Origin of the sequence: Pseudomonas sp. 2995-1, from assembly GCF_002742505.1 — a bacterium.
In the GTDB taxonomy this organism is placed as follows: Bacteria; Pseudomonadota; Gammaproteobacteria; order Pseudomonadales; family Pseudomonadaceae; genus Aquipseudomonas; species Aquipseudomonas sivasensis.
In genome coordinates, this window is sequence record NZ_LJSA01000249.1 from 341171 (window position 1) to 398323 (window position 57153).

Genomic DNA, 57153 nt, shown 5'->3' on the forward strand with positions numbered 1-57153 from the left:
GAGCGGTGCGCTGCGCCAGGTCGGGGTCCCAGGCCGAGGCTTCCGCCAACGGCACGGGAAATACGGTTCGAAAGCCGTGAATCACATCGAATGCAAACAGCAGCGGTATGTGCAGGCGCGAGTGGGTGACGACGTGTTTCTGCAGCGCGAGAGTCTGCTCGAAACCGTACGCGCCAAGGATCGAGCCGACCATGCTCTCGGGCAGATGCGACTGTGTGCCTTGGTCGATGACAGGGCCGGTCGGTGTGTCCTGAATGCCGAGCTGGCTGAGTTGGCCGATTTTTTCTTCGAGCGTCATCTGTTGCAGCAAGCCTTCCACCCATTCCTGCTCATTGGCCGGCAGGGCTGCGGTGCTGACACTGAGCGTCAGGTAGAGCAGCGTCAATTGACGAAAGCGCTTCATTGCCGGTTGCCGGTGTCAGCCGTTGAAGCGACACCGATTGCCGTCGAATCCGAGTTGAAGGGGTGGTACTGATACAGCCAGGTCTCTGACAGCGGCTGACCGTCCAGGCGCAGGAAAAGGCGCAGCTCCACCGGTTCCTTGCCGTCGACGGCTAAATCGAACTGTGCTCGCCAATGACCGACGACGCCGTCCGGCACGGCTTCGGTGAAGACAAGTCCAAGCTCGCCTCGGGAGCAACTGATCACGGCTTCGGGCTTGACGCCCGGTGCAAGTTTTTCCAACGGAGCGCCTTGAAATTCGACGACAAATTTACGCACTCCCGCGGGACGTGTCTGCCCGGGTTGGCCGCCTTTGCCCAGACGCGTGGCCAAGCACACCGCCAATGGCGAAGCGTAAGGCTCCTGGGCCAGCCAGTGCAGGCGATAACGTAGCGTATAGCGATTGCCCGCTTCGGCGGGGGCCGAGGGCACCCACATGGCGACGATGTTGTCGTGGATCTCATCGTCAGTGCCATTTTCCATCAGTTGTACGCTGCCTTCGCCCCAGTCGCCCAACGGCTCGACCCATAGGCTGGGGCGGCGCTGATAATTCACGCCATCGAGGTAGTGGTCAAAATTGCGGTCACGTTGTAACAGGCCGAAGCCCTTCGGTTGATGGTCGCTGAACGCCGAAACCACAGTGCGCGGCGGGTTGTTCAGAGGGCGCCAGATGCGCTCGCCGTTGCCGGTCCAGAGCGCCAGTCCGTCGCTGTCATGGACTTCGGGGCGCCAATCGGCGGCGGTTCGCTTGGCGGTTTCACTGAACCAGAACATCGAAGTCAGCGGTGCAATGCCCAGCCGGCGGACGCTCTTGCGCAGGAAGAACGTGCAGTCGACGTCCATGATCACGCCCTGCATGCGGTCGATCACGAAACGGTAGGCGCCGCAGATACTGGGCCCGTCGAGCCGCGCATAGAGGGTCATGGACGTGGCGTGCAGGTCCTTCGGCGGTTCGAACCAGATGTGGGTGAAGGCGGGAAATTCTTCGGCCTTGCCGGCCTCAGCCACGTCCAGGGCAATCGCCCGTGCCGACAGACCGTACTGGTACAACTCGCCGATAGCCCGGAAGTACGATGCGCCAAGAAAGGCCACCCAGTCGTTCTGTTGCCACGGGAGTTTGGTCTGGTTGCCCAGACGGCTTTCCTGGATGCGAAAACCGGCGAATCCACTGTTACGGGGCAAGGCGTGGGCCGGGCTGTCGAAGTTCGCCGGGTCGTAAACGATCTCGCGGGCGACGCCGTTGTCCAGCGCATACACCCTCACCGGTGTGCGAAAAAATGATCCCAGATGGAAGAAGGTCACGGGAAACTGCCCCGGCCCCTTGGCAAACAGAGCCAACTCGGGTTTGAAGCGGATCTGGCCGTGGGCGGCGTAGTCGAGTTTCGTCAACAGCGCGTCCGAGTCCGTGTTGGGATAACGGTAGGGTTTCAAGGCATCGGTTTGTGCCTGTTCGATCAAGCCGTCGAAGGAAAAGGGGTCGGCCTGCTCGGCACTGTCGGCAGCCAGGGCGCCCTTGCCCAGATGCGTGAGCAGGGCGGTCAGCGAAGCGTACGCCAGGAATTCGCGACGTGTGGACATGGTGACCATTCCTTGGACGAAGAGGAGCCTTCTTCACGATCAACACGCCGCCGGCCTGCAACCGTGTTGCTTGCCAGGAGTTTCGAGGGGGGGAAGGTGCCTGTCTACTGTCAGAAATAACAGGTCCCAGAGGCAGCTGATGAGCAGGGCAGGCGCGCGGCGCTTGTCATCGGCGCTTATTCAATAGGTCCTCGTTTGGGGCGAGTCCGGAAAAAACGAGACGTGAGGCTGATTACGATGGCGTGTCCCGCGCCACCGTCTGCCGAATCGGCAACACCACGCGAAACTTCGTGCCCTTACCCAGCTCGCTGCTGACGGAAATATCACCACGGTGTTTCTTGACGATGCCGTAGGAGAGCGACAATCCCAAGCCCGTCCCTTCGCCCACCGGCTTGGTGGTGAAGAACGGATCGAAGATTTTTTGCAGCGCATGCGGGGGAATTCCACAGCCGTTGTCTGCCACTTCCAGCCAGATGTTTTCGCCCTCCACGCCGTTGCTGATGGTTATGGTGCCGCGCTCCGGCCCCATGGCTTGTGCGGCGTTGATCACCAGGTTCATCACCACCTGATTGAGCTGCGAAGCCAGGCATTCGATGTCCGGCAGCGGCGCGTAATGCTTCACCACATCGGCCTTGTACTTGAGTTCACTGGCGACGATGTTCAGCGTCGAGTCGATGCCTTGTTGCAGATTGGCAAATTGCCAAGTCTGATCGTTGTCCACCCGCGAGAAGTTCTTCAGGTCTTTGACGATCTGGGCCACACGACCTATGCCCTCCTTGGATTCGCGGATCAGGAGTGGAATGTCTTCCTTGAGAAAATCCAGCTCCAGCTCGTTGCGCAAGGCCTTCAGTTGATCGCGTTGTTCACCCGGTGCGAGGCTTTCCTCGGCCTGGCGGTAAGCGTCCAGCATCTGTTGCAGCTGGTTGAAGTAGGTGTCGAGGCTGCTGAGGTTGGACGAGATAAACCCCACCGGGTTGTTGATCTCATGGGCCACACCCGCCGCCAGTTGCCCCAGGGACGCGAGTTTTTCCGACTGCACCAGCTGGCTTTCCAGCTGCTTGCGCTCGTCGATTTCCAGTTGCAGCGCCTGGGTGCGTTGCTCCACCAATTGCTCCAAGTGGATGGTTTTCACCGAGGCGCGCCGGGCCATGTCCCATTTGTTAGCCAGGGTGTTGGCCATCTGCTGGACTTCGATATTGTCGAAAGGCTTTTTCAGGATCAGCAAACGATCGTGGCCATGCAGGCGATACAGCAGGTCATCCCAGGAATAATCCGAATACGCGGTGCACACCACCACCTGCAGGCCGGGGTCGATTTTCCACAACTCCTCGATGGTTTTGGCCCCGTCCCACCCCTGAGGCATGCGCATGTCCACAAACGCCAGCGCGTAGGGTCGTTGCTCTGTCATCGCGGTGATGAGCAGTTGCAGGCCTTCTTCGCCGCCGTAGGCCGAGTGCAGCTCGAAGGTTTGCACCGTGGGTTTGCTGGTGTCGCCAAACAGCGCCGACTCCATCTCATCCAGCGCCTCGTTTGACTCGACAGCGGGCATCAGGATCTTGCGAAAGTCGTCGTGAATCGAGGGGGTATCGTCGATCAGCAAAATACGCCGGTTAGGGGGCTGGTTCATGGCGGGCTTCCGGCAAGGGTGAGAGGGATTTTCAAGGTGAACACCGCGCCCAGGCCCGGCCCGTCGCTGTGGGCGCTGAGCTGGCCGTTCATTTCCACTGCGGCCAGGGCGCAGCTGTGCAGACCGAAGCCGTGGCCTTCCTTGCGGGTGGTGAAACCGTGGGTGAAGATCCGGGTCATGTTTTCGGCGGGGATGCCTTCGCCCTCGTCCTTCACGCTTATCTGCAAGGTGCTGTCCTCCAGTTGTTGCACCGCCAGGGTCATCTGTCGTGGCCGGTCGGTGAGGTTGGACATGGCGTGCTTGGCGTTGCTGATCAGGTTGACCATGATCAACAGCAACCGGTGTTTGTCCGCCATGATCTCCGGTACCCGCCCATATTCCTTGACCACCGTGACGTTGTGGCGGCTAAGCGAACCGGCGTTCATGCGCAAGGCGTCCTCCATCAAATCGCTGATGTGCACCGGCTCCATCAGCGTGGACACGCCGGCATAGGATTGCTGGGTGGAGACGATGTCCTTGATGTGATCGACGCTTTTGCTCAGTTGCGCCAGCTCATCGGTCATGGCCTGTTGTTCGACGGCAATGGCGTCCACCAGTTGGTTCAGGTAGCCCGGCAGCAGCTTGCCTTTTTCATCCAAGGTCAGGAAGGCGCCGAGGTCTGCCTGGTGCTCGTTGATCAGTTGCATGGCCTTGCCCAGGCCCAACGCCTTGCTGCTGCGCAGTTTGCGGGTGACCAGCTCGGCGGAGATATTCACGCTGTTGAGCACGTTGCCAACGTTATGCAGCACGTTGGTGGCGATCTCCGCCATGCCAGCCTGGCGCGCGCTGTCCAGCAGTTCGCTCTGCGCATCCTTGAGCTGCTGGGTGCGGCGTTCCACCCGTTGTTCCAGGGTTTCGTTGGCGGCCTGCAACGCTCGGTTGACTCGATTGATCTCGGCAAAACTACGCAGCAGGCGCACGGCCAGGTAGAGCAGCAGCACCACCAGTAACGTCGAGAAAACCAACAGGTAGCGGTGATATTGATGGTCGATCAGGTCAGATGCTTGCTGGTCCTGATCGAGGTGGGTGGTCAAGTCGTCCAGACGCTCGGCCACGGGTATGGAGGCAATGTGTTCGAGCAGGCTGTTGACCACCGGCTGCTCACGCAGAATCAGCGAAATGTGGTTGCTGAGGATGTCTATCGGGCCCTGGAACTCAGCGGGCAGGCTCTCCTTGTTGATTGCCAGCTTGCCCAACCCCACCAGAATATCTGCGGCGCGATCGTCGCTGGTGACCTGGGCGAATTCGAGGCTACTGAGCAACAGGTCGTAAATGTCCGTGGCGACATCCTGCAGTTGCAGGCGGCCTTCATTGTCAATGCGATTGAACTGGGCCTGGATGTCGTCCTCGGCTGTTGGCAAAAACGCCAGGGAATTGCGCAGCACCGCGTTGTGGGACTTGAACTGGTCGACCAGCCTGGCTTTTTCCTGGATCGCCGCCTGATAAGCCTCCTGGCTGGTTTGCCAGCGACTCAGGTCTTGCGGGTCGTGGTAGGTATCGCGGGTATTGAGTTCGGCCCAGAGCCGGGTCATTTCCGTGAGTGGGGTGACCAGCGGATCGTAGTTGTGAGTGATCGCGATCCGCGCCTTAAGCACTTCGCTGTCCCATTGGGCGTTGAGCTGCTGCAACTGGCGGATCAGATCCCGCGATTGGGTGTAGCCGGCGGTCTGGTCGCGTGAGGATTTGAGGTACAAAAACACCAGCGTAGAGGCCAGCAACAGGGTGATCAGGCCAAGCAACACTTGGCTGGTGCGACGGCGGGAGGGGGTCATGACGGTATGCTCATAGGGGCTTGCCTGCCCATTCGCCGGTCAGGGTCTTGAGAAACTGGATAATCAGGTCTTTGTCTTCCTGGGAAGGGTTGCGCCCCAACTGGTACTTGAACATCACATCCACCGCCGCTTCCAGGGTCTTGGCCGAGGCATCGTGGAAGTACGGCGCGGTGACGGCCACGTTGCGCAGGCTGGGCACCTTGAACACGTGGCGATCTTCTTCGTCCAGGGTCAGCAGGTAGCGCCCCAGGTCGGACTCCACCGGGTTGCCGCGCGCCTTGAAGTAATCACCCATCACGCCGAACTTCTGGAACATATTGCCGCCGATATTCACGCCCTGGTGACAAGCGATGCAGCCGTAATCCTTGAAACGCTGGTAGCCGTATTTTTCCTCGATCGTGAGAATCTCCGTGTTGCCCAGCAGGTACTGATCGAACCGCGAGTTAGGGGTGAGCAGCGTGCGTTCATAGGTGGCCAGGGCGTTTTGCACATTGTCGACGGTGACGCCGTCGGGGTACGCCTGCTTGAAGGCGCTCTGGTAGGCGGGCACGTCTGACAGTTTCTGCACCACGGTTTTCCAGTCGCTGCCCATCTCCACGGGGCTGATAACCACTTGTTCTACCTGCGCTTGCAACGTGTCTACGCGGCCATTCCAGAACTGCTTGAAGTTCAGGCTGGCGTTCAATACCGAGGGGGTATTGATTTGCACCGGTTTGCCGTCGAAACCTATTGAGAACGGCTTGTCGTCAGCGCCGCCGGAGGCCAGCCGGTGACAGCTGGCACAAGACAGGGTGTTATTCACCGACAGGCGCGGCTCATTGAACAGTTGCCGACCCAGCTCGACTTTGGCTGAGTCCAGTACTGGAACCGTCGGCAAAGGTTTGAGTGCCTCATCCAGCGGCGCGGCCATCAGTGACACACTGAGTCCCATCATAAGGACCAGGCCGAAACCGTGAGTTGCGACGTCGCTCAAGCGAGCACTCCTTGCATCGTGTGGACTATTGATAGGTTATCGGCATGGCGCAGCCCAACTGCAGCCGTTGGGCAAAATCCTTTGTCGACGCGGCCTTGCTGAATAGAAAACCCTGGCTCTCTTCGCTCTCCCGGGTTTTGAGGAGGGCCGGTTGCCCGGCAACGTGCTGTTGGGCAACTTGGCGCGGCGGGGCACTGACCTGATGGCACAGCTTAGTCGAGCTCCCTTGAATTCGGCGGCCAGTTGGCGTCAAATCAAGCCCGCGCCTTGGGCGAGGGAACACGGCTTAGTACCAGGGTTCAATTCAGCTCCATTCAGTTCAATGTGAAGGCGCAGTAGGCATGGATGAACAACTTGCGACGAAACCCACTATTTTGCTGGTCGACGATGAAGAGTCGATCCTCAACAGCTTGCGCCGCCTGTTGCGCGGCCAACCCTTCGATGTAGTGCTCGCGGGCAGCGGCGCACAGGCCCTGGAGATCATGGCCGCCCAACCCATCGACCTGGTGATGAGCGATGCGCGCATGCCGGGCATGGACGGCGCGCAATTGCTGGCCGAGGTTCATCGCCTTTATCCCGCTACCAGTCGCATTCTGCTCAGTGGCTACGCCGACCTGCCGACCATCATCAAGGCGATCAACGAAGGGCAGATCCACCGCTATATCGGCAAACCCTGGAACGACGACGAACTAAAGCTGATCTTGCAGCAGGCTCTGGAGCATCAGCGCCTGGAGCGCTTGACCCAGGAGCAGAACGAGCAGCTCAAGGCGCTCAACAACACGCTGGAAAAACGGGTGGCAGCGCGCACGTCCGAGTTGCAGCAAACCGCCGATATGCTCGATCTGGCCTATGACGAGCTCAAGCGCAGCTACGTGACCGGCACCGAAGTGTTTTCGCTGTTGGCCAACCTGCGTCTGCCCAAGGACAAACAGACCAACCGCGCGCTGATCGAACTGGTGCGCGTGTACTGCACCGCCCAGTCCATAGACGACGCCAGCGCCCGTGACTTGGCCATGGCAGCTGCGTTGTACAACATCGGCAAGCTGAGCTGGAGCGACAGCATGTTGATCGAACCGGCCGACAAGCTGCACAGCACCGATCGCGAACGGTACCGCGGTTATCCGACCCAGAGCGAATCGCTGTTGATGACCCTGGAGCCGATGAAGGATGCGGCGCGGATGATTCGTCACCATCAGGAGCGCTGGGACGGCAGTGGTTTTCCCGACCACCTCAAGGGCGATGCGATTCCGTTCGGTTCGCGCCTGCTGAAGCTGGCGGTGGACTTTATCGAACTGCAGAAGGGTCTGATCCTTGAGCGGCATCTGAACAGCGATGAAGCGTTGTTATATATCCGCAAATACGCCGGGCGCCTCTACGATCCAGAGCTGATCGAGGACTTCGTCCAGGCCTGCGCGGCATTTCTCAGTGATGTGACCCTGGGCGACCCGACCGTCAAAGTGTTGAGCACCCGGGAACTGGCCGATGGCATGGTCCTGGCGCGCAACCTCAATGCCGACAACGGGATGTTGCTGCTCAACGCCGGCAAGGTGCTGAACCTGCCGTTGGTGGACAAGCTGATTGCGTTCGAAGCGATGGAAGGCGCCAAGTACAGCGTGTTTATCAAGAAGCCGGACGACACCGAAGCAGTGCTCCAATAATGTTTATTTTTTGAATTCAAGGTGTTCAATTCATGCCTACCACTATCCGTATCGCCGCCGCCCTGCTGATCGGCGCTGACGGCCGAACCCTGCTGGTGCGCAAGCGCGGCACCCAGGCCTTTATGCAACCCGGTGGCAAGATCGACGCCGGTGAGCAACCTGCCGAGGCCCTGGCCCGTGAGTTGTACGAAGAGCTGAACCTGCGCATCAAACCCAGCGACGCGGTCTACCTGGGTAACTTCTCGGCCCCTGCGGTCAATGAGCCCGGATTTACCGTGCAAGCTCAATTGTTCCAAGTGCAGATCGATGCGCAGGTCAGTCCGGCTGCTGAAATCGAAGAGGTTCGCTGGATCGACCCTGCCGGTGATGGCGGCCTGGTGCTGGCGCCCTTGACCCGTGACCAGATCCTGCCGTTCTATCGCTCATCGCTGGCCATTACTGCCTGACGCTCAGGCGCAAAGGACTCAAACGTGATCATCCGTACGCTGGGCGGCAACGACGCCGAGGCTTATCGAGCGTTGATGCTGGAGGCGTATGGCGCTTATCCCCAGGCATTCACCTCCAGTGTGGCCGAGCGCGCAGCCATGCCGTTGAGCTGGTGGGAAAAGCGTCTGGACGGGCGCCAGGATCGTTTGCTCGGCGCGTATTCAGGGGATGAACTGGCTGGCATCGTCGGCCTGGCGTTCGAGCTTCGGGAGAAGGCGCGGCACAAAGTGACCTTGTTTGGGATGTACGTGACCGAGGCTTATCAGCAGAAGGGCTTGGGCCGACGGTTGGTGGAAGCGGCGCTGGATGAAGCGCGCCAACATCCGCGCCTCAAAGTCATCCAACTGACCGTCACCGCCGGCAATGATGCAGCGTTTGCGCTGTACCGACGTTGCGGGTTTATCCAGTACGGCCTGGAGCCGCTGGCGGTGCGGGTGGGCGTGGATTACTTCGATAAAATTCACATGTGGCGCGAACTCAAGGCTGACTGAGAGCCGATGAGGGAGGGGGCTAGCCCCCCGATAGCAGAGTGTCAGCAAACAGAAATGTTGAATGTGCAATCGCCATCGGGGGCAAGCCCCCTCCCACAGTTGGAACTGTGTGGTTTCAACGCACCGCGCTGACTCCGTCCAAAGTGGAAAACGACGTGTCCTTGGCTGTCAGCAAAAAGTCGCGCATATACGGCGCATCCAGCATGTCCGCACGAATCCCCGCATACAGCGTCGCAAACAAACCTTTCTCACCCAAGCGCTTGGCCTTTACGTAGCCACGCGAGCTGTATTCATGCAACGCCCAGTGGGGCATGCCGCACACGCCACGGCCGCTGGCGACCAGTTGCATCATCATCACCGTCAGTTCCGAGGTTCGCACCTGGGCCGGCTCGATGTCGGCGGGCTCCAGGAAGCGGGTGAAGATGTCTAGACGATCGCGCTCCACCGGGTAGGTGATCAAGGTTTCGGGAAGCAAGTCTTCGGGCACGATGAACGACTTGCTCGCCAGCGCGTGCTGATTGGCCACCGCGAGCATGGCTTCGTAAGTGAACAGCGGCACATAGGTGATGCCCGGCAGTTCCAGCGGGTCGGAGGTCACCACCAGGTCGAGGTCGCCACGGGCGAGGGCCGGCAGCGGCGCGAAGGCGAAGCCTGAAGCCAGGTCCAGTTCGACTTCGGGCCAGGCATCGCGGAACTGGTCGATGGTTGGCATCAGCCACTGGAAGCAACTGTGACACTCGATCGCCATGTGCAGACGCCCGGCGGTGCCGCCGGCCAAACGTGCGATGTCGCGCTCGGCGCCGCGCAGCAAGGGCAGGGTGGCGTCGGCCAGTTGCAGCAGGCGCAGACCGGCGCTGGTGAAGCGCAGCGGTTTGGTCTTGCGCACGAACAGTTGCATGCCCAGGCGTTCCTCCAGCTCCTTGAACTGGTGGGACAGCGCCGATTGCGTCAGGTGCAGGCGCTCAGCGGCTTCCACCAGGCTGTCGGCTTCGCGCAGGGCGTGCAGGGTCTTGAGGTGACGGATTTCGAGCACGTGCTCTCCATGAAGACAATTTGTGACGAAGTTGAATAGCGTGAGTTTGTCTCATGTTGCAAGGCATGTCGACCACGACCACTGGGCACTCTTCATCAAACTGTCATGGAAGTGTGGCAGCGCGCTTGAACAAACTTCATCAGACTCGCGCTCTACTGGGGTTCTGCGTTTCGGTGTTTTTCATGCGCGTGTTGCTTTTACTGGCCGCCTTATTGTTCGGCCTGCCGTCTTTTGCGGCGTCTCGATGTGATGTCAATGTCCCGACCCAAACGGTCGACCTGGAAAAGGTGAGCATCGCCTACCAGAGTATCGGCCGTGCGTCCGACCCGGCCTTGCTGCTGGTGATGGGCCTGGGCGGGCAGTTGATCCACTGGCCGGACGAAGTGGTGGTTGCCCTCTGCCAACAAGGCTTTCGGGTGATCCGCTATGACAACCGTGATGTCGGCCTGTCCACTTGGCGCGAGGCGCCGGCCAACGCCAATCTCACGTTTGAAGTGCTGCGCTACAAGCTCGGCTTGCCGGTGGCGGCGCCTTACACCCTGACCGATATGGCCGATGATGCGCTCGGGCTGATGAGCGCGTTGCAGATTCAGCAGTTCCACGTCCTCGGCGCGAGCATGGGCGGCATGATCGCCCAGCACTTGGCGGCCATGGCGCCGCAGCGTGTGGAGAGCCTGACCTTGATCATGACCAGCTCTGGCGCTGAAGGCTTGCCGGCACCGAGTGCGGCGCTGGTGCAACTGTTGTCACGGCGCGGCGCGCCCAATCGTGAAGTCGCGTTGGAGCAACAGGCTGACTTGCTGGCCGCGCTGGGCAGTCCGACTATCAAGGATGATCGCCAAGCGTTGCTGCACCAGGCGGCGCTGTCCTACGACCGCGCCTTCAACCCGGAGGGCGTGAAACGCCAGATCATGGCGATTCTCGCTGAGCCGAGTCGCGTGCCGTTGCTCAACCAGTTGCGTGTGCCGACCCTGGTGGTCCACGGCACCGCCGATCCGTTGTTGCCGGTGATGCACGGCGTGCACCTGGCGGCGCATATCCAGGGCAGCCAATTGAAGCTGATTCCCGGCATGGCCCATCGTTTTCAGGAAGCCTTCAAGGCGCCGCTGCTGACGGCCGTGTTGCCGTACCTGCAAGCTCATCGTGAAGACGCTGCCCATTGGGCGCAGATTGATCAGGCGGCGCCTGCGAAGCTGCTGTGAGGTGGTGTATCGTGCAACCTTTGCAGCGTATGACTGCCAACGAGGTTGCCTACCATGAGTACTCCCCTGAAAATCGATTTCGTCAGCGACGTGTCCTGCCCCTGGTGCATCATCGGCCTGCGCGGCCTGACTGAGGCCCTCGACCAACTGGGCACCGAGGTGCAGGCCGAGATTCATTTCCAACCGTTCGAACTGAACCCGAACATGCCCGCCATGGGTCAGAACATCGTCGAGCACATCACTGAAAAATATGGCTCGACCGCCGAAGAGTCCCAGGCCAACCGTGCGCGTATCCGCGACATGGGCGCCGAGTTGGGCTTTGCCTTCCGCACAGATGGCCAGAGCCGTATCTACAACACCTTCGATGCCCACCGCCTGTTGCATTGGGCTGGCCTTGAAGGTTTGCAGTACAACCTCAAGGAAGCGTTGTTCAAGGCCTATTTCACCGATGGCCAAGACCCGTCCGACCACGCCACCCTGGCGATTATTGCTGAGAGCGTCGGCCTGGATATCAAGCGCGCCGCCGAGATTCTCGCCTCCGACGATTACGCCGCCGAAGTCCGTGAACAAGAGCAGTTGTGGACCTCCCGTGGCGTGACGTCGGTGCCGACCATCGTATTCAACGACCAGTACGCCGTCAGCGGTGGCCAGCCGGCGGAAGCCTTTGTGGGCGCGATTCGCCAGATCATCAACGAAGCCCGAGCCTGACCGTGTTCCCATGTGGGAGGAGGCTTGCTCCCGATAGCTGAGTGTCAGTCAACACCTGTATTGACTGAACCACTGCTATCGGGAGCAAGCCCCCTCCCACATGAGATTCTGTGTGAATCTGAATATCTCGCTGGCCCGCCCCTTGCATTGACCCCCTAAAGCCATAGGGGAAACATTACCTTGAACATTCTTGACCTCGACCACAGCCTCACCGGTCAGGCACCGATTGCCCGGCGTTTGGCCAGTGGCCGTGCCACGCGCATCGACCTGCTCGACCTGGGCCCGAAGTTGCGCCTGTGGTCCACCGAAAAAACCTGGAAGCGCTTTGCCGAACGCCTGGCCCAGCGGCCACGGCCCACGGATGCGCGACCGGAAATCCTGTTTGTCGGCTCCGGCGATTATCACCACCTCACGCCAGCATTCCTTGCCGATCTCAAAGAACCCATCAGCCTGATCCACTTCGACAACCATCCCGATTGGGTGCGCTTTGCGCCCAAGCGGCACTGCGGTTCGTGGGTCAACCGCGCGCTGAAGATACCGGCGATCAAACGCATCGTCACCCTCGGCCCGTGCAGCGATGACCTGCACAACCCGCAGCTGCGCGGCGGCAACCTTGGTGCGCTCAAGCGCGGGCATTTGCAGCTGTTCCCGTGGCAACACCCGCCGTCGAAAGTGTGGGGCAGGGTCGGCGATGGCGCCGGTCACCAACAGCAGGAAAACCACCTGCACTGGCGCAACCTTGCTGAGCTGGATTGGGCTGCATTCCTGGAGCAGATGATCAGCAGCCTGCCCACTGACGCGATCTGGATTACCGTCGACAAAGACGTGCTCGCCAGCGAAGACGCGGCGACTAACTGGGACCAGGGCGGCATGCGCCTGACCCACTTGCTGCAAGCCTTGCGCGCGCTGGCGGCACGCAAGCGCATCATCGGTATCGACGTGTGCGGCGAGTTCGCTACACCGGCCTTCAGCAATGCTTTCAAGCGCTGGGAAGCCAAGTCTGACCAGCCTCCAGCGGAGCGTTGGAGCCCCGAGGATTTGCAGCGCAATGCCGCCACCAATGAGGCCCTGATCGACCTGTTTGAGGAGCTGTTCCCGTGACGTTGACCGTGGTGTTGCTGGTGGCGTTTTCCATCGTGCTCGATGTGATCGGCCAGTTGTTTTTCAAGCTCGGCCTGGACCGTTTGCCGGAGCTGGAAGGTGGCTTTCGCCTGAACGCGTTCTGGGGCCAGGTGTTTAATGCGCCGTTGTTGTGGGCGGGGATCGGGGCCTACGTCATTGAGTTTTTTATCTGGCTGGAAGCCTTGTCCCGCGCGCCGTTGAGCCTGTTGTTTCCAGCCGCTGCGCTGGCGTATTGCGGGGTGGTGCTGGCGGGCAAAGTGGTGCTGGGCGAAACCGTCAGCCGCCGCCGTTGGCTGGGCACGCTGGTGATTACCTTGGGGGTGATGCTGGTGGCGATTGCAGGGAGTCAGGCATGAATTCGCACGCGTGGTTGCATGGGCGTTTTGGCACCGTGGTGCTATGGGCCTTACTGATCTGCACCGAGAGCGCCGGGCAGTTATTTACCAAAGTTGCCGGTGACCAGTTGGGGCAAATGGATTTCAACTGGCAGTGGCTGGCCGACGTGGCGCGGAACCCTGGGATCCTCGCAGCGATTGCCTGCTACATCGGCGCGTTTTTCGTGTGGATGCTGATCCTGCGGCGCAGCAGTTTGTCCTTGGCGTTTCCGCTCAGTTCACTGGTGTTTGTGGTGGTGCTGCTGGGGTCGTGGCTGGGGCTGGGGGAACATATCAGCCCGCTGCACTGGGTAGGCGTGGCGGTGATTATCGGTGGGATAGCGCTGCTGGCCGAAGGCGAAGAAAACTGAAATGCGGACCCATGTGGGAGGGGCAAGTCGCTCTCACATGGGGCCGAAGTGATCAATCGAACGTGTAGCTGATCGCCGTCTGTACCTGGCCCTGGTTCACGTCGCCGGTCTGCTTGACGATACTGCTGTTGGCCGCCGAGCCCACCAGGTGCACCCAACTTGCGCTGGTCAGCAGTGACCAATTGGGCGCCAGGGGGAATTGGAAACTCTGGCTCAGGGTTACGTTCTGGAAGCCGCCACTGGCGTTGTAAGCCTTGAAGCCTGTGGCCGCCGCTTCGTTATCATCCACCCCGAAAAACGTCTGGGTCTGGCGTGCATCGGCGAAATGCGCCACCAGGCCGCTGCTGCCGATGATTCCACCGCCTAGCGGGTAACCGAACTCACCGCCGACCTTGCCCAGCGCGCCGCTCTGGGAATGCCCGCCACCGACGGCCTGGCCCAACTGGGCGTAAACCCGCCAGAAGTCAGCCGGCGCGTACTGGATAAAACCCCCGACCTCGGCCATGTCCGACACATTGCGCATCCCCTGCAGCGAACCGTTGGAGGTGCGCCCCTGCAAGTAATTGATATACGGACCGGCACTTAAACCCTGTGTGTTCAGCGCGCTCCATCTCAGCCCGTCGTCGGTGCTCAGGCTCATGTTGCCCCAGTCGAGGTCGAGATAGGGCACGGGCCGGGTTTCGTAGCGGCTGCCGGTCGGATCGTGGGGTTGGTAGCTGACGCCTGCGCCGACGTCACCGCTGATGCCTTCGGCCTGAGCGGCGAGGCTCAGTAAACCGGCGAACGCCGCGCATGTGATCCTCAACATGGTCACAGTTCCTAAGTGAATACACGCGCATGAACGCGCAAACCATCGCCCCGATGCAAGCACTCATCTTGTTTGTAGCAAGCTACAAAAATTGTAGCTATGACGACACAAATTCCCCGCTAACACCCGTTAAACCCCCAGCCCTGCGGGGCTTTAACCAATTGGCACACTCCCTGCTCTAGCCCTGATGAAAGCGCAGACAGCGCACTCCATCAAGGTAACCACAATGATTGATTGGCATATCGTGTGCGACTTCGACGGGACCATCACCCCCACCGATGTCATCGACAACGTCCTCCAACGCTTCGCCGGCCCCGAATGGGAAACCATCGAGCAGCAATGGCTGGATGGGCATATCGGTTCACGCGAATGCCTGAGCCGCCAACTGGCGTTGATCAAGGCCACCCCCAGCGAGTTGCTGGCGTACTTCGACAGCGTTGAGATCGACCCGGACTTTCCGGATTTCGTCGATCACGTGATCGGCCTGGGCGCGTCCATTGAGGTGGTCAGCGACGGCATCGAGCAAGGCATTGCGCGGATCCTGTCGCGCAACTACGTGACCTTGCTGCCGATCCTCGCTAACCGCCTGCGCCAGGTCGACCAGAACAGTTGGCGCATCGATTTCCCCTATTCCAGCGATGCCTGCCGCGCCGCGTCCGGCAACTGCAAGTGCAAATCCACGCCGCGCAACAAGCGCGTGCTGGTGATCGGCGACGGCAAGTCCGACATGTGCGTGGCGTCCACCGCCGACTTCGTGTTCGCCAAAGGCAGCCTCGCCCAGTACTGCGAGGCCAACAACATCCCTCACGCGCGCTTCGACACCTTCGCCGAAGTGCCTGCGTTGCTGGCCCGACTGCCTCAGGGCATCGCCGCCAACGCTACCTCCTTCACTGCCGACACTCAGGAAATTTTCCACCATGTCTGATATCCGCATCGCTACCGCCGAAGACCAAGTCCTCCTGGATAAAGAAGCCAAGTACTGCTCCTACGGCGACACCGTTCACTACATCGAACCGCCGCGTATTTTCAGCCGCTGCGAAGGCTCCTATGTGTGGGACACCGAAGACCAGGCCTACCTCGACCTGCAAATGTGGTACTCCGCGGTCAACTTCGGTTACGCCAACCCGCGCTTGAACAATGCGCTGAAACAGCAGATCGACACCCTGCCGCAAATCGCCAGCCAGTACCTGCACAAGGGCAAGATCGAGCTGTCGGAAATGATCGCGGTGGACGCCAAGAAGAAATTCGGCCTCGACGGTCGCGTGCACTTCAACGTCGGCGGCTCGCAGTCGATCGAAGACTCCCTGAAAGTGGTGCGTAACGCCACCAACGGCAAAAGCTTGATGTTCGCCTTCGAAGGCGGCTACCACGGGCGTACCCTCGGCGCCTCGTCGATCACCTCCAGCTACCGCTACCGCCGCCGCTACGGCCACTTCGGTGAACGCGCGCAGTTCATCCCGTTCCCGTACCACTTCCGGGGCCCCAAAGGGATGACCAAGGAAGAGTACGGCAGCCACTGCGTGCAGCAATTTGCCCGCCTGTTCGAGACCGAATACAACGGCGTGTGGGACCCGAAAGTCGGCCAGAGTGAATACGCCGCGTTCTACGTCGAGCCGATCCAGGGCACCGGCGGCTACGTGATCCCGCCGATGAACTTCTACCGCGAACTCAAACACGTGCTGGACCAGCACGGCATCTTGATGGTGTCCGATGAAATCCAGATGGGCTTCTACCGCACCGGCAAGTTGTGGTCGATCGAACACTTCGACGTGCAGCCGGATGTGATCGTGTTCGGCAAGGCGCTGACCAACGGCCTCAACCCACTGGGCGGTATCTGGGCCCGTGAAGAGTTGATCAACCCGAAGATCTTCCCGCCGGGTTCCACCCACTCCACTTTCGCCTCCAACCCGTTGGGCACGGCGGTGGGCCTGGAGATGTTCAAGATGACCAACGAAGTCGACTACGGCGCGATGGTCATGGCCAAGGGCAAGTTCTTCCTCGAAGGCCTGCAGGACCTGCAGAAACGTTTCCCGATCATCGGCGACGTCGACGGTCTGGGCCTGGCGCTGCGCTGCGAAATCTGCGGACCGGATGGCTTCACCCCGGACAAGGCGACCCTGGATTACATGGTTGAAGAAGGTATGAAGGGCGACATGGTGGTGGATGGCCAGAAACTCGGCCTGATCCTCGATGTGGGCGGTTACTACAAGAACGTGATCACCCTGGCACCGTCCCTGGAAATCAGCTATCCGGAAATCGAACTGGGCCTGAAGCTGCTTGAGCAGTTGCTGGTGCGAGCGACCAATCGGTGAACAGTGCAGAGATCGACCTCGGTGAAGGTGATGCCGGATTCGTTCTCGGTGATGGTCCGGTCGGGATCCTGTTGATCCACGGCCTGACCGGCACTCCGACTGAATTGCGCCAGGTCGCTAAAGGCCTGGCCAAGGCCGGCAATTGCACGGTGTACGTGCCGACGCTGGCGGGGCACTGCGGCGATAACAGCGACCTGCAGGCCACCGGCTGGCGCGACTGGTATGAAGGCGTGCGCAAGACCTTCGTACAGATCAAGCGGCGCCACGCACAGGTGTTTGTTGGCGGTTTGTCCATGGGCGCGGTGATGTCGATGTACGTGGCCTCGGAACACCCGGGGCAGGTCGCCGGGCTGCTGATGTATTCGACCACCTTGAAGTACGACGGTTGGAGCATCAACAAAATGGCGTTCATCACGCCGTTGCTGATCCGGATTCCCTTTGGTGTGCGTCTGTTTCGCTTCACTGAGAAACCGCCCTACGGCATCAAGAATGAGCGCCTGCGGGCGATTGTCGAACGCCAGATGAAAGAGGGCGAGAGCAGCGAAGCGGGGTTGTTGACCATGGAAGGCGTCACCGTGCGCGAGTTGCACTGGATGAACGCAGTGGTCAAAAAACGCATGCCCCGGATCAACGTGCCGGCGCTGGTGCTGCACTCCATCGAGGACGACATCACCAGCCGCTGGAACGCCGACTATGTAGAGCGCCACCTCGGCGGCCCAGTGACCAAGATTCTGCTGGATAACTGCTACCACATGATCACCGTCGACCTGCAATACCGGCGGGTGATTGAGTTGAGTGCTGCGTTCATCGAGCGGCATACATCTGCAGCGGGCTCCGGTTCAGTGTTTGCTGAGCAGGGGTTTTGTGGTGGGCAGGGCTGTAGTGGTGAGCAGAGAGGTTTTGGTGTGCAGGGCTGTGGTGGTGAGCAGAGGGGTTTTGGTGTGCAGGGCTGTAGTGATGAGCAGGGATGTTTTGGTGTGCAGGGCTGTAGTGGTGAGCAGAGGGGTTGTGATGTGCAGGGTTCCAGTGGTGAGCAGGCTTGCCCTGCGCTGGGTGGCGAAGCCGCCCCAAAACCTGCTATTGCGGTCTAGCTGGAGAAACTCGTTGCCTGGAGTGGGGCTGCTTCGCAGCCCAGCGCGGGGCAAGCCCGCTCACCACAAAAAGTACCGTTCACCACAAAAGGTGCCATTCACCACAAAAAGTACCGCTCACCACAAAAGGTGCCATTCACTACAAAAAGTACCGCCCACTACAAAAGGTGCCATTCACCACAAAAAGTACCATTCACTACAAAAAAACCGTTCATCACAGATAGGCCCATTCACCTCAAAAAATCGCCGGCCCCAGGCCCTGAATATGGAAACGATGTGATCACCACCCAAGCCTTCCCCACCCTCCGGACCCTCCAGAGTGTTGTGGTGTGCAGGGCTCTAGTGGTGAGCAGGCTTGCCCTGCGCTGGGTGGCGAAGCCGCCCCAAAACCGGCCATTGCGGTCTAGCTGGAGAAACTCGTTGCCTGGAGTGGGGCTGCTTCGCCGCCCAGCGCGGGGCAAGCCCGCTCACCACAAAAAGTACTACTCACCACAAAAGGTGCCATTCACCACAAAAAGTACCATTCACCACAAAAGGTGCCGCTCACCACAAAAAGTACCATTCACTACAAAAAACCTTTCATCACAGATAGCCCCATTCACCTCAAAAAATCGCCGGCCCCAGGCCCTGAATATGGAAACGATGTGATCACCACCCAAGCCTTCCCCACCATCCGGGCCCTCCAGCGCAGTGCGTGGAACGATTGCTTCCCCGGTGCCCTGGAAGACTGGGACTATTACGTCGCCGTGGAAAACGCGGCCCTTGATGATTTCCGGTGGCGCTACCTTGCGGTCTACGAAGACGGAACCCTGGTGGCAGTCGCACCCGCGTTCATCACCCATTACCGCCTCGACACCACGGTTTCAGGCGTCGGCAAGCGTTTCACCGAACGCCTTGAGCGACGGTGGCCGGGGGTTTTGACATTGGGCCTCTATGCCATCGGCTCGCCGGTTGCCGAGCGCTGTGATGCCGGATTTTCCCGCCATGTCCCCGAGTCGCGTCGCCCGTTGTTGCTCAAGCATGTGCTGGACGCCGCACGCCACGACGCCGATGACTTCGGTATCGGCCTGGTGGCGGTCAAGGACGCGCCGAGCAACGATCCGCACTGGGCCGACAGTTGTCGCGCCGCCGGTTTCCAGACCATGCCGAGCCTGCCCACCGGTGTGTTGCCGTTGCCCTACGGTTCAGTGGACGCCTACCTGGGCTCTCTGGGCAAATCCACGCGCAAGGATCTGCGTCGCAAACTGCGCGCACCGGGGCCACGGGTGGAGTGGCGGCGCAACATCGACGATGTACTGCCTGAGGTCATGCGCCTTTACGAAGCCACACTCACCCGAGCCGAGCTGCAGTTCGAACGCCTGCCTGCGGGCTACTTCACCGGTGTGCTTGAACGCCTTGAGTCACGCGCGGTGTGTGCGCTTTACTGGGTGGACGAGCAGTTGGTGGCGTTCAACCTGATGCTGGTGGATGAGCATCGGCTGGTGGACAAGTTCTTCGGGCATGACGTGAACTTCACCCGCGACTACAACCTGTATTTCCGTAGCTGGCTGACCAACGTCGACTATTGTATTGAGCACAATATTGCGATGTACGAGTGCGGGCAGGCCGGGTATGCCAGTAAGCTGCGCCTGGGCTGCGAGTTCCAGGGCAACAGTGTGTTTTTCCGCCACCGCAACCGGCTGGTCAATGGCCTGCTCAAGCTTGTAAAACTGTTTATTCGACCGGACCGTTCCGACCCTGCCATGGCTGCTGCGATAAGCGAAACCCGATGATCACCAAGACCCGCCAGAAAGCCCGTCCCTTTGCCATTTCGCGCTGGAGTGTCCAGCGCAAGCTGGTGCTGGCGTTCTGGTTGGTCAGCGTGATTCCGACCATGATCGCGGCGGAGTTGGCCGCCACCACGCTGTCGCAGATTTTCGACAGCAACGTGCGGATCTGGCTGCAGGAGTCGACCAAGATCGTCAAGGACGAGATCGGCGACATCCTTCATGACAACGCGCGCATGGCCAAATTGTTCCTGCGCTACACCAGCCCGCCGGAGAACCGGCAAGCTGCCCGGCACGACCGGCTGACGGCCGACATCGCCGATGCAACGGACATTGACGTGGTCGCGTTGATTCGCGTCAGTGACCACAAAACGGTGTTCAGCACCGCCTCCGACGACATCGTCAAGCAGATCAGCCTGACCAGCAACGCGGTGTTGCAGACGGTGCAGGTGGCGGGCGTGAGCACGGGCATTGTGGTCTCTACGTTCGACACTTCCCGGGACGGCGTCGACTACCAGTTGCTGGTGGCCACTTACCTGGACAGCAGTTTCCTCACCAGCGTGGCCGATGTGCACTCCCTTGACCTGCGCCTGTACCTGGCCAACCCCGAGGGTTTCTCGGAAATTTTCTCGACCCAGCGCTTCGAGGATCACCCGTCGCGCATCCCCAAAAATGTCGAAGCGGCTATGCGCAGCACCAAACAGCCCAGCGAGCAATTCACCAATAACTACAGCGGTTTGTACTGGCCGATCTTCAACGACGCGGGCGATTTGCAGGGCGTGATTTTCAGCGGCCTGCTGCGCCATAGCAGCCTGGTGGGGCTGGTCAACCAGAGCAATCTGTTCGTCTTGATATTTCTGGTCAGCTCGGCGCTGTCATTGGCGGCGGGGGTGTTGGTGTCACGGCGCCTGACCCGGCCGCTGCGAGACTTGTCCCAAGGCGTGAGTGCGGTGATTTCCGGCAATTACACCCATCGCGTAGCGGTCAGCGGCGGCGATGAGCTGGCGCAATTGAGCAGCACCTTCAACCATATGACCGAGCGTCTGGGCGAGTTGCATCACCTCGAAGCCCAGTTGCGCCGCCGCGATCGCCTGCATGCACTGGGCGAAGTCGCCATGGGCCTGGCCCACGAGATCCGCAACCCCCTGGGCATCATCAAGACCGCTACCCAGTTGCTGCACCGCCGCGCCGACCTGGCGGACACCGATAAGCGCCACCTGGAGTACGTGATCAGTGAAGTCAGCCGCATCAACGACCTGATCACCGAGTTCCTCGATTTCGCCAAGCCCAATCCGCCGCTACGTGTGGTGCAGCCGGCACGTCCGCTGGTGGAGGAAATCTTCGGTTTCTGCGCCCCGGAACTGGCTACTCACAACATCGATGCGCAGATCGACGACCAGGCACCGGGCGCGACTATTTACGCGGATGCCAAACAGCTCAAACAGGCGTGCCTCAATCTGATTCTCAACGCCATCGACGCGATGCCCGAAGGCGGGCGCCTGACCGTGGGGATTCGCACGGTGGGCGACAACACCGTTATCAGCATTGCCGACACCGGCCAGGGCATTCCGGCAGAGATGGTCGAGCGCATCTTTACGCCCTTCGTCACCACCAAGGCCTCGGGTACTGGCTTGGGTCTGGCCAAGGTCTATTCGATCATGGAAAGTCACGATGGCAGCATCGAATGCGCCAGCGAGAAAGATGCCGGCGCCACCTTCAGCCTGTACATTCCGGCGATGGGCGAAGACGACGAGGACAGTCATGACGCATAACATTCTAGTGGTCGACGACGAACCCAAGCTCTGTGATCTGCTGGCGTCGGCCCTGAGTCAGAACTGCATCCAGGTATTTATCGCCGGTAACGGTCTGCACGCGCTCAAGGTGCTGGAGCAGGAAGACATCGACCTGGTGATCAGTGACTGGCGCATGCCAGGTATGGACGGGCCGGCGCTGCTGGCGGAGATCAAGGTGCGCTACCCCCATGTGCCGGTGATTGTGATGACCGCCTACAGCACGGTGAAAAACGCCGTGCAGTCGATGCGCAACGGCGCCTATGACTACATCGCCAAGCCGTTCGATATCGACGAGCTGGACATCACCGTCAGCAAAGCCTTGCAGTTTCGCGACATCATGCGCGACAACGCACGCCTGCGCGCCGAGCTGGATGAGCATGCCCAGTTCGACAGCCTGGTGGGTGACAGCCCGGCGTTTCGCACGGTGTTGCAAGCGGTGGAATCGGTGCGTGACAGCAGCGCCACTGTCCTGCTGACCGGCGAAAGCGGCACCGGCAAGGAAATGGTCGCCCGTGCCATCCACAAACACGGCAGCCGTGCCGACAAACCCTTCGTGGCGGTCAACTGCGCCGCAATCCCGGAAGGGCTGCTGGAAAGCGAGATGTTCGGCCACCGCAAAGGCGCCTTCACTGGCGCGGTAGCGGACCGGGTAGGGCGTTTTATGCAGGCCGACAAAGGCACGCTCTTCCTTGATGAAGTCGGCGATATGCCTCTGGCGTTGCAGGCCAAGATCCTGCGTGCATTGCAGGAGCGGGTCATCGAGCCGGTGGGCGATCCCCGCGAGCGCAAGGTGGATGTGCGAGTGATCGCGGCCACCAACAAGAACCTGTTGGAAGCGGTGGCCAAGAAGGAGTTTCGCGAAGACCTGTATTACCGCCTCAACGTGTTCCCGATCCCTTTGCCGGCCCTTCGCGAGCGCGTCGAAGACATCGCGCCCCTGGCCCGCCACTTCGCCCAGACCCTCAGCGCCACTGCGGGCAAACGCATCACCGGCTTCAGCCCCGAAGCATTGCAGGCGATGGCCGCGTATCACTGGCCCGGCAATATCCGCGAGCTGCAAAATTGTGTGGAACGCGCAACGATTGTGGCGGCCTCGCCGGTCATCGAAGATATTGACCTGCCGGGTTACCTGTTTGCGTCGAAGCCGAGCGAGCTGGGCGTGACGGCGATTCTCAGCGACGGGCCAGGGATTCCTCAGGACTTGGATGCGGCGCTGGCGGAGGTGGAGAAGGCCTACATACTGGCGGCGTTGCAGGAGAGTAATGGCGTGCAGGCTGCGGCGGCGGCGAAGATCGGGATCTCTGAGCGCAGTTTCTGGTATCGCCTTAAGAAGCTGGGCATCCAGGTCGACAAGATAGTCCGCTGATACACCTCGATTAAAAATGTGGGAGGGGGCTTGCCCCCGATTGCAGTGGATCAGTTAAAGATGAGCTGACTGACACACCGCAATCGGGGGCAAGCCCCCTCCCACATTTTTTGACCGAGTCGGGTCAGGTATGGAGGCGTACCCAGATACTCACCAGGATCGTCGCGGCGATCAGCCACGCTACCGCGGCTACGGCTAAAGAGGCCTCCAGCCGCATGCGGTCAACCATCACATACAACGTCGCCAGATACACAAAGTACGGAATGATCGACCACATCCCAAACAGGATCGTGGTCTTCAAATCGTCTACCGAACGGCCCTTGCCGACGATGTAATGGGCGATCAGCGCAAAGGTCGGAAACAGCGGTACCAGCCCCGCGATGTAATAGTTTTTGGTCTTGGCCAATGCGGCCAATATCAGTACCACCGCCGCGCCGAGGGCGGCTTTCAAGAATAGATCCATCAGTGACTCAACCCGTATTTCTTGACCTTGTCGAAGAGGGTGGTCTTGGCCATCCCCAGTTCCTGGCTGGCCTGGGTCAGGTTGCCGCCGCTGCGTTGCAGGGCGTCGCTGAGCAGGTTGCGCTCAAAGGCTTCCACCGCTTCGGTAAACGCCAGGCCGTGGCTGCCACTGCTGGCGCCGCTTTTTTTGAAGGCGGGCAGGCCGAGGGCGAAACGTTCGGCGACGTTGCGCAGCTCACGCACGTTGCCGGGCCAGTCATGGCTCATCAGGCTGGACAGGGTCTGGTTGTCCAACTCCGGCGCGGTGCGGTCGAAGCGCAGGGATGACTGCTGCAGGAAGTGTTCGAACAGTTGCAGGATGTCTTCGCGGCGCTCGCGCAACGGCGGCAGTTCCAACGTGACCACGTTGAGGCGGTAGTACAGGTCACTGCGGAACTGGCTGGCGCGGCTCAGTTCGTCGAGGTCGGACTTGGTGGCGGCGATCACGCGGCAATCCACGGCCACGCTCTGGTTCGAACCCAGGCGTTCCAGAGTGCGTTCCTGCAACACCCGCAGCAATTTGATCTGCAGGTTGATCGGCATGCTTTCTACTTCATCGAGAAACAGCGTGCCTTCGTGGGCGTGCTCGATCTTGCCGATGCGCCGCTTGCCGGCGCCGGTAAATGCGTTGGCTTCGTGGCCGAAAATCTCGCTTTCGAACAGGTTCTCCGGCAGGCCGCCGCAGTTGAGGGCGACGAACTGGTGCGAGTGGCGCCGGCTGAAATCATGCAGGCAGCGGGCGACCAGTTCTTTACCGGTGCCGGTCTCGCCTTCGATCAGCACGTTGGCTGAGGTGTCGGCGACGTTGGCGATCAGCTCGCGCAGGTTCTGCATGGCAGGGGAGCGGCCGATGATGCGGCCTTCCAGGGAGTCACGCTCGGCCAACTGACGGCGCAGTGACCAGACTTCCCGCGCGAGTGCGCGTTGCTCAAGGGCACGACGGGCGACATCCACCAGGCGTTCGGGAGAGAAGGGCTTCTCCATGAAATCGTAAGCGCCATTGCGCATGGCGCCGACGGCCATGGAGATATCGCCGTGCCCGGTGATCAGCACCACCGGCAGGCTTTTATCCAGGGCCTTGAGGCGGGTGAGCAGCTCCAGGCCGTCGATGCCCGGCAGGCGAATGTCGCTGATCACGATGCCCGCGAAGTTCTCGCCGATGCGCTTCAACGCCTCTTCGGCACTGCCCACGCCTTCGCTGGGAATATCTTCCAGCGCGAGGGCCTGCTGGCAGCCGAGCAGCACATGGGGGTCGTCTTCGACGATCAGCACGGTGAGGTCTTGAGGATCAATATTCATGTCGACTCAGCTTGTTGAGCGCCTACCAGCGGCAGGCTCAGGACAAAAGCGGTACCACCACTGGCCGGATGCTCAACGGCGAGCGTGCCGCCGGTGGCCGCCGCGAGGCTGGCGGACAGGGTCAGGCCCAAGCCCAGACCTTGCTCGCCGGGCTTGGTGGTGAAGAACGGTTCGAACAAATGCTTGCGCGCCTCGGCGTCGATGCCGTGGCCGTTGTCGCGTACATGCAGGCGGTATTTGCCTTCGGCGACACTGCCTTCCAGCCACAACTCGGGAGCGGGTTGTGCCTGCATGGCGTCAAGGGCGTTGCCGATCAGGTTGACCAGGATCTGCTCCAGGCGTGTCTGGTCGATCTGCAAATGGGCCGCAACGAAGTCGCGATGCACGGTCAGCGGCAGGCTGTCCAGGCGCGCGCCCAGTACCTGGAACGCGGCGTCCACCGCCTTGGCGAGGTTCGCTTCGCCCTGGTCGTCACCGCGCCTGGCAAAGGAGCGCAGGCTGGCAGTGATGCGGCCCATGCGGTCGATCAGTTCGTTGATGGTCTTGAGGTTGGCGCTGGCGGTGTCCAGAGCGCCGCGCTCCAGGAAGCGCACGGTGTTGCCGGACAAGGTGCGCAGCGCGGCCAACGGCTGGTTCAATTCGTGGGCAATGCTGGTGGACATCTGGCCGATGGCCGCCAGTTTCCCGGCCTGCACCAGCTCATCCTGGGCGCGACGCAGAGTTTCTTCGGCCTGGCGTCGTTCGCGGATCTGGCCTTTGAGCCGTTCGTTGCTGGCGCGCAGGTCGGCGGTGCGTTCGGCAATCCGACGCTCCAACTGGCTGTTGGCTTCCTGCAAGGCTTCCCGTGCGGCGAGGCGGGTGGCGATGACTTTGCGTCGCTCATTCCAGGCAATCAGCAGGAATGCCACCAGACCAAATGCGACAGCCACCAGAATGCCTTGGTTGATCGCTGCGCGGCGCAGGTCATTGAGGGGAGTGAGGAGGGTGAAATTCCACGGTGTGTCGTTGAGCGGTCGGGTTTGCGCCAGATAGCTGACTTCGTGTTCGTCGTTGACCACTTCGCTGTTGGCCGGAAAGGTCAGTTTTTCGGTGCCTTCGTTCAAGCGCTCACGGGCCAGCGGTTCAAGCTCGTTCAGCGTGGCCCAGTAATATTGCAGGCTGTGGGCCAGGCGATCCTTGGTTTCATTGCTCAACGGACGCACGGCCTTGAGGCGGCGGGCCGGGTCGCTGGAGAGGATGATGATGCCGTTCTCGTCGCTGACGAAGGCTTCCAGGCGCGCACGTTGCCAACGTTCTTCCAGCGCTTCAAGGCGTACCTTGACCACTGCGACGCCGATGATCTTGCCGTGCTCTTCCAACCCGTGGGCCAGGTAATAACCGGGTTCGCCATTGGTGCTGCCGATGCCGTAGAAACGCCCGGGCTGGCCGCGCACGGCGTTCTGGAAATACGCGCGGAAGGAGAGGTCTTCACCTTGGTAACTGTCGGCATCGCGCCAGTTGCTGGTGGCCAGCACCCGACCGGTGGTGTCCATCACGTAGATGGCCCGACTGCGACTGCGTCGGTTCAGGCCTTCGAGGTAGTCGTTGACGTTTTTGCGGGTTTCCTGGCTCGGGTCGGCGAGCAGCTGCGAGACGCTGGTCTCCAGCTCCAGCAGGCTGGGCAGGTAAGTGTATTTGCTGAGTTCACTTTCGACGGTGCGGGCATGCAGCTCCAACTGGCGTTCGCCCGTGTCGCTGAGGGTGCGGATGCCGTAGTACTCGCTGATCCAAAAGCCGATATAACCCAAGCCGATCATCAGGGCGACGATCAACGGCGGCAGGAACAGTTGGCGAATCAGACGAGGCTTCACGGCAAGTGATGGCGGTGCGGCGCGAAATTGGTTGGGGTCGCATTTCATCACAGATGCCTTGGGTCAACCAGAGCTGCCAGCCTGTGCGGTCCAGCATGGGAGGGGGCTTGCCCCCGATTGCAGTGTGTCAGTCGGTATATCTATCGCTGATCCACCACTATCGGGGGCACGCCCCCTCCCACATTGGCCCGGTTTCTACAGCAGGAGCTATGTAGTGCTTAGTGCTGCAGGATTTTCTCAAGGAAGTGCTGCGCACGCTCGGAGCGGGCGCTGATGTCGCCGAAGAATTCTTCTTTCGGGCAGTCTTCGATGATCTTGCCGGCGTCCATGAAGATCACGCGGTCGGCCACTTTACGGGCAAAGCCCATTTCGTGGGTTACGCACATCATGGTCATGCCTTCCTGGGCCAACTGCACCATCACGTCCAGCACTTCGTTGACCATTTCCGGGTCCAGGGCCGAGGTCGGTTCGTCGAACAGCATGACGATCGGGTCCATGGCCAGGGCGCGGGCAATCGCCACACGTTGTTGTTGGCCGCCAGAGAGTTGGCCAGGGTGCTTGTGGGCGTGCGCCGACAGGCCGACGCGCTCCAGCAGTTGCAGGCCTTTCTTGGTCGCCTCTTCCTTGCTGCGGCCGAGCACTTTGATCTGTGCGATGGTCAGGTTTTCGGTGATGGTCAGGTGCGGGAACAGTTCGAAGTGCTGGAACACCATGCCCACGCGCGAGCGCAGTTTCGGCAGGTTGGTCTTCGGGTCGGCGATGGAGGTGCCGTCGACTACGATGTCGCCTTTCTGGAACGGTTCCAGCGCGTTGACGCATTTGATCAGGGTGGATTTACCCGAGCCCGAAGGCCCGCACACCACGATCACTTCGCCTTTTTTGACCTCGGTGCTGCAATCGGTCAGCACCTGGAAGTCGCCATACCACTTGTTGATGTTCTTGATAGAGATCATACGGCAAACCTTTTTTGCAGACGCTTGACCAGCAGCGAGGCGGAAAAGCTGATGATGAAGTAGACGACACCGGCAAAGATCAGGAACTCATTGGAGCGGCCGATGATGTCGCCGTTGGAGCGGGCGGAGTTGAGGAAGTCCACCAGGCCCACGGTGTAGACCAGCGAGGTGTCCTGGAACAGGATGATGCTCTGTTGCAGCAGCAACGGGGTCATCTTGCGGAACGCCTGGGGCAGGATGATCAGACGCATGGTCTGGCCATAGGTCATGCCCATCGCTTGCGCTGCGCCCATCTGGCCCTTGGGAATCGACTGCACGCCGGCCCGCACGATCTCACAGAAGTACGCGGCTTCGAACATCATGAAGGCCACGACGCAGGAGGTGAACGCTCCGATGGGTGTGTCTTCGCCGGTGATCCAGCGCAGTACGAACGGTACGGCCAAGTAGAACCAGGTGATCACCAACAGCAACGGGATCGAACGGAAATAGTTCACATAGGCGCCGGCCAGGCGCGACAGCAGTTTGCTGGACGACAGGCGCATCAGCGCCAGGATCGTGCCCAGGGCGATACCGCCGATCACGCCCATGACCATCAACTGCAAGGTCATGACCATGCCGTTCCACAGGCCTGGGATCGCGGGGATGATGCCGCTGAAATCGAGTTCCATTATTTACCCCCCACGGAGATCAGGCCGGGCACTGCGACTTTCTTCTCGACCACGCGCATCAGCAGCATCAGGCTCATGTTCAGGGTGAAGTAGATCAGCGTGGCCAGGGTGAAGGCTTCAAACAGGTTGGCCGAGAACTCGGCGGTCTGCTTGGTTTGTGCCAGCAGTTCCATCAAGCCGATCAAGGACGCCACGGAGGAGTTCTTGAACACGTTGAGGAATTCCGAGGTAAGCGGCGGAATGATGATGCGGTAGGCCTGCGGCAGCAGCACGTTCCAGTAGATCTGCGGCAGCTTGAAGCCCATGGCGCGCGCAGCGGATTCCTGGCCACGTGGTAAAGCCTGGATGCCGGTGCGCACTTGCTCACACACGCGGGCGGCAGTGAACAGGCCAAGGCACACGACGACGCTCAGGTAGGCCGAGGTGGTCGGGTTCAGGTCTTGTTTGTACCAGTCCTGCAGGTTTTGCGGCAGCAGGTCGGGTATCAGGAAATACCAGATGAACAGCTGAACCAGCAGCGGCACGTTACGAAACAGTTCCACGTAGCAGGTCGCGATGCCCGATACGAGGCGGTTTGGCACAGTGCGCATGACCCCCAGAATGGAGCCCAGCAGCAAGGCGATAATCCATGCCACGACAGCGATGGCAATGGTCCAGCCCAAGCCGGCGATGTACCAGTCGAGATAAGTCTCGCTGCCCACGCCGGTGGACTTGAAGAACACGCCCCAGTCCCAGTTGTAATTCATTAGGGTCTCCCCTCGAGATCGATCGATGTACAAGCACCCGCTTGGGGAAAATCCATTCCCTCCTGGCGATGAACGCCAGGCACACACGATCGGCTCGAAAACCGCCAGGTCGAGTGTTCCAAGTTAAATCCAGCAGGTAATTACAGACGCCTGAGGGAGGGTTGCTCCCTCAGGAGATAAGGTTAGATCAGTGTCAGATTTTTACGTCAGGCGCTGGCTTGTCGCTTGGGTTGGCGATCAGCTCTTTAACCTTGTCACTCATTGGGAAGTTCAGGTTCAGGCCTTTAGGTGGAATCGGGCTCTCGAACCATTTGCTGTAGATCTTGTTGATTTCACCGGATTTGTACAGGGCGGTGATGGCGCCATCTACGGCTTTCTTGAAGTCTGGATCGCCTTTGCGAACCATGCAGGCGTAGGCTTCGAAGGACTGTGGAGTACCGGTGATTACCCAATCATCCGGCTTCTTCGCCTTGGCTTCTTCGCCGGCCAGCAGGGCGTCATCCATCATGAACGCAACGGCGCGGCCGCTTTCGAGCATTTGGAAGGATTCGCCGTGGTCTTTGGCGGAGATGACGTTCATGCCCATCTGCTTGTCGGCGTTCATCGCTTTGATGATGCGCTCGGACGTGGTGCCAGCGGTGGTCACGACGTTCTTGCCTTTCAGGTCGGCAAAGTCGGCGTAAGACGGCTTGCCGTCCTTGTCTTTCTTGACCAGTAGGCGGGTGCCGATTTCGAAGATGTTGACGGTGAAGTCGACTTGCTGAGCGCGCTCGGCATTGTTGGTGGTGGAGCCGCACTCAAGGTCCGCAGTGCCGTTCTGGATCAGCGGAATACGAGTTTGCGAGGTGACCAGGTTGTACTTGGTCTTCAGGTCGGGCTTGTTCAGGTCTTTTTTCAGTTGCTCGACGACAGCTACTTGGATGTCGTGGGAGTAGCCAACCGGTTTGCCCGAACCATCCGCGATGTAGGAAAACGGAATGGAGCTGTCGCGGTGCGCGAGGGTGATGGTGCCGGAGTCGTTGATTTTCTTCAGTGTGCCGGTGAGTTCGGCGGCAAAAACTGGAGTGCTGATCAGAGCAGCAGCGATAGCTGCGCCCAGGATATGGGGAACGATGCGCATCAATACTTCCTCGACATTTGTTTTTTTTATGAAGCCAGTTAGACGGCTCTCTTGTACAGCGAATGCCCGTGACGGCTCCTGAGGCGTCCCAGGCAATCGTCCAAGAGTGTAGAGCATGAGTCGTGCCAGGCCAGGGCTAAATGGCTAACCGTATGATTTATATGATGATTAACTTTGTGTGACGGTAAATATGTAACTGTACGGTCCGGCAAACCGAATAGCTTGGAGTGTTGCGTTCGGAAAACCGAATGACTTGGCGCGCATAAAAAAGCCCCTGGGCCTCGCGGCGCAGGGGCATTTGTATGAAGAGTCTGTCAGGCCGCCTGAGTCTTGCTGCGGTTCTGCTCAACTTGGGACAGGTAACGTTGCAGGTTGTCCTGTTCTTCCGGTGTGGTGAACAGGCCAAGCTTGGTACGGCGCCACAGCACGTCCTGAGGTTGGGTCACCCATTCTTCGGTGCACAGGTAGTCGACTTCTCGTGTATACAGGCCGCCACCCAAGTGGTCGCCCAGGTCGGCCAGCGATTGCACGCCTTCCAGCAGGCGCCATGTGCGGCTGCCATAGGTGGTGGACCAACGGCGTGCGATCTCGCTCGGCACCCAGTCGAATTTGTGGCGAATGGCTTCGGCCAGGGCTTCTGGTGAGGTCATGTCTTCGCCACCCGGCAGGCTGGCCTTGGCGGTCCAGCTTGGGCGCATTTGGGTGAAATACGGGGCCAATTGCGCCATCGCCGACTCGGCGAGCTTGCGATAGGTGGTCAGCTTGCCGCCGAACACCGACAGAATCGGTGCCTCGCCTGCGCCGCCCGACACCGACAGGGTGTAATCGCGGGTGATCGCCGATGGGTTATCCGACTCGTCGTTGCACAGCGGGCGTACGCCGGAGTAGGTGTGGACGATGTCATCGCGGCTCAGTTGTTTCTTGAAGTGCGCGTTTACCACGTTGAGCATGTAGTCGGTTTCACCTTCGGTGATCGCCACTTTCGCCGGATCGCCGGTGTATTCGCGGTCGGTGGTGCCGATGATGGTCAGGTGGTTCAGGTACGGAATAGTGAAGACGATGCGCTGATCTTCGTTCTGCAGGATGTGCGCGTGGGCGCCTTCGTACAGTTTCGGCACGATCAGGTGGCTGCCCTGGATTAAGCGGATGCCGTAGGGCGAATCCAGCTTCAGGTCTTCCTTGATGAACTTGGCGACCCACGGGCCGGCGGCATTCACCAAAGCGCGGGCGCGGATCGAGAACAGGCTGCCGTCGGCGCGTTCCATGTTCATATCCCACATACCGTTGCTGCGGTGCGCGCTGATGCAGCGGGTCTGGGTGTGAATGTGCGCGCCTTTTTCGCGAGCGGCCATGGCGTTGAGCACCACCAGGCGGGCGTCATCGACCCAGCAGTCGGAGTATTCGAAACCCTTGGTGATTTCGCTTTTCAGCGGGCTGTCAGCGCCAAACTTGAGGCTTTTGGAGCCGGCGAGCTTTTCGCGCTTGCCCAAGTGGTCATACAGGAACAGACCTGCGCGGATCATCCACGCCGGGCGCAGGTGCGGGCGGTGCGGCAATACAAAACGCATCTGCTTGACGATGTGCGGGGCCTTGGCCAGCAGCACTTCGCGTTCGGCCAATGCTTCACGCACCAAGCGGAACTCGTAATGTTCGAGGTAGCGCAGGCCGCCGTGGATCAGCTTGCTGCTGGCGGAGGAGGTGTGGCTGGCCAGGTCGTCCTTTTCGCAAAGGAATACTGACAAACCGCGACCGGCTGCGTCTGCTGCAATGCCGACGCCGTTGATCCCGCCACCGATTACGGCAACGTCATAGACTTCGGCAAGCGGTGATGCAGGCAAGGTGGAAGGGTTCATCGGCTGGCCTCGCGATTTTTTCGTCTTGGAATTCGAACATTAATGTTCATTTGCGAAAATGGTAGCTGATAAACGCGCGCACAGCCACTCGACTTTGATTGAAAAAACTCATCAAAGGGCAGGAAAAGGAAGAATTGTGAACATGAGCCTTGGAAAGGCTTGAGGAAAAGGGTGTGTGATGGCTCGCCATTGTGGGAGTAAGCCCCTTCCCACATTCGAGCGTATTCACAGCTCGAAGGGTGGGAGGAGGCTTGCCCCCGATGACGTCAGTGCAGACGCTATACGACTTCCAGGCGAACCTTATGGTCATTCAGCAACTGCACCAGCGCCGGCACCGGTTGCTGATCCGTCACCAGGCAGTCCACCAGGCTGATCGGCCCTAAACGAATCATGGCATTGCGCCCAAATTTGCTCGAGTCCGCCGCCAGGATCACTTTGCGGGCATTGGCGATGATCGCCTGGGAAACCCTGACTTCCTGGTAATCGAAATCCAACAAGCTGCCATCTTCATCAATGCCGCTGATACCCACCAAGGCAAAGTCGACCTTGAACTGGTTGATGAAGTCCACGCTGGCCTGGCCCACCACACCGCCGTCACGCCGCACGTTGCCGCCAGTCAGCAGCACGTCAAAGTCATCCTTGGCACTGAGCATGGTGGCGACGTTGAGGTTGTTGGTGATGATTTTCAGGTGGTTGTGATTCAACAGCGCACGGGCGATGGACTCGGTGGTGGTGCCGATATTGATGAACAGCGAGGCGTGGTCGGGGATTTGCGCGGCAATGGCCTCGCCGATGCGCTGTTTCTCGTCGCGCATCTGGTCGGCACGCATGGCGTACGCGGTGTTTTCGACACTGGAGTCATAGGCCGCGCCGCCGTGGTAGCGGCGCAGCAAATTGGCGTCCGCCAGCTGATTGATATCGCGGCGGATGGTCTGCGGGGTGACAACAAATAGCTGCGCCATTTCCTCGATACTGACGTAGCCGCGCTCGCGGACCAGTTCGAGGATTTGTTGTTGGCGGGGAGGCAGATTCATGGGGCGTCCTTTGGGCTGCCATACAAAAGTGGCCCATGATGACGCAGGAATCCGCTCCCGGCCAGTTACAACCGGAGCTTGGCTTATTCGGCGCCTTCGTGCGGTTCCCAGTCGCGGGTGCGGCTGACAGCTTTTTGCCAGCCAGCGTAGAGTTTTTCTTTGGCTGCTTCATCGAGCTGTGGTTCGAATTCGCGCTCGATCACTGCCTTGCCTCGCAACTCGTCCAGGCTTCCCCAGAAGCCACAGGCCAGGCCGGCCAGATAGGCGGCGCCCAATGCCGTGGTCTCGCGCATTTGCGGGCGCTCGACCTGGGTGCCGAGGATATCGGCCTGGAACTGCATCAGGAAGTTGTTGGCCACCGCGCCGCCGTCCACACGCAGGGCCTTGAGGCGTTCGCCGGAGTCCTGCTGCATGGCATCGAGAACGTCACGGGTTTGGTAGGCAATCGACTCCAGGGCTGCACGAATAATGTGATCCACGCGTACGCCACGGGTCAGGCCGAACAGTGCGCCACGGGCGTAGGGGTCCCAGTAAGGAGCACCCAGGCCGGTGAAGGCCGGGACCAGGTACACGCCATTGCTGTCCTTGACCTTGCCGGCGAAGTATTCGGTGTCGGTGGCGTCGGCGATGATCTTCAACTCGTCACGCAGCCACTGCACAGTGGAGCCGCCGTTGAAGACCGCGCCTTCGAGTGCGTAGGCCACTTCGCCACGCGGGCCGCAGGCGATGGTGGTGAGCATGCCGTGCTTGGATTTCACCGCTTTGTCGCCGGTGTTCATCAGCAGGAAGCAGCCGGTGCCGTAGGTGTTCTTGGCCTGGCCGGCTTCCACGCACATCTGGCCGAACAGCGCCGCTTGCTGGTCACCGGCGATACCGCCGATGGCGATGCCGCTCTTGGTGCGGCCGTAGATCTCCGAAGAGGACTTCACTTCCGGCAGCATTTCGCGAGGAACGTCGAGGATCTCCAGCATCTTCGCATCCCACTCCAAGGTGTGGATGTTGAAGAGCATGGTGCGCGAGGCGTTGGTGTAATCGGTGACGTGGGTTTTGCCGCCGGTAAATTTCCAGATCAGCCAGCTGTCCACGGTGCCGAACAGCAGTTCGCCATTGCGCGCGCGCTCACGGCTGCCTTCGACGTTATCGAGGATCCACTTGAGCTTGGTACCGGAAAAGTACGGGTCGGTGACCAGGCCGGTGGTGTCGTTGATGTATTGCTCGTGGCCATCACGCTTGAGCTGCTGGCAGATCTCGGTGCTGCGGCGGCACTGCCACACGATGGCGTTGTAGATCGGGCGGCCGGTGATTTTGTCCCACACGACGGTGGTTTCACGCTGGTTGGTGATACCGATGGCGGCGACCTGGTCGTGGTGCAGGCCGGCTTGTGCCAGGGCTTCGACCATCACCGCGCTCTGGGTAGCGAAGATTTCCATCGGGTCATGTTCAACCCACCCTGGCTGTGGGTAGTGCTGAGTGAACTCACGCTGGGCGGTGCAGACCACGTTGGCGTCACGATCGAAGATGATTGCCCGGGAACTGGTGGTGCCCTGATCAAGGGCAATGATGTAGTTCTTATTCTGAATGTCGGTCATGTCGATTGCCTTGGACGAGAAATAAGGGAGTGGATCAACAGCCTGGGCCACTAAAAGGGCAGTAGGGACCAGGCGGTATTATCAGGAAATACGGGTTTCGCCAGTGACGGCGGTGTCTTGGGTTTCGGCGACAGCAGGTGCTGCGCTCGGCAGATGACGGGCAATCAGCCCGCGATAGGCCGCAGCACCCAGGCATGCGCCGACAATCGGCGCGAAAATCGGCACCAGGAAGTAAGGAATATCGCGGCCGCCAGTGAAGGCCATTTCACCCCAACCAGCGAAAAAGGTCATCAGCTTGGGCCCGAAATCCCGCGCCGGGTTCATCGCAAAGCCGGTCAACGGGCCCATGGCGCTGCCAATTACCGCAATCAGCAGGCCGATCAGCAGTGGCGCCAACGGGCCGCGTGGCAGGCCGTTATTGTCATCGGTCAGGGCCATGATCACGCCCATCAGAATCGCCGTAATGACCATTTCCACCAGGAAAGCCTGTGCAGTGCTCAGCAGGGCATGAGGGTAGGTGGAGAACACCGACGCCAATTCCAGGCTGGCTTGAGTGCCGCGTACCAGATGATGGGTTTGTTCGTAATCGAAAAACAGATTGCTATAGAGCGTGTACACCAGCGCCGCTGAGCAGAATGCGCCGGCCACTTGGGCGAGGATGTAGAAGGGCAGTTTGCGCTTTTCGAAATCGGCGAAAAGGCATAGAGCGATGCTGACTGCTGGGTTGAGGTGAGCCCCGGAAATACCGGCGCTCAGGTAGATCGCCATGCTGACGCCGATACCCCAAATGATGCTGATTTCCCATAACCCAAAGCTGGCACCCGCGACCTTGAGGGCAGCGACACATCCTGTACCGAAGAAGATCAGAAGCGCAGTCCCCAGGAACTCGGCCATGCATTGGCTCGAAAGTGAAGGCTGTTGAAGAGCAGTTGTCATGGAAAACCTCAATTGTTGTTCTTGTCTGGCGCACTGCCTCAACGGGCGGTGGCGCGATTTTCACCGTGACGAGGATCCCCATCCAAGGCACGGCTTACTGCTGGAATACTGTAGGTGTATTACTACAGTGTTCGTAAGCGAAAAAATATAGACAAGAATGACCGCTGTCAAAGGTCGAAAGTGAACGGTCAGTCACTTTCGAACTATGGGTTTGATGAATGATCATGCTTGCCCTACGGAGTATCGTTGGAAGAGAGGTGCGCATTAGAGCGTTTTACGCGGGCTTGGCCTAGAATTGGCCACCTGTTTGCCACCGCCGGAGACGCCATGACCCCCGCATTGGATTTGTTGAAAAAAGTTCGCGCCGAACATCGCATCCACAGTTATGAACACGATCCCAAGGCCGCCTCATATGGCCTGGAGGCCGCAGAAAAGTTGAGCCTCGACCCGGCGCAGGTGTTCAAGACCTTGTTGGCCAGCAGCGAAAAAGGCGAATTGTTGGTGGCTGTGGTGCCGGTCGTCGGAAGTCTGGACTTGAAAGCCCTGGCGCACGCGGCGGGGGTGAAAAAAGTAGAAATGGCCGACCCCGCCGCGGCGCAGCGTTCGACCGGTTATCTGTTAGGTGGCATCAGTCCGTTGGGGCAGAAGAAGCGTTTGCGCACGTTTATCGATGTGACGGCGCAGCCGTTCACGACGATTTTTGTCAGTGCGGGGAGGCGGGGTTTGGAAGTGGAGTTGTCGGCAGCGGTGCTGGCGGAGCACACCCAGGCCATATTCGCAGAAATTGGCCGGGCGTAATCCCCGGCTCCTGGAGAGCCCATGTGGGAGGGCGCTTGCTCACTATCGCTGTAGGTCAGCCGGTGTATCTACAGCTGACCCACTGCCATCGGGAGCAAGCTCCCTCCCACATGATGACCAGTATTCTTCAAATACTCAGTGTGCCGGGTTGTAGCGCCGTACGCCCGACTCGGATCGAGGGATCTGCGCCGCGGTGCTGCCCGAAGCCTGAAACAGCACCAGATGCTCAGCGGCTACACGAATCCCCACATCCGACCCCACCTGATGGTCGGCATGACTGGGGAAAATCGATTCCAGTTGCGCGCCGGTCGGCAACTGCAGACGGTACAAGGTGGATGCACCGAGGAACGTCTTGCCGACGATCCGGGCTTTCAATGCACTGTCCGGCGCGTAGACGATGTCATCCGGGCGTAGCAACACATCCACCGCACCACCGGTCGGCCAGGTGTAGGCGCGATTGCCGCGCAGGTCACCCAGTTCGGTGCTGACGGACTCGGGCGAGCTCAATTGACCACGAATGAAATAACCCTGGCCGATAAAGCTGGCGACGTAGGGTGTCTGAGGTTCGTGATAGAGGTTGTAGGGCGTGTCCCACTGCTCCAGACGGCCCTCCTTGAAGACGCCGACCTGATCACTCACGGCAAACGCTTCTTCCTGGTCATGGGTGACCAGGATCGCACTGGTGCCGCGCGCCTTTAGAATGTCGCGCACCTCATGGCTGAGCTTGCGCCGCAGTTCGCCATCAAGGTTGGAGAAGGGTTCGTCCAGCAGCAACAGTTGCGGCTCCGGCGCCAGGGCGCGGGCGAGGGCGACACGTTGCTGCTGGCCGCCGGACAGTTCGTGAGGGAAGCGCTTGCCCAGATTCTTCAGGTTGACCAGTTCCAGCAACTCGGTAACCACGCGATCCTTTTGTGGATGCTTGCGGATGCCGAACGCGATGTTGTCGGCCACGCTGAGGTGGGGAAACAGCGCATAGTCCTGGAACACCATGCCGATGCGACGCTTCTCCGGTGCCAGGGTGAAACCGGCACTGGAGATCACTTCTCCTGCCAGGCTGATTTCGCCTTCATGCACCGGCTCAAAACCGGCAATCGCGCGCAGAGTGGTGGTTTTACCGCAGCCTGATGAGCCGAGCAGGCAACCGATATCACCCGCGTTCAGGTGCAGATTGAGGTTCTGCACCACCCGTTGATCTTGATAGCCGCATGCCAGATTGCGCAGGTTCAGCAGAAGTGGCTGGCTCATGCGTGGTGGTACGAAGGCGGGACGAGGAATTCGAGCAGAGCCTTCTGAGCGTGCAGGCGGTTTTCGGCCTGGTCCCAGGCGACCGAGCGCTCATCGTCAAGCAGGTCGAGGCTAATTTCTTCGCCGCGGTGAGCGGGCAGGCAGTGCATGAACAGCACATCCGGTGCAGCCAGGTCGAGCAGGGCCCGATTTACCTGGTACGGCGCGAACAGGGCCAGGCGCTGGGCGGTTTCGTCTTCCTGGCCCATGGAGGTCCAGACGTCGGTGCTGACGAGGTGCGCGCCCAGCACGGCGTCACGTGGGTCACGCACCAGGGTGACGCGATCGCCGGCCTGTGCCAGGAAGCGCGCGTCAGGCTCGTAGCCTTGCGGGCAAGCAATGCGCAGTTGGAAGTCGAATTGGATCGCCGCTTCTATATAGCTGTTGCACATGTTGTTGCCGTCACCGATCCAGGCCACGGTCTTGCCTTGGATGGAGCCACGGTGCTCAAGGAAGGTTTGCATGTCAGCCAGCAACTGGCACGGGTGCAGGTCATCGGACAGGCCGTTGATCACCGGAACTCGTGAGTTGGCGGAAAATTCGGTGACGGTGCTGTGGGCAAAGGTACGGATCATCACCGCATCCAGCATGCGCGACATGACGCGGGCGCTGTCGGCGACAGGCTCGCCACGACCCAGTTGAGTGTCGCGCGAAGACAGGAAGATGGCTTGGCCACCTAGTTGGATCATGCCGGCTTCAAAAGACACACGGGTGCGGGTCGACGACTTCTCGAAAATCATGCCGAGGACGCGGTTTTTCAAAGGCTCGAACAGTACGCCGCGGTTACGCAGGTCTTTAAGCTCAATGCCTCGACGGATCACGCTGACCAGCTCTTCGGGCGTGCAATCCATCAGGGAGAGAAAGTGCCTTGCGCTCATCATTAACTACCTTTTTGCAACAGACCGCAGATACTCAAAGCCTTGTTTATTGTGAAAACGGGCGAGACCTGCGGCGAAAGCCGCACGGGGCGACGAAATAGGGGAAGGCGCGATATTGACATTAAATGTCGCGTCTTACCAATAGGGCTACGTTTTTAGGGGTGTTCAAGAAGGGCGCGAGAGCGCTTTTGAAGACGATTTCCTGACGGCAGCGGGCCATTTGTACACTGGCGTCGCAACCTTTTGCAATGCGCGGGGGCGGGCTCGGATCAGGCCGCGTCGGTTTCCGGGGCTGTATATAGGGTTTTGTAACATTTGCTCATGCTTGGTCATGGCCTGGCCTAATGCTTGCCGATTCACAGGACGAACGATACTGGCGTCTGTCATGGTCGCGGCCCATAGTCAGACCAAAGCCCTTATAAAGAGACTGGCCATGACCAAGACTCTCCATCACCGTGCGTGCCATCTATGTGAAGCCATCTGTGGCTTGACCCTGGAAACTACCCAAGCCGAAGACGGCAGCCTGGCGATCACCTCGATCAAGGGCGACGCGTTGGACACCTTCAGCCGTGGTCATATCTGCCCAAAGGCGGTGGCGTTGCAGGATATCCAGAATGACCCGGACCGCCTCCACCAGCCGATGTTGCGAACGGGCAGCGAATGGCGAGCGATCCCGTGGGACGAAGCGTTTTCCTTGGTCGCCGAGCGGCTGTCGGGTATCCAGGCCCGGCACGGGCAGAATGCGGTGGCGGTGTATCAGGGCAACCCCAGCGTGCACAACTATGGGCTGATGACTCACAGCAACTACTTCCTCGGCCTGCTCAAGACGCGCAATCGGTATTCCGCGACCTCTGTGGATCAGTTGCCTCATCACCTCACCAGCCACTTGATGTACGGCCATGGCCTGCTGCTGCCGATCCCGGACATCGATCACACCGACTTTATGCTGATCCTGGGTGGCAACCCGCTGGCTTCCAACGGCAGCATTATGACCGTGCCAGATGTGGAGAAGCGCCTTAAGGCCATTCAGTCCCGGGGCGGCAAAGTGGTGGTGGTAGACCCTCGGCGCAGTGAAACGGCGGCGATTGCTGATCAACACCTATTCGTGCGGCCGGGTGGGGATGCGGCGCTGTTGTTCGGTGTGCTCAACACCTTGTTTACCGAAAACCTGACACGCGTCAGTCATTTACCGGTAGACGGTCTTGAGGACGTTCGCCGTGCTATCGCAGGCTTTACTGCCGAGGCCATGAGCCGCCAGTGTGCGGTGCCTGCCGAACAGATCCGCCAATTAGCGCGGGACTTTGCCGCAGCGGACAAGGCCGTGTGTTATGGGCGTATGGGTGTGTCGACCCAGGCGTTTGGCACGCTCTGCCATTGGTTGGTGCAGTTGATCAACCTGGTCACCGGCAACCTGGACCGGGTTGGCGGCGCCTTGTGCACCACCCCCGCGGTGGACCTGGTGGCGTCGACCGGCGGGGGGCATTTCAACCGCTGGCAAAGCCGGGTTTCCGGGCGTCCGGAGTACGGCGGCGAGTTGCCGGTGTCGGTCCTGGCTGAAGAAATGCTTACTGACGGCGAAGGGCAGATTCGCGCATTGGTCACGGTAGCGGGCAATCCTGTGCTGTCGACCCCTAACGGTCGCCAGTTGGAGCAGGCGCTGGATGGGTTGGAGTTCATGGTCAGTATCGATCTTTACATCAACGAGACCACTCGGTATGCCGATCTGATTTTGCCGTCCACCTCGGCCCTGGAAAACGATCACTACGACACCACCTTCAACATGTTTGCGGTGCGTAACGTCACCCGTTTCAACCGCGCGATCTTGCCCAAGCCCGAAGGGGCCTTGCATGACTGGGAAATTTTCGTCGGTCTGGCCACCGCCTTTGCGGCGCAGACCGGTGTTGTGCTTAAACCGACGATGCCGCCGGCCAAGATGATCGACTTCGGACTGCGTGCCGGGGCGTATGGTGATGCGTCGAGTCATAAACTGTCGGTTGAGATGCTGGCCGATCACCCCCATGGCGTGGATTTGGGGCCGTTGCAGCCCAATCTTTGTGCGCGCTTGAAAACGGCTGACGGTAAGGTTCAGGCCGCGCCCGCTGTGATTCTTGCCGACCTGGCGCGCTTCGCCGCGCAGCCGCTGCCCATGGCTGACGAACTGCTGCTGATCGGCCGTCGGCATGTGCGCAGCAATAATTCCTGGATGCATAATTATCATCGCTTGGTGAAGGGCAAGCCCCGACATCAATTGCTGATGCATCCCGATGACCTTGTCAGTCGGCAACTGAGTGATGGTCAGCGGGTTCGCGTGAGTTCGCGCATTGGCATGATCGAGGTAGAGGTGCTGGCCAGTCTGGAGATGATGCCCGGGGTCGTCAGCCTGCCCCATGGCTGGGGTCACGCTCGCCCGGGCGTCAAGATGACCATCGCCAGCGGGCAACCGGGGGCGAGCGCGAATGACTTGACCGACGAGCGGCAGTTGGATGAGCTATCGGGGAACGCTGCGCTCAATGGCGTTCCGGTCCAGGTAGCAGCGGCCTGAGCACCCGGCTGGAATTTTGCGTTACAATGCGCCACCGTGCCGACCTGTGAGTCGCAAAGTTCCAGCCGAGGTGTTCCATGGATATCATCGAAACGATCAAAGAGCAGATTGCCAATAACACCATTCTGCTTTACATGAAGGGCGCCCCTAACGCTCCTCAGTGCGGTTTCTCCGCGAAGGCTTCCCAGGCTGTTATGCAGTGTGGCGAGAAGTTCGCTTACGTGGATATCCTGCAAAACCCGGAAATCCGCGCCAACCTGCCGAAGTACGCCAACTGGCCGACTTTCCCACAGCTGTGGGTAGCCGGTGAGCTGGTTGGCGGTAGCGATATCATCACTGAAATGGCAGCTGATGGTTCGTTGCAGACGCTGATCAAAGACGCAGCGGCAAATGCGGCGGCCAAGACTGACGCTTGATTCGCCTGCAATAAAAAGCCCCGCTTCTCGTGAGAGAGCGGGGCTTTTTTGTGGGGTTTTACCGGCAAGCCGATAAGGCTTATTCGCCCATCTGCGATTGCAGGTAATTTTCCAGGGTGACCTTGTCGATCAGGCCCAATTGGGTTTCCAGCCAGTCGATGTGTTCTTCCTGATCTTCCAGGATATCTTCCAGCAATTCACGGCTGCCGAAATCGCCTTGGGCTTCGCAGTGAGCGATGGCCGCCTTGAGGTCGCTGTGGCTCTTGCGTTCAAAACCCAGGTCGCTGCCGATCATTTCCTGGGTGTGCTCGCCGATGTTCAGCTTGCCCAGGTCCTGGACGTTCGGTAGGCCTTCCAGGAACAGAATGCGCTTGATCAGCGCGTCTGCGTCCTTCATAGCTTTGATGGATTCTTTGTATTCGCGCTTGCCAAGCTTTTCCAGGCCCCAATCGTCGTACATGCGTGCATGCAGAAAGTACTGATTGATCGCGACCAGTTCATTGGCAAGGATTTTGTTGAGTTGCTGGATGACTGAGATGTCGCCTTTCATGACTGGGGTCCTGCCCTGTAATAGCTGTGTATAGGGCGGAGTTTGAGCGGCGAAAACCTCAGTGTCAAACCTAAGTTATTGAATAATAAATGAAAATTAATCGGAATAAGAATGTTTTTGTTCCGCGTCTTGGGGCTAACTAATTGAATTACAGGCATAAAAAAAACCGGACACTAAGTCCGGCTCTTTAAAACACGCCTATTTAAGCGTGTGTAAATTCTGCTGAGTAGGGGAGTGCTGCCTGGGCTGTCTGCAGCTGCGTCAGGGTTTCCCGTACCACTTGCTTGGCGAGGCAGGCACATTTGCCACATTGGCTGGCAACGCCGGTGGTTTCACGTACTTCCTTATAGCTGCAGCAACCTTCATAGATTGCTTCGCGGATTTGTCCGTCGGTGACGCCAGTACAGAGGCACACATACATAGGGAGAACCGTCGCGGGGTTAAGGCTTAAGTGCGATGGATCTTAATGTTAACGAGAATGATTGTCAAAGTAGATTCGTAGGGTATTTGCCCGCACCGCCCTCACGCTGACGAACGGTTTTTTCAGTGTATGATGGTCGGTCTTCACGAAGCGTGACTGCGTCACAGGGCTGTCGCTTGAATGCGGCAGACTCAAGGCCGGTCCTTTTACTTCAATCGTCACCCTTACATCAGGAGATACCTAATGAGCGTACTCGTCGGCAAACAAGCCCCGGATTTCGACGTACCTGCCGTGCTCGGCAATGGCGAAATCGTTGACAGCTTCAAACTGTCTGAAGCCATTAAAGGCAAATACGGCCTGGTGTTCTTCTACCCGCTGGACTTCACTTTCGTCTGCCCTTCGGAGCTGATCGCTCTGGACCACCGCATGGACGATTTCAAGGCGCGTAACGTTGAAGTGGTCGCCGTTTCCATCGACTCCCATTTCACCCACAACGCCTGGCGCAACACTGCCATCAACGATGGCGGCATCGGCAAAGTCAAATACACCATGGCTGCCGACATGAAGCACGACATTGCCAAGGCTTACGACGTTGAGTCCGAAGGCGGCGTGGCTTTCCGTGGCGCGTTCCTGATCGATGACAAAGGCGTTGTCCGCTCGCAGATCATCAACGACCTGCCGCTGGGCCGTAACATGGAAGAGCTGATTCGCCTGGTCGACGCTCTGCAATTCCACGAAGAGCACGGCGAAGTGTGCCCTGCCAACTGGAAGAAGGGCGACAAAGGCATGAACGCTTCGCCAGAAGGCGTTGCGGCTTACCTGACCGAGAACGCTGGCAAGCTGTAAGCCAGAATCGAGGTACAAAAAAACCGGCCTGTAACAGGCCGGTTTTTTTATAGGCGGGATTTGAACTCAGTCGCCGAAGTCTTCCCAGCCGCCCATCTGCTTCCAGCGGTTGACGATGCCGCAGAACAGATCAGCGGTCTTTTCTGTGTCGTATCGGGCCGAGTGGGCTTCGCGACCGTCGAAATCGATACCGGCGGCCTGGCAGGCTTTGGCCAATACGGTCTGACCGTAGGCGAGGCCGGCAAGGGTTGCGGTGTCGAAGCTGGAGAACGGGTGAAACGGGTTGCGCTTCATGTCCAACCGCGCCACGGCTGCGTTCAGGAAACCCAGGTCGAAGCTGCTGTTATGCCCGACCAGGATCGCGCGTTTGCAGCCATTGGCCTTCAACGCCTTGCGCACTCCACGGAAGATATCGGTCAGCGCTGCTTCTTCACTCACCGCCATGCGCAGTGGGTGATCAAGCTTGATCCCTGTGAACTCCAGGGCTGCCGCTTCAATGTTGGCACCTTCAAACGGCTCGACGCGGAAGAAGTGGGTGTGTTCTGGATACACAAAGCCCTGTTCGTCCATGCCGATGGTCGTCGCGGCAATTTCCAGCAGCGCGTCGGTGGCGCAATTGAAACCGCCGGTTTCTACGTCGATAACGACAGGCAGGTAGCCACGGAAACGTTCGGCCATCGGGTGGCGCGAGCCACCACCGCCGTGTTCCTGGTCGTCATCGTAATGGTCTTCACTCACTTGCTTTCCTCCAGCAGGCGCCAGCGCAGTGTTTCACCGGCGCGCAGCGGGATAACGGTCAGCTCGCCAAATGGCAGGCTGGCAGGGGCGGTCCAGTCTTCACGGACCAGGGTAATGCGGTCGGTATTCGCCGGCAGGCCATAGAAACGTGGGCCGTTGAGGCTGGCGAAACCCTCGAGTTTGTCCAAGGCGTTGCGTTGTTCGAACGCTTCTGCGTACAGCTCGATGGCGGCATAAGCGGTGTAGCAACCGGCACAGCCGCACGCGGCTTCCTTGGCGTGCTGGGCGTGAGGCGCGGAGTCGGTGCCGAGGAAAAACTTCGGATTACCGCTGGTCGCGGCATCCAGCAAGGCCACCTGGTGGGTATTGCGCTTGAGGATTGGCAGGCAATAGAAGTGCGGCCGAATCCCGCCCACCAGCATGTGGTTGCGGTTGTACAGCAGGTGATGGGCGGTGATGGTTGCGCCGACGTTGGCCGAGGCCTCGGTGACGAACTGCACGGCATCGGCCGTGGTGATGTGCTCGAACACCACCTTGAGGGTCGGGAATAGCTCGACCACGCGGCGCATGTGCTCGTCGATGAAGATCTTCTCGCGATCGAACACGTCCACGTCGCCACGGGTAACTTCACCGTGGATCAGCAGCGGCATGCCCACTTCGGCCATGGCTTCGATGGCGGGCAGGATCTTGTCGATACTAGTCACGCCGGAGTCGGAGTTGGTGGTCGCGCCAGCAGGGTACAGCTTGGCGGCGTGCACATAACCGCTGGCTTTGGCCTCGCGAATTTCTTCGGGCTGGGTGCGGTCGGTGAGGTAGAGCACCATCAACGGTTCGAAGCGGCTGCCGGCCGGTCGTGCAGCGAGGATACGCTGGCGATAGGCATCGGCTTCAGCGGCGTTACGCACCGGTGGTACCAGGTTAGGCATGATGATGGCGCGGCCAAACGTACGCGCTACATCGGCCACGGTTTGGGGCAACGCAGCACCATCGCGAAGATGAATATGCCAGTCGTCGGGACGCAGCAGGGTCAGGCGGTCGGACATTGGGGATTCCAGGCGGGTCAATCTGGTGGGAATGCTACCGGAAAAGACTCTTGCAGGCACTCGCTATCAAGTTTTGCAGGATGCATCCGATAGCCTTTCGTATGCCTTATCGATGTATGACGCTTTGAAGTGTTGTAGAAACCAGTGGAGCCTCCCGTGCGCCAGCATTATCTAGCCCTGCTCAGTGTGTTCGCCAGCCTGCCTGCGATGGCCCTCACGTTCCAGACACGTCTGGAGAATATTGAGTGGAAAGTAGAGGGCGACAAGTTCGAGTGCCGCCTGACCCAACCGATCACCGATTTCGGTTCGGGTGAGTTCGTGCGCCGGGCGGGTGAGCAGGCGACGTTCCGTCTGAAAGCCTATAACGGATCGCTGGGCGCAGGATCGGCCACCTTGTTGGCTGCCGCTGCCCCTTGGCAGCCCGGTCGGGGTGACATCAACCTCGGTGCCGTACGTGCTGGCAGCGGTGATGTGCTGTTCAACAGCTCTCAAGCCCAGGCTGGGCGTCTGTTCAACGGTTTGCTCGATGGCCGCTCGCCCACCGTGCGGCACTATGGGCGTGAGGGCGGCTATTCAGAAATTCGCCTGCTGCCGGTGAAATTCAACAAGGCCTACAGCGACTATCAGCTGTGCACGGCCAAGTTGTTGCCGATGAATTACGATCAGGTCAAGCAGACTGAAGTCGGCTTCCCTGGGGGGGGCATCGAGCTCGACGCCGCGGCCAAGCAGAAGCTGGCAGTGATTCTCGAATTCATGAAAGCGGATCCTACCGTCAACCATGTCGAATTGAATGGCCATTCGGACAACAGTGGCAATCGCCTGAGCAATCGCGATGTTTCACGCCGCCGCGCGCTGGCGGTGATGGACTACTTCAAGGCCAATGGTATCCAGGAGTCCCAGATTACCCTGCGTTTCCATGGCGAAAGTTACCCCTTGGCGCCCAATACCAATGCCGCCAACCGGGCCCGCAACCGCCGTGTGAATATTCAGCTCGAACGTGTGGCTGTCCCCGAGAAACCGGCGCCCCAGGCTGCGGGGCCGAGCAACCCAGCACACACCTCCTGACGTGCGACCATCGGTCGCTCGCTCGACATAATCTGTCGCTTTATCTTCATTTGCTGTCGCGCCCCTGTAAATCCACGGTTTTGATCGGTAGAATCGACGCCTTTCCGTACAACCCCGTGGAGTGATGGCATGGCCGACGTAAACAAGGTCGTTCTCGCGTATTCCGGCGGCCTGGACACTTCGGTGATCCTCAAGTGGCTGCAGGATACTTATAACTGTGAAGTGGTGACCTTCACCGCTGACCTGGGTCAGGGCGAAGAGGTCGAACCTGCACGTGCCAAGGCGCAAGCCATGGGCGTGAAAGAGATCTACATTGACGACCTGCGCGAAGAATTCGTCCGCGATTTCGTCTTCCCGATGTTTCGCGCCAACACCGTCTATGAAGGCGAGTACCTGCTGGGTACCTCCATCGCACGTCCGCTGATCGCCAAGCGCCTGATCGAAATCGCCAACGAAACCGGCGCTGACGCCATTTCCCATGGCGCTACCGGCAAGGGCAACGACCAGGTACGTTTCGAGCTGGGTGCCTACGCGCTCAAGCCCGGCGTGAAAGTGATTGCCCCTTGGCGCGAATGGGACCTGCTGTCCCGTGAAAAGCTGATGGATTACGCTGAAAAGCATGCAATCCCGATCGAGCGTCATGGCAAGAAGAAATCCCCGTACTCGATGGACGCCAACCTGCTGCACATCTCCTATGAAGGCGGCGTGCTGGAAGACACCTGGACCGAGCACGAAGAAGACATGTGGAAATGGACCGTCTCCCCGGAGAACGCTCCAGACAAGCCGCAGTACCTGGAGCTCACCTACCGCAACGGCGACATCGTCGCACTGGACGGCGTCGAAATGACCCCGGCCACTGTGCTGGCGACCCTGAACCGTATCGGTGGCGAACACGGTATCGGCCGTCTCGACATCGTAGAGAACCGCTATGTGGGCATGAAGTCCCGTGGCTGCTACGAAACCCCGGGCGGCACCATCATGCTGCGCGCTCACCGCGCCATCGAGTCCATTACCCTGGACCGCGAAGTGGCTCACCTCAAAGACGAGCTGATGCCCAAGTACGCCAGCCTGATCTACACCGGCTACTGGTGGAGCCCGGAGCGTCTGATGCTGCAACAGATGATCGACGCCTCCCAGGCTCACGTGAACGGCGTTGTGCGCCTGAAACTGTACAAGGGTAATGTGATCGTTACCGGCCGCAAGTCTGATGATTCGTTGTTCGACGCCAACATCGCCACCTTCGAAGAAGATGGCGGCGCTTACAACCAGGCTGACGCAGCAGGCTTTATCAAGTTGAACGCATTGCGCATGCGCATTGCCGCTAATAAAGGCCGCTCGTTATTCTGAGTGTTTAGCTTGTTTTGAAGAATGGCCCCTTGTTCAAGGGGCCATTTTTTTTGCCTGAGTATTCTAAATAGATCGGTATTGTTTAACGTTGTTTAATCAGTGTTCAAACTTATTCGAATAATGTGTTTTTTCTCGACTGCTGTGCGCTGCGTGCGATTTTTTGTAGGGGGGAATGAATTTTTTACATCTGCATAGGAACTAGTCTTACAGATAATTCACTCATGTGGGTGCGGGAGAACATGTGAGAGACCTAAGACTCTGTAGTAAATAGGGATGTAAAAAAATATGTTAAATGGAACTGAAACTACCGACTTTTCTCCACCAGCTCCAGTATCCGTGGTCGAAAGACAAGGGGCATTTCCTGATAGTTGTGTGGGGCTCGTTCACGTTCTGCCCTTGGTAACCTGGAAATTTTACTCAAAATGTGTGATGGGACGGAAAGGTCTGAAAGGCTCCATAAAACCGGAAACATTCGAATCGGTGTTTTTTTGTAGGGCGTTTCCTTTATCGCTGTGGGTTGGGTCTCTGCTTGCTGTTGCTCGGGGGGGGACGCTATGCCAACTATGAAACGACTAGGCTATTGTGCTTGCTCTAAATAATTCGAACAGCGAAATTGGACTTTCTCATGAATAAAGTGCTGATCGTGGATGATCATCCCGTCATTCGTCTTGCTGTGCGTATGCTAATGGAGCGTCATGGTTATGAGGTCGTTGCCGAGACCAATAACGGTGTCGATGCGTTGCAACTTGCGCGGGAGCATATGCCGGACATTGTCATATTGGATATTGGGATTCCCAAACTCGATGGCCTGGAAGTTATTTGCCGGTTGTCGTCTGCCAAACAACCTATACCCTTTAAGGTGCTGGTGCTCACATCCCAGGCCCCAGGTCACTTTTCCATGCGTTGTATGCAGGCGGGCGCTGCGGGTTATGTGTGCAAACAGCAGGACTTGACTGAATTGCTGAGTGCGATCAAAGCGGTTTTGTCGGGTTACAGCTACTTTCCAAACCAGGCACTCAACTCGGTACGCTCCACCATGGGCAACGCCAGTGAGGCTGATATGGTCGAGCGGTTGTCAGGCAGGGAAATGATGGTGTTGCAGCAACTGGCTCGGGGCCGGACGAACAAGGAAATCGCCGACGGTATGTTCCTCAGCAACAAGACTGTCAGCACCTACAAGACTCGCTTGTTGCTTAAGCTCAATGCTCGTTCCCTGGTGGATTTGATCGAACTGGCCCAGCGCAACGGCTTGGTATAGAAGGCTTGCAGGCTGCACCTAGCCCAGCATAGTCCGCAGAAAAAAGCCTCCGTAAGGGAGGCTTCCGGCCCTCGACCGCTGGCTTAGAGATCGAAGTCGTAGTCGGCCAGTTGTTTTTGCAAGCGTCGTTCTTCCAGAAGATTGTCGATAGTACGGCGTTTGCTCAGATTGGTCTTGGCGACCTCTATCACGGGAGCCTCTGCACCATCATCATCCGACTCAACGAGGTCGTCTTCCACATCCAACTGTTCTTTGTCAGTGCTCATAACGTTAGCTCCGGAGTAAGACTGCCGTTGGCGCTCCTTATAACGATAATCCATGAACGGGTAAAAAAGATTTTTTCAATCGACTGATCGAGAAAACTAATGCCGCCTCAATCGTCCGACGTTTTGTCCTTGTATTCGCACAGGTCTTCGATGCGGCAGCTGCCGCAGCGTGGCTTGCGAGCCTGGCAAACATAGCGCCCGTGCAGGATCAGCCAATGGTGTGAGTCGAGCAAGTAGGGCTTTGGCACGAACTTCATCAACTGCTTTTCTACCTCAACCACGTTCTTGCCACGTGCAATGCCCGTTCGGTTGCTGACCCGGAAGATATGAGTGTCCACGGCCATGGTCAGTTGCCGGAATGCAGTGTTGAGCACAACGTTGGCGGTTTTGCGGCCCACACCCGGCAAGGCTTCCAATGCTTCACGGGTTTGCGGCACTTCGCTTCCATGCAGCTCTACCAGCAGGCGGCAGGTCTCAATGACGTTTTTGGCCTTACTGTTGTAGAGGCCAATGGTCTTGATGTATTCCGACAACCCATCCACGCCTAACGCATAAATCGCCTCTGGCGTGTTTGCCACGGGATACAGCTTGGCCGTGGCCTTGTTGACGCCAACGTCCGTGGATTGGGCCGACAGGATCACCGCAATCAGCAACTCGAACGGCGAGGAGTATGCCAGTTCGGTCTTGGGTTCCGGATTGTCTTCGTGAAGTCTGCGGAAAATTTCCAGGCGTTTTGCGGCGTTCATGAGGCAGAAGATTCCTTGTTGGCGAGCAACGTGGTTTCGAATAGTGGGCCCAAGCCTGGAACCCTGCTACCAGTCACCGCGAAGTCTGAATTCCGAGCGCCCATCGATAGCGTGAGTACAACCATACTTGGCGGCGTGCCCAGCCACACGTCAAGCACCATGGGCATCTACCTGACGCTGGGCTTCATCGAGCTTGTTTTGCGCATCGGCCAATTGTTGTGCATCGGCCTGTTGATCCTGGGCTTTCTTCAATTCGGCGCGGCGCATCGCCAGTTGGATTTTGGCGCGCTTGAGGCCAGCGGTGTTGCTCACAGGCGCTGCGGGAATGTTGGCGGGTTCAAGTTTGGCCAGTGCCTGCTCAGCTGCCTCAAACTGTTGTTGTAGGACGATCAACTGGGATTGCTGGTCAAACGTCGGCGGATGCCCGAAGGCTTTCAATGATTTATGCAACTGAGCGCGGCTCATCGCGACATTGACTTTGGCTTTTTTCACCGCCGCGTCCTGTGCGGCCTGTGCTCCATCCAGCGGCACAGGCGTCACCTGCGCTGGACGTTTGGCCCGCGCCAGACGTTCTGCGAGCTTGTGGTCCTCTTCCCGTTGCAGGCGCGCGTTACGTTGCTCGAAGCGCCAACGTGCGCGATTGCGCTTGATATCACGTTCATGCCGCTCTTCGTCGTTGGCCGCCAAGCCACCTACGATAGGCAGTACGGTGATCGGAGGACGCATCTCGATGCAGTCTACCGGGCAGGGCGCGACGCAGAGGTCACAGCCCGTGCACTCGTCGATAATCACTGTGTGCATAAACTTGGCAGCGCCGACGATGGCATCCACCGGGCAGGCCTGGATGCACTTGGTGCACCCGATGCACTCGGCCTCGCGGATATACGCAACCTGCGCAGGCGCCTCGCCACGGGTGGTGTCCAGTTCCAGCAGCGGCAGGCTCAGCAACTGCGCCAGGCCCGCAATCGTTTCATACCCACCCGGCGGGCACTTATTGATGGCCTCGCCCTGGGCGATGCCCTCGGCGTAAGGCTTGCACCCTGGGTGTCCGCACTTGCCGCATTGGGTCTGCGGCAGCAGTGCGTCGATACGTTGAATCAGGCTCATGTTTTGATCATTGCGTTGAAGCCCCGGAATGCCAGCGCCATCAGCTCGACCGGTAGGCCGCGAAAAGGTAGGAAAATGTCATTGCCCGCGATCTGCTGGCGTAAGTCGCTGAACAGTCTCAGCAACGGCCAAAAACCGAGACCGGCGTCCAGGCTCATCGCGAACATGTGAGGTAGGACCTTTGCGTGTGAGTCCACAGCAATACCAGGCCCAACACGCCCGCGTTATCCAGCCATAAGCTATCTATAGCCCTGTCGCCGAGACGACAGGGCTGTATTGCAGCGTTACTTGATGCGCTGACCCGGCTTGGCGCCGCTATCAGGGCTCAGCAGGTAGATCTCTTCACCCCCAGGGCCGGCCGCCATCACCATGCCTTCGGAGATACCGAACTTCATTTTTCGAGGCTTGAGGTTGGCGATCATCATGGTCAGGCGACCATCGAGCTTGGACGGATCCGGATAAGCGCTTTTGATCCCGGAAAACACATTGCGTTGCTCGTCACCGATATCCAGCGTCAGGCGCAGCAGTTTGTCGGCACCTTCTACGGCTTCCGCCTTGATGATCAGCGCAACACGGAGGTCAACGGCGGCAAAGGCGTCAAACTCGATTTCCGGAGAAAGTGGGTCTTTGGCCAATTCACCATTGCCTGTTGGTGCAGTCGAACCGGTGTCGGTCTGGCTAGCAACGAGGTCTTCTTTCGAAGCGTCGGTCATGGCTTGGACTTTCACGGGATCGATGCGGGTCATCAGCGGCTTGAACTCGTTCAACTGGTGGTTGCTGAGCAAGGTGGTGTGGTCGTTCCAGGTCAGTGGCGCAACATTGAGGAACGCCTCCGCGTCGGCTGCCAGCAACGGCAGAACCGGTTTGAGGAAGATCACCAACTGGCGGAACAGATTGACACCTGTGGCGCAGATCGCCTGCACTTCCGCCTGCTTGCCTTCCTGCTTGTTCAACGACCACGGGGCCTTATCGGCGATCCAGGCGTTGGCGCGGTCGGCCAGGCCCATGATCTCGCGCATCGCGCGGGCAAAGTCGCGGGCTTCATAGGCGTCGGCGATGCTTGGCGCGGCGGCCCGGAACGCATCGGTCAGTTCCGGTGCGGCATTTTCTGACACCAGTAAGCCGGCGTTGCCCTTGTGGATAAATCCGGCGCAACGGCTAGCGATGTTCACGACTTTGCCCACAAGGTCCGAGTTGACCTTCTGTACGAAGTCTTCCAGGTTCAGGTCGAGGTCGTCGACGCCACGGCCCAATTTGGATGCGTAGTAGTAGCGCAGGTATTCCGGGGACAGGTGGTCCAGGTAGGTGCGCGCCTTGATGAATGTGCCACGGGACTTGGACATCTTCTGCCCGTTGACCGTCAGGTAGCCGTGCACGGCAATACCAGTAGGCTTGCGGTAGCCCGAACCTTCGAGCATCGCTGGCCAGAACAGTGCGTGGAAATTGACGATGTCCTTGCCGATGAAGTGGTACAGCTCGGCGGTGGAGTCCTTGCCCCAGAACGCGTCGAAGTCCAGCTCCGGCGTACGGTCGCAGAGGTTCTTGAAACTGGCCATGTAGCCGATCGGTGCGTCCAGCCACACATAGAAGTACTTGCCTGGCTCGTCTGGGATCTCGAAGCCGAAGTACGGCGCGTCACGCGAGATGTCCCACTGTTGCAGGCCCGCATCCAGCCATTCAGCGATCTTGTTGGCCACGGCATCCTGAAGGGTGCCGCTGCGGGTCCAGGTTTGCAGCATCTGCTGGAAATCCGGGAGCTTGAAGAAGAAGTGTTGGGAATCCTTGAGCACCGGTGTGGCGCCGGAGATGGCCGACTTCGGATCCTTCAGATCGGTGGGCGCATAGGTCGCACCGCATTTTTCGCAGTTGTCGCCGTACTGGTCTTCGGTGCCGCATTTCGGGCAGGTGCCCTTGATGAAGCGATCGGCCAGGAACATTTTCTTTTCCGGGTCGAAATACTGTGTGATCGAACGCTGGGCAATGTGCCCGGCGTCGCGCAGCCGCAGGTAGATCTGGTTCGACAGTTCGCGGTTTTCTTCAGCGTGAGTCGAGTGGAAGTTATCGAAATCCACCAGGAACTCGGCAAAGTCGGCGCTGTGTTCAGCCTGCACATTGGCGATCAGTTGTTCCGGGGTGATGCCTTCCTTTTCGGCGCGCAGCATGATGGCCGAACCGTGGGCGTCGTCCGCGCAGACATAAATGCATTGGTTGCCGCGATGCTTCTGGAAGCGCACCCACATATCGGTCTGGATGTACTCAAGCATATGGCCAAGATGGATAGAACCATTGGCATAGGGCAGGGCGCTGGTGACGAGGATCTTGCGTGGCTCGGACATGGGGCTCGGCTACTTGATGAAACGGAGGTCGGCCACTATAAAGCGCCAGGAAATTTATTTCACCCCGTGGCGCTGTTTCAGCATCTTCCCCATCTTCGAAAGCATGCCGTTAAGCGGCCGGAACGGTTAGGATAGCCGCCTGTTTCAGTCAGTCTTTTTTCGGGAGTAGCCCATGAGCGCCGTGAATCGCGCAGCGGTGGAAGCCGTTCTTCGCCAGTACACCGACCCCTATTTGAATCAGGACCCGGTCAGTGCCGGTTGTGTGCGCGCCATTGAGGTCCAGGGCGATCAGGTGTCGGTCCACCTGGAGCTGGGCTATGCCGCCGGTCTGTTCAAGAGTGGCTGGGCGCAGATGCTGCAAATCGCCATTGAAGGTCTGGATGGTGTGGCATCTGCCAAGGTCGACATCCAGTGCGTAATCGCGCCGCACAAGGCTCAGGCGCAGATCCCGGGCCTGGCTAACGTCAAGAATGTAATTGCCGTGGCGTCCGGCAAGGGCGGCGTGGGGAAATCCACCACGGCTGCCAACCTTGCCCTGGCCTTGGCCCGTGAAGGCGCGCGTGTGGGCATTCTAGACGCTGATATCTATGGTCCAAGCCAAGGCGTGATGTTCGGAATTGCAGAAGGCACGCGGCCGAAGGTCAAGGATCAGAAGTGGTTCGTGCCTATCGAATCTCTTGGCGTGGAAGTCATGTCCATGGCGTTCCTGACCGATGACAACACGCCGATGGTATGGCGTGGCCCGATGGTCTCCGGCGCCTTACTGCAATTGGTTACGCAGACCGCATGGGGCGATTTGGATTACCTAGTCATCGACATGCCGCCAGGCACCGGCGATATCCAACTGACCCTCGCGCAGAAAGTCCCTGTGGCCGGCTCGGTGATCGTGACCACTCCCCAGGACTTGGCGCTGCTCGATGCCAAAAAAGGTGTGGAGATGTTCCGTAAGGTCAACATCCCGGTGCTGGGTGTCGTGGAGAACATGGCCGTGCACATTTGCTCCAACTGCGGCCACGCTGAGCATCTGTTTGGTGAAGGCGGCGGTGAAAAGCTGGCGACCCAGTACGGGGTTGAATTGCTGGCTTCGTTGCCGTTGTCGATGGCGATTCGAGAACAGGCCGACGGCGGTAAACCTACTGTTGCGGCCGAGCCTGATGGTCAGATCGCCATGGTGTATCAGGAGCTGGCCCGTCACGTGGGGGCGCGGATCGTACTGCAGGAAGCATCAGCACCGGCAATGCCGACGATTACGGTGAGCGAAGACTGAAAAGGTTGCAGCGAAAAAAGCCTCGCGTTGTCGGGGCTTTTTCTTGCCCGCAAAACCGCCCACGAATATTAGTTGCGCATTTACGCAATCAGGCGTGTAAGCAATCGCCTACTTTTGCGTAAGTGTTTGGGTTTTTTACCTGGCGTGTGCGGCTAAAATCGATGAAGGCATTTTCTATCTGTATGAAATATAAAGATTATTTATCGTCGCCAGAGAGCGATCACGTGTCGGTCGGCGATTTGGATCCCATTGAACTTCCCTTGGAACTCTCTAACATCAGTCCTGTGTCCACGGATTGACACAGCCATTAAGGATCGATGGCTCAGGGAACGTCGCAGGATGCGATTCATCAGGATGATGAAAAGGAATAAAGGGACTAGGGAAAAAATGTGGGCGGGTCATACCGCCCCTTTTTTTTGCCTGCAAAAAAGTAAATGCCTGCTCCAGAATGCAAAAAAGCCCCGGAAAGGGGCTTTTTCAGTTGGGCGGCGGCGCTATTAGCGCTCCAGGTGTTTGATCTTGCCTTTTTTACCATCCCAATCTGCTGCGTCAGGCAGCGAGTCTTTCTTCTCAGTGATGTTCGGCCAGATCTCCGCCAGCTCGACGTTCAACTGAATAAATTCCTGCATATCCGCCGGGACTTCATCCTCGGAGAAGATAGCGACGGCCGGGCATTCTGGTTCACACAGGGCGCAATCAATGCACTCATCCGGGTGGATGACCAGGAAATTCGGGCCTTCGTAGAAGCAGTCCACCGGACACACTTCGACGCAGTCGGTGTACTTGCACTTGATGCAGTTGTCGGTAACGACGAAGGTCATTTCTAATTTTCTCCTCAGGCGGCGGCAGCGAAACCCTGTGTGGCAGGGCTCGCGAGGTTCGGGAGCGATAGTCTGCAGGCCAGGCTAAGAGCCCGCAGCATCCCAAACCGCGCGAGAGTCTACCAGCTTGCAAGCGTCTGCGTTATATCCGAACTTGCAGTGCATATAACATTTCGAGCGCTTTACGCGGTGTTAAGCCGTCCAGGTCAAGCTTGGCCAGCTCATCCAGCACGGGGTGTGGCAGGCTGGCGAACATATCGCTTTGGTGAGGCGCGGAAGGTTTGTTGGCGGTCTTGGCTGGGCTGGTAACCACGGTTTCATGGGGCAGAGCCGTGGTTTCCAGGCGACTGAGGTGTTCACGGGCACGCACGATCACGTCGTTCGGCACTCCGGCCAATTGCGCCACCGCCAGTCCGTAACTTTGGCTGGCGGGCCCAGGCAACACATGATGAAGGAACACGATGCGTTCGTTGTGCTCAGTGGCATTGAGGTGCACGTTGGCCACCAGTGGCTCGCTTTCCGGCAGCACCGTCAGTTCGAAGTAGTGGGTGGCAAACAGTGTGTAAGCCCGCAGATGCGCCAATCGCTCAGCGGCTGCCCATGCCAGGGACAAACCGTCGAAGGTGCTGGTGCCGCGACCCACTTCGTCCATCAGCACCAGGCTGCGCTCGGTGGCGTTGTGCAGGATGTTGGCGGTTTCGCTCATTTCCACCATAAAGGTCGAGCGGCCACCGGCCAGGTCATCGCTGGAGCCGATCCGGGTGAAAATCCGGTCGACCAGGGACAGTTCGCAACTGGCCGCCGGCACGAAGCTGCCGATATGCGCCAGCAACACGATTAAAGCGGTCTGGCGCATGTAGGTCGATTTACCACCCATGTTAGGACCGGTGATCACCAGCATGCGTGTATCGTCGTCCAGGGACAGGTCGTTGGCGACGAACGGCGTGGTCAAGACCTGTTCCACCACCGGATGGCGGCCCTGCACGATGCGCATGCACGGTTCGCTGACAAAGCGTGGGCAGTTGAGATCAAGGTTCAACGCACGTTCGGCAAGGTTGCTCAATACATCCAGCTCCGCCAGGGCGGCGGCAGTGTCCTGCAGCGGCGCCAATTGGCTGATCAAGTCTTCGAGCAAGGTCTCATAGAGCATTTTCTCGCGGGCCAGGGCACGGCTCTTGGCTGACAGCGCCTTGTCTTCGAACTCTTTGAGTTCCGGTGTGATAAAGCGCTCGGCGCCTTTGAGGGTCTGGCGACGTTGATAATCGATCGGTGCCGACTCGGCCTGCTTGCTTGGTAACTCAATAAAGTAGCCGTGCACGCGGTTGTAGCCGACCTTCAGGTTGGCGAGACCGGTGCGGGCTTTTTCGCGGGCTTCCAGGTCAATCAGGAACTGCCCGGCGTTTTCGCTCAGGGCTTGCAGTTCATCCAGCTCACTGTCGTAACCGGTCTTCAATACACCACCGTCACGGATGATCGCCGGCGGGTTATCGATGATGGCTTTTTCCAGCAACGCGGCCAGTTCCGGGTAGGTGCCCGCCGTGATTGCGAGCTGTTGCAGGTGCGGCGTGTCCAACTCGGTCATCGCCACTTGCAACTGCGGCAGGGCGCCAAGGGCGTCGCGCAGGCGTGCCAAGTCACGAGGGCGCGCATTTCGCAGTCCAATCCGTGCCAGGATCCGCTCAATGTCACCGATTTCTTTCAGCTGTGGCTGGAGCTTTTCAAAGCGATAGCCATCCAGCAGGCAGGTAATAGAGGTTTGACGCGCTTGCAGTACGCTCAGATCCCGCAGCGGACGATTCAGCCAGCGTGTCAGAAGGCGGCTGCCCATGGCAGTCTGGCAGCGGTCGACCACCGATTGCAGCGT

The 57153-nt window shown here is 59.2% G+C and carries 51 protein-coding genes and 2 pseudogenes (2 of these 53 only partly in view); 22 read left to right on the forward strand and 31 right to left on the reverse strand.

The genetic code is table 11. From position 1 onward, the window contains the following. From bglX to AOA61_RS04350, 5 genes are all read right to left on the reverse strand, one after another. Positions 1–403 carry the beginning of a beta-glucosidase BglX gene (bglX, locus tag AOA61_RS04330; protein WP_099601206.1) on the reverse strand. It extends 1862 nt beyond the left edge of the window, so the window shows 403 of its 2265 coding nt (coding positions 1–403); it begins with the start codon at positions 401–403; its stop codon lies off the left edge, out of view. After that, positions 400–2019 carry a glucan biosynthesis protein gene (locus AOA61_RS04335; protein ID WP_099601207.1) on the reverse strand — a complete coding sequence of 540 codons (1620 nt, stop codon included), beginning with the start codon at positions 2017–2019 and terminating at the stop codon, positions 400–402. The genes bglX and AOA61_RS04335 overlap by 4 nt, the downstream gene beginning before the upstream one ends. 232 nt (positions 2020–2251) lie before the next feature. Then, positions 2252–3646 (reverse strand): ATP-binding protein, encoded by a 1395-nt coding sequence (locus AOA61_RS04340; RefSeq protein WP_099601208.1) that lies wholly within the window; start codon positions 3644–3646, stop codon positions 2252–2254. Next, the gene (locus AOA61_RS04345; RefSeq protein ID WP_099601209.1) at positions 3643–5457 is read right to left on the reverse strand and encodes a DAHL domain-containing protein; all 1815 of its coding nucleotides are present in this window, start codon (positions 5455–5457) and stop codon (positions 3643–3645) included. Before AOA61_RS04345 ends, AOA61_RS04340 begins: the two co-directional genes overlap by 4 nt. 10 nt (positions 5458–5467) lie before the next feature. Further along, positions 5468–6430, reverse strand: a complete 963-nt coding sequence (locus AOA61_RS04350; RefSeq protein ID WP_032891842.1) for a cytochrome-c peroxidase — start codon at positions 6428–6430, stop codon at positions 5468–5470. 341 nt (positions 6431–6771) lie between these two features. Between AOA61_RS04350 and AOA61_RS04355 the strand changes: the two genes are divergently transcribed. From AOA61_RS04355 to AOA61_RS04365, 3 genes are read left to right on the forward strand one after another with little or no spacing between them, the layout of a single operon-like run. Continuing rightward, complete coding sequence (locus tag AOA61_RS04355; protein ID WP_032891839.1) at positions 6772–8088, forward strand: HD domain-containing phosphohydrolase; 1317 nt, start codon at positions 6772–6774, stop codon at positions 8086–8088. Between the two features lie 32 nt (positions 8089–8120). Next, entirely contained in the window at positions 8121–8534 is a 414-nt protein-coding gene (locus tag AOA61_RS04360) for an NUDIX domain-containing protein (RefSeq protein ID WP_032891837.1), read from the forward strand. A gap of 24 nt (positions 8535–8558) precedes the next feature. Further along, positions 8559–9065 (forward strand): GNAT family N-acetyltransferase, encoded by a 507-nt coding sequence (locus tag AOA61_RS04365; RefSeq protein ID WP_032891836.1) that lies wholly within the window; start codon positions 8559–8561, stop codon positions 9063–9065. A 115-nt stretch (positions 9066–9180) separates the two neighbouring features. On the opposite strand, the gene metR is transcribed toward AOA61_RS04365, so the two are convergent. Continuing rightward, positions 9181–10098, reverse strand: a complete 918-nt coding sequence (gene metR / locus AOA61_RS04370) for a transcriptional regulator MetR (RefSeq protein WP_032891832.1) — start codon at positions 10096–10098, stop codon at positions 9181–9183. Between the two features lie 182 nt (positions 10099–10280). Between metR and AOA61_RS04375 the strand changes: the two genes are divergently transcribed. The 5 genes from AOA61_RS04375 (at position 10281) to AOA61_RS04395 (ending at position 13875) form a co-directional block, all read left to right on the forward strand. Further along, positions 10281–11300 carry an alpha/beta fold hydrolase gene (locus AOA61_RS04375; protein ID WP_032891831.1) on the forward strand — a complete coding sequence of 340 codons (1020 nt, stop codon included), beginning with the start codon at positions 10281–10283 and terminating at the stop codon, positions 11298–11300. Between the two features lie 54 nt (positions 11301–11354). Further along, complete coding sequence (locus AOA61_RS04380) at positions 11355–12008, forward strand: DsbA family oxidoreductase (RefSeq protein ID WP_099601210.1); 654 nt, start codon at positions 11355–11357, stop codon at positions 12006–12008. A gap of 180 nt (positions 12009–12188) precedes the next feature. Continuing rightward, positions 12189–13109: an arginase gene (locus AOA61_RS04385; RefSeq protein WP_099601211.1), complete on the forward strand. Its 921-nt coding sequence runs from the start codon at positions 12189–12191 to the stop codon at positions 13107–13109. After that, a complete protein-coding gene (locus AOA61_RS04390; protein WP_099601212.1) occupies positions 13106–13486 on the forward strand; it encodes a transporter in 381 nt (126 codons plus the stop codon). Before AOA61_RS04385 ends, AOA61_RS04390 begins: the two co-directional genes overlap by 4 nt. Further along, positions 13483–13875 carry an EamA family transporter gene (locus AOA61_RS04395; protein WP_032891827.1) on the forward strand — a complete coding sequence of 131 codons (393 nt, stop codon included), beginning with the start codon at positions 13483–13485 and terminating at the stop codon, positions 13873–13875. Before AOA61_RS04390 ends, AOA61_RS04395 begins: the two co-directional genes overlap by 4 nt. A gap of 52 nt (positions 13876–13927) precedes the next feature. On the opposite strand, the gene AOA61_RS04400 is transcribed toward AOA61_RS04395, so the two are convergent. Next, positions 13928–14683 (reverse strand): MipA/OmpV family protein, encoded by a 756-nt coding sequence (locus AOA61_RS04400; protein WP_099601213.1) that lies wholly within the window; start codon positions 14681–14683, stop codon positions 13928–13930. A 226-nt stretch (positions 14684–14909) separates the two neighbouring features. Between AOA61_RS04400 and AOA61_RS04405 the strand changes: the two genes are divergently transcribed. The 6 genes and pseudogenes from AOA61_RS04405 (at position 14910) to AOA61_RS04430 (ending at position 23011) form a co-directional block, all read left to right on the forward strand. After that, a complete protein-coding gene (locus AOA61_RS04405) occupies positions 14910–15608 on the forward strand; it encodes an MtnX-like HAD-IB family phosphatase (protein ID WP_032891825.1) in 699 nt (232 codons plus the stop codon). Beyond that, positions 15601–16995 carry an aspartate aminotransferase family protein gene (locus tag AOA61_RS04410; RefSeq protein WP_032891824.1) on the forward strand — a complete coding sequence of 465 codons (1395 nt, stop codon included), beginning with the start codon at positions 15601–15603 and terminating at the stop codon, positions 16993–16995. Before AOA61_RS04405 ends, AOA61_RS04410 begins: the two co-directional genes overlap by 8 nt. Then, a pseudogene (locus tag AOA61_RS04415) lies at positions 16992–17813 on the forward strand (alpha/beta hydrolase); the annotation flags it as partial. The gene AOA61_RS04410 and the pseudogene AOA61_RS04415, both read left to right, overlap by 4 nt. Before the next feature lie 917 nt (positions 17814–18730). Next, a complete protein-coding gene (locus AOA61_RS04420) occupies positions 18731–19858 on the forward strand; it encodes a GNAT family N-acetyltransferase (RefSeq protein WP_099601214.1) in 1128 nt (375 codons plus the stop codon). Beyond that, positions 19855–21624 carry a HAMP domain-containing sensor histidine kinase gene (locus tag AOA61_RS04425; protein WP_095183944.1) on the forward strand — a complete coding sequence of 590 codons (1770 nt, stop codon included), beginning with the start codon at positions 19855–19857 and terminating at the stop codon, positions 21622–21624. The genes AOA61_RS04420 and AOA61_RS04425 overlap by 4 nt, the downstream gene beginning before the upstream one ends. Then, the gene (locus AOA61_RS04430; protein WP_099601215.1) at positions 21614–23011 is read left to right on the forward strand and encodes a sigma-54 dependent transcriptional regulator; all 1398 of its coding nucleotides are present in this window, start codon (positions 21614–21616) and stop codon (positions 23009–23011) included. The genes AOA61_RS04425 and AOA61_RS04430 overlap by 11 nt, the downstream gene beginning before the upstream one ends. A gap of 124 nt (positions 23012–23135) precedes the next feature. Here AOA61_RS04430 and AOA61_RS04435 read toward each other — a convergent pair whose 3' ends face one another. From AOA61_RS04435 to AOA61_RS04485, 11 genes are all read right to left on the reverse strand, one after another. Next, on the reverse strand, positions 23136–23474 hold the full coding sequence (locus tag AOA61_RS04435) for a GlpM family protein (RefSeq protein WP_095183946.1): 339 nt from the start codon (positions 23472–23474) through the stop codon (positions 23136–23138). Further along, entirely contained in the window at positions 23474–24811 is a 1338-nt protein-coding gene (locus AOA61_RS04440; protein ID WP_032891818.1) for a sigma-54 dependent transcriptional regulator, read from the reverse strand. The genes AOA61_RS04435 and AOA61_RS04440 overlap by 1 nt, the downstream gene beginning before the upstream one ends. Next, positions 24808–26709, reverse strand: coding sequence for an ATP-binding protein (locus AOA61_RS04445; RefSeq protein ID WP_032891816.1), 1902 nt, complete (start codon positions 26707–26709; stop codon positions 24808–24810). The genes AOA61_RS04440 and AOA61_RS04445 overlap by 4 nt, the downstream gene beginning before the upstream one ends. Positions 26710–26879: 170 nt before the next feature. Next, entirely contained in the window at positions 26880–27614 is a 735-nt protein-coding gene (locus AOA61_RS04450; protein ID WP_042560754.1) for an amino acid ABC transporter ATP-binding protein, read from the reverse strand. Continuing rightward, positions 27611–28282 (reverse strand): amino acid ABC transporter permease, encoded by a 672-nt coding sequence (locus AOA61_RS04455; RefSeq protein WP_032891811.1) that lies wholly within the window; start codon positions 28280–28282, stop codon positions 27611–27613. Before AOA61_RS04455 ends, AOA61_RS04450 begins: the two co-directional genes overlap by 4 nt. Beyond that, a complete protein-coding gene (locus AOA61_RS04460; protein WP_032891809.1) occupies positions 28282–29028 on the reverse strand; it encodes an amino acid ABC transporter permease in 747 nt (248 codons plus the stop codon). The genes AOA61_RS04455 and AOA61_RS04460 overlap by 1 nt, the downstream gene beginning before the upstream one ends. 193 nt (positions 29029–29221) lie before the next feature. Continuing rightward, positions 29222–30148 carry a glutamate/aspartate ABC transporter substrate-binding protein gene (locus tag AOA61_RS04465; RefSeq protein ID WP_032891807.1) on the reverse strand — a complete coding sequence of 309 codons (927 nt, stop codon included), beginning with the start codon at positions 30146–30148 and terminating at the stop codon, positions 29222–29224. A 314-nt stretch (positions 30149–30462) separates the two neighbouring features. Continuing rightward, entirely contained in the window at positions 30463–32001 is a 1539-nt protein-coding gene (gene glpD, locus AOA61_RS04470) for a glycerol-3-phosphate dehydrogenase (RefSeq protein WP_099601216.1), read from the reverse strand. 278 nt (positions 32002–32279) lie between these two features. Next, on the reverse strand, positions 32280–33035 hold the full coding sequence (locus AOA61_RS04475; protein WP_032891803.1) for a DeoR/GlpR family transcriptional regulator: 756 nt from the start codon (positions 33033–33035) through the stop codon (positions 32280–32282). 83 nt (positions 33036–33118) lie between these two features. Then, the gene (gene glpK / locus AOA61_RS04480) at positions 33119–34624 is read right to left on the reverse strand and encodes a glycerol kinase GlpK (protein ID WP_032891801.1); all 1506 of its coding nucleotides are present in this window, start codon (positions 34622–34624) and stop codon (positions 33119–33121) included. A gap of 81 nt (positions 34625–34705) precedes the next feature. After that, on the reverse strand, positions 34706–35560 hold the full coding sequence (locus AOA61_RS04485) for an MIP/aquaporin family protein (RefSeq protein ID WP_032891800.1): 855 nt from the start codon (positions 35558–35560) through the stop codon (positions 34706–34708). A gap of 327 nt (positions 35561–35887) precedes the next feature. Here AOA61_RS04485 and ybaK point away from each other — a divergent pair, with 327 nt between their 5' ends. Beyond that, positions 35888–36358: a Cys-tRNA(Pro) deacylase gene (gene ybaK / locus AOA61_RS04490; RefSeq protein WP_032891799.1), complete on the forward strand. Its 471-nt coding sequence runs from the start codon at positions 35888–35890 to the stop codon at positions 36356–36358. A 135-nt stretch (positions 36359–36493) separates the two neighbouring features. Here the strand turns inward: ybaK and AOA61_RS04495 are convergent, their stop codons facing one another. Beyond that, complete coding sequence (locus tag AOA61_RS04495) at positions 36494–37603, reverse strand: ABC transporter ATP-binding protein (protein ID WP_099601217.1); 1110 nt, start codon at positions 37601–37603, stop codon at positions 36494–36496. Continuing rightward, positions 37600–38520: an ornithine carbamoyltransferase gene (gene argF, locus AOA61_RS04500; RefSeq protein ID WP_032891794.1), complete on the reverse strand. Its 921-nt coding sequence runs from the start codon at positions 38518–38520 to the stop codon at positions 37600–37602. Before argF ends, AOA61_RS04495 begins: the two co-directional genes overlap by 4 nt. A gap of 433 nt (positions 38521–38953) precedes the next feature. Between argF and AOA61_RS04510 the strand changes: the two genes are divergently transcribed. Both AOA61_RS04510 and grxD read left to right on the forward strand, forming a co-directional pair. After that, positions 38954–41062 (forward strand): molybdopterin oxidoreductase family protein, encoded by a 2109-nt coding sequence (locus AOA61_RS04510; protein ID WP_099601218.1) that lies wholly within the window; start codon positions 38954–38956, stop codon positions 41060–41062. Positions 41063–41139: 77 nt separating this feature from the next. Continuing rightward, entirely contained in the window at positions 41140–41478 is a 339-nt protein-coding gene (gene grxD / locus AOA61_RS04515) for a Grx4 family monothiol glutaredoxin (protein ID WP_032891789.1), read from the forward strand. Positions 41479–41557: 79 nt separating this feature from the next. Here grxD and bfr read toward each other — a convergent pair whose 3' ends face one another. Together bfr and AOA61_RS04525 are read right to left on the reverse strand one after the other, a co-directional pair. Next, positions 41558–42028: a bacterioferritin gene (bfr, locus tag AOA61_RS04520; protein WP_017526353.1), complete on the reverse strand. Its 471-nt coding sequence runs from the start codon at positions 42026–42028 to the stop codon at positions 41558–41560. A gap of 202 nt (positions 42029–42230) precedes the next feature. Next, on the reverse strand, positions 42231–42449 hold the full coding sequence (locus AOA61_RS04525) for a bacterioferritin-associated ferredoxin (protein ID WP_010564137.1): 219 nt from the start codon (positions 42447–42449) through the stop codon (positions 42231–42233). A gap of 243 nt (positions 42450–42692) precedes the next feature. Here AOA61_RS04525 and AOA61_RS04530 point away from each other — a divergent pair, with 243 nt between their 5' ends. Beyond that, positions 42693–43295 (forward strand): peroxiredoxin, encoded by a 603-nt coding sequence (locus AOA61_RS04530; RefSeq protein ID WP_003172097.1) that lies wholly within the window; start codon positions 42693–42695, stop codon positions 43293–43295. A gap of 66 nt (positions 43296–43361) precedes the next feature. Here AOA61_RS04530 and rnt read toward each other — a convergent pair whose 3' ends face one another. Further along, positions 43362–44033, reverse strand: coding sequence for a ribonuclease T (gene rnt, locus AOA61_RS04535; RefSeq protein ID WP_032891788.1), 672 nt, complete (start codon positions 44031–44033; stop codon positions 43362–43364). Then, the gene (gene pyrC / locus AOA61_RS04540) at positions 44030–45076 is read right to left on the reverse strand and encodes a dihydroorotase (RefSeq protein ID WP_032891786.1); all 1047 of its coding nucleotides are present in this window, start codon (positions 45074–45076) and stop codon (positions 44030–44032) included. Before pyrC ends, rnt begins: the two co-directional genes overlap by 4 nt. 156 nt (positions 45077–45232) lie before the next feature. On the opposite strand from pyrC, the gene AOA61_RS04545 reads away from it, so the two are divergent. The 3 genes from AOA61_RS04545 to AOA61_RS04555 all read left to right on the forward strand — a co-directional run bounded on the left by AOA61_RS04545 (position 45233) and on the right by AOA61_RS04555 (position 48746). Further along, complete coding sequence (locus AOA61_RS04545; RefSeq protein WP_032891785.1) at positions 45233–46141, forward strand: OmpA family protein; 909 nt, start codon at positions 45233–45235, stop codon at positions 46139–46141. A 129-nt stretch (positions 46142–46270) separates the two neighbouring features. Further along, positions 46271–47488, forward strand: coding sequence for an argininosuccinate synthase (locus AOA61_RS04550; RefSeq protein ID WP_012722490.1), 1218 nt, complete (start codon positions 46271–46273; stop codon positions 47486–47488). Between the two features lie 625 nt (positions 47489–48113). Further along, positions 48114–48746 (forward strand): response regulator transcription factor, encoded by a 633-nt coding sequence (locus AOA61_RS04555; protein WP_032891784.1) that lies wholly within the window; start codon positions 48114–48116, stop codon positions 48744–48746. 83 nt (positions 48747–48829) lie between these two features. Here the strand turns inward: AOA61_RS04555 and AOA61_RS04560 are convergent, their stop codons facing one another. The 5 genes and pseudogenes from AOA61_RS04560 to metG form a co-directional block, all read right to left on the reverse strand. Beyond that, on the reverse strand, positions 48830–49012 hold the full coding sequence (locus tag AOA61_RS04560) for a PA3496 family putative envelope integrity protein (RefSeq protein ID WP_032891782.1): 183 nt from the start codon (positions 49010–49012) through the stop codon (positions 48830–48832). 107 nt (positions 49013–49119) lie between these two features. Continuing rightward, the gene (gene nth / locus AOA61_RS04565; RefSeq protein ID WP_032891781.1) at positions 49120–49758 is read right to left on the reverse strand and encodes an endonuclease III; all 639 of its coding nucleotides are present in this window, start codon (positions 49756–49758) and stop codon (positions 49120–49122) included. 150 nt (positions 49759–49908) lie between these two features. Further along, positions 49909–50865, reverse strand: a complete 957-nt coding sequence (gene rsxB, locus AOA61_RS04570) for an electron transport complex subunit RsxB (RefSeq protein WP_099601219.1) — start codon at positions 50863–50865, stop codon at positions 49909–49911. Further along, positions 50862–51097 (reverse strand): annotated as a pseudogene (locus tag AOA61_RS04575) (NADH:quinone oxidoreductase); the annotation flags it as partial. The gene rsxB and the pseudogene AOA61_RS04575, both read right to left, overlap by 4 nt. A 52-nt stretch (positions 51098–51149) precedes the next feature. Then, entirely contained in the window at positions 51150–53201 is a 2052-nt protein-coding gene (metG, locus tag AOA61_RS04580) for a methionine--tRNA ligase (RefSeq protein ID WP_099601220.1), read from the reverse strand. A gap of 172 nt (positions 53202–53373) precedes the next feature. Between metG and apbC the strand changes: the two genes are divergently transcribed. Beyond that, positions 53374–54468 (forward strand): iron-sulfur cluster carrier protein ApbC, encoded by a 1095-nt coding sequence (apbC, locus tag AOA61_RS04585; protein WP_099601221.1) that lies wholly within the window; start codon positions 53374–53376, stop codon positions 54466–54468. Positions 54469–54965: 497 nt separating this feature from the next. Here apbC and fdxA read toward each other — a convergent pair whose 3' ends face one another. Both fdxA and mutS read right to left on the reverse strand, forming a co-directional pair. Next, a complete protein-coding gene (gene fdxA / locus AOA61_RS04590; protein WP_032891777.1) occupies positions 54966–55289 on the reverse strand; it encodes a ferredoxin FdxA in 324 nt (107 codons plus the stop codon). A 142-nt stretch (positions 55290–55431) separates the two neighbouring features. Beyond that, positions 55432–57153 carry the 3' portion of a DNA mismatch repair protein MutS gene (gene mutS, locus AOA61_RS04595; protein WP_099601222.1) on the reverse strand. Its footprint extends 870 nt past the window's final position, so only the last 1722 of its 2592 coding nucleotides appear in the window; its start codon lies beyond the right edge, outside the window; its stop codon occupies positions 55432–55434.

Excerpts from the sequence above, each read along its gene's own strand:
- AOA61_RS04335 (WP_099601207.1), bottom strand. The coding sequence starts at position 2,019 with ATGTCCACACGTCGCGAATTCCTGGCGTACGCTTCGCTGACCGCCCTG.
- AOA61_RS04340 (WP_099601208.1), bottom strand. The coding sequence starts at position 3,646 with ATGAACCAGCCCCCTAACCGGCGTATTTTGCTGATCGACGATACCCCC.
- AOA61_RS04345 (WP_099601209.1), bottom strand. The coding sequence starts at position 5,457 with ATGACCCCCTCCCGCCGTCGCACCAGCCAAGTGTTGCTTGGCCTGATC.
- AOA61_RS04355 (WP_032891839.1), top strand. The coding sequence starts at position 6,772 with ATGGATGAACAACTTGCGACGAAACCCACTATTTTGCTGGTCGACGAT.
- AOA61_RS04360 (WP_032891837.1), top strand. The coding sequence starts at position 8,121 with ATGCCTACCACTATCCGTATCGCCGCCGCCCTGCTGATCGGCGCTGAC.
- AOA61_RS04375 (WP_032891831.1), top strand. The coding sequence starts at position 10,281 with ATGCGCGTGTTGCTTTTACTGGCCGCCTTATTGTTCGGCCTGCCGTCT.
- AOA61_RS04380 (WP_099601210.1), top strand. The coding sequence starts at position 11,355 with ATGAGTACTCCCCTGAAAATCGATTTCGTCAGCGACGTGTCCTGCCCC.
- AOA61_RS04395 (WP_032891827.1), top strand. The coding sequence starts at position 13,483 with ATGAATTCGCACGCGTGGTTGCATGGGCGTTTTGGCACCGTGGTGCTA.
- AOA61_RS04400 (WP_099601213.1), bottom strand. The coding sequence starts at position 14,683 with ATGTTGAGGATCACATGCGCGGCGTTCGCCGGTTTACTGAGCCTCGCC.
- AOA61_RS04405 (WP_032891825.1), top strand. The coding sequence starts at position 14,910 with ATGATTGATTGGCATATCGTGTGCGACTTCGACGGGACCATCACCCCC.
- AOA61_RS04410 (WP_032891824.1), top strand. The coding sequence starts at position 15,601 with ATGTCTGATATCCGCATCGCTACCGCCGAAGACCAAGTCCTCCTGGAT.
- AOA61_RS04425 (WP_095183944.1), top strand. The coding sequence starts at position 19,855 with ATGATCACCAAGACCCGCCAGAAAGCCCGTCCCTTTGCCATTTCGCGC.
- AOA61_RS04430 (WP_099601215.1), top strand. The coding sequence starts at position 21,614 with ATGACGCATAACATTCTAGTGGTCGACGACGAACCCAAGCTCTGTGAT.
- AOA61_RS04435 (WP_095183946.1), bottom strand. The coding sequence starts at position 23,474 with ATGGATCTATTCTTGAAAGCCGCCCTCGGCGCGGCGGTGGTACTGATA.
- AOA61_RS04440 (WP_032891818.1), bottom strand. The coding sequence starts at position 24,811 with ATGAATATTGATCCTCAAGACCTCACCGTGCTGATCGTCGAAGACGAC.
- AOA61_RS04445 (WP_032891816.1), bottom strand. The coding sequence starts at position 26,709 with ATGAAATGCGACCCCAACCAATTTCGCGCCGCACCGCCATCACTTGCC.
- AOA61_RS04450 (WP_042560754.1), bottom strand. The coding sequence starts at position 27,614 with ATGATCTCTATCAAGAACATCAACAAGTGGTATGGCGACTTCCAGGTG.
- AOA61_RS04455 (WP_032891811.1), bottom strand. The coding sequence starts at position 28,282 with ATGGAACTCGATTTCAGCGGCATCATCCCCGCGATCCCAGGCCTGTGG.
- AOA61_RS04460 (WP_032891809.1), bottom strand. The coding sequence starts at position 29,028 with ATGAATTACAACTGGGACTGGGGCGTGTTCTTCAAGTCCACCGGCGTG.
- AOA61_RS04465 (WP_032891807.1), bottom strand. The coding sequence starts at position 30,148 with ATGCGCATCGTTCCCCATATCCTGGGCGCAGCTATCGCTGCTGCTCTG.
- glpD (WP_099601216.1), bottom strand. The coding sequence starts at position 32,001 with ATGAACCCTTCCACCTTGCCTGCATCACCGCTTGCCGAAGTCTATGAC.
- AOA61_RS04475 (WP_032891803.1), bottom strand. The coding sequence starts at position 33,035 with ATGAATCTGCCTCCCCGCCAACAACAAATCCTCGAACTGGTCCGCGAG.
- glpK (WP_032891801.1), bottom strand. The coding sequence starts at position 34,624 with ATGACCGACATTCAGAATAAGAACTACATCATTGCCCTTGATCAGGGC.
- AOA61_RS04485 (WP_032891800.1), bottom strand. The coding sequence starts at position 35,560 with ATGACAACTGCTCTTCAACAGCCTTCACTTTCGAGCCAATGCATGGCC.
- ybaK (WP_032891799.1), top strand. The coding sequence starts at position 35,888 with ATGACCCCCGCATTGGATTTGTTGAAAAAAGTTCGCGCCGAACATCGC.
- AOA61_RS04495 (WP_099601217.1), bottom strand. The coding sequence starts at position 37,603 with ATGAGCCAGCCACTTCTGCTGAACCTGCGCAATCTGGCATGCGGCTAT.
- argF (WP_032891794.1), bottom strand. The coding sequence starts at position 38,520 with ATGAGCGCAAGGCACTTTCTCTCCCTGATGGATTGCACGCCCGAAGAG.
- AOA61_RS04510 (WP_099601218.1), top strand. The coding sequence starts at position 38,954 with ATGACCAAGACTCTCCATCACCGTGCGTGCCATCTATGTGAAGCCATC.
- grxD (WP_032891789.1), top strand. The coding sequence starts at position 41,140 with ATGGATATCATCGAAACGATCAAAGAGCAGATTGCCAATAACACCATT.
- bfr (WP_017526353.1), bottom strand. The coding sequence starts at position 42,028 with ATGAAAGGCGACATCTCAGTCATCCAGCAACTCAACAAAATCCTTGCC.
- AOA61_RS04525 (WP_010564137.1), bottom strand. The coding sequence starts at position 42,449 with ATGTATGTGTGCCTCTGTACTGGCGTCACCGACGGACAAATCCGCGAA.
- AOA61_RS04530 (WP_003172097.1), top strand. The coding sequence starts at position 42,693 with ATGAGCGTACTCGTCGGCAAACAAGCCCCGGATTTCGACGTACCTGCC.
- pyrC (WP_032891786.1), bottom strand. The coding sequence starts at position 45,076 with ATGTCCGACCGCCTGACCCTGCTGCGTCCCGACGACTGGCATATTCAT.
- AOA61_RS04550 (WP_012722490.1), top strand. The coding sequence starts at position 46,271 with ATGGCCGACGTAAACAAGGTCGTTCTCGCGTATTCCGGCGGCCTGGAC.
- AOA61_RS04555 (WP_032891784.1), top strand. The coding sequence starts at position 48,114 with ATGAATAAAGTGCTGATCGTGGATGATCATCCCGTCATTCGTCTTGCT.
- AOA61_RS04560 (WP_032891782.1), bottom strand. The coding sequence starts at position 49,012 with ATGAGCACTGACAAAGAACAGTTGGATGTGGAAGACGACCTCGTTGAG.
- nth (WP_032891781.1), bottom strand. The coding sequence starts at position 49,758 with ATGAACGCCGCAAAACGCCTGGAAATTTTCCGCAGACTTCACGAAGAC.
- rsxB (WP_099601219.1), bottom strand. The coding sequence starts at position 50,865 with ATGAGCCTGATTCAACGTATCGACGCACTGCTGCCGCAGACCCAATGC.
- metG (WP_099601220.1), bottom strand. The coding sequence starts at position 53,201 with ATGTCCGAGCCACGCAAGATCCTCGTCACCAGCGCCCTGCCCTATGCC.
- apbC (WP_099601221.1), top strand. The coding sequence starts at position 53,374 with ATGAGCGCCGTGAATCGCGCAGCGGTGGAAGCCGTTCTTCGCCAGTAC.
- fdxA (WP_032891777.1), bottom strand. The coding sequence starts at position 55,289 with ATGACCTTCGTCGTTACCGACAACTGCATCAAGTGCAAGTACACCGAC.